The organism is Pseudoalteromonas shioyasakiensis (assembly GCF_019134595.1).
Taxonomy (GTDB): Bacteria; Pseudomonadota; Gammaproteobacteria; order Enterobacterales; family Alteromonadaceae; genus Pseudoalteromonas; species Pseudoalteromonas shioyasakiensis_A.
In genome coordinates this window covers 213,015-270,685 of sequence record NZ_CP077770.1, presented here as the reverse complement: position 1 = coordinate 270,685, position 57,671 = coordinate 213,015, and the positions used below count along the sequence as shown (strand labels likewise).

59 protein-coding genes and 1 riboswitch (2 of these 60 cut by a window edge) are annotated in these 57,671 nt (G+C 42.1%); of the genes, 25 read left to right on the top strand and 34 right to left on the bottom strand.

Annotation, left to right across the window (positions count from 1 at the left end; translation table 11 throughout):
- From KQP93_RS01315 to KQP93_RS01285, 7 genes are all read right to left on the bottom strand, one after another.
- On the bottom strand, nt 1-797 hold the 5' portion of the coding sequence (locus tag KQP93_RS01315) for a cysteine desulfurase-like protein (protein ID WP_217875556.1). 442 nt of this gene lie to the left of the window's left edge; only the first 797 of its 1,239 coding nucleotides appear in the window; the start codon lies at nt 795-797; the stop codon falls past the left edge of the window.
- A gap of 9 nt (nt 798-806) precedes the next feature.
- Nucleotides 807-1,439, bottom strand: a complete 633-nt coding sequence (locus KQP93_RS01310; protein WP_054552412.1) for a 2OG-Fe dioxygenase family protein — start codon at nt 1,437-1,439, stop codon at nt 807-809.
- 195 nt (nt 1,440-1,634) lie between these two features.
- Complete coding sequence (acnB, locus tag KQP93_RS01305) at nt 1,635-4,232, bottom strand: bifunctional aconitate hydratase 2/2-methylisocitrate dehydratase (RefSeq protein ID WP_217875555.1); 2,598 nt, start codon at nt 4,230-4,232, stop codon at nt 1,635-1,637.
- Nucleotides 4,233-4,526: 294 nt separating this feature from the next.
- A complete protein-coding gene (locus KQP93_RS01300; RefSeq protein WP_217875554.1) occupies nt 4,527-5,597 on the bottom strand; it encodes an OmpA family protein in 1,071 nt (356 codons plus the stop codon).
- A gap of 452 nt (nt 5,598-6,049) precedes the next feature.
- Nucleotides 6,050-7,108 (bottom strand): OmpA family protein, encoded by a 1,059-nt coding sequence (locus KQP93_RS01295; protein WP_217875553.1) that lies wholly within the window; start codon nt 7,106-7,108, stop codon nt 6,050-6,052.
- A gap of 328 nt (nt 7,109-7,436) precedes the next feature.
- Entirely contained in the window at nt 7,437-8,849 is a 1,413-nt protein-coding gene (locus KQP93_RS01290) for a protein adenylyltransferase SelO (RefSeq protein WP_217875552.1), read from the bottom strand.
- A gap of 8 nt (nt 8,850-8,857) precedes the next feature.
- Nucleotides 8,858-9,553 (bottom strand): DNA-3-methyladenine glycosylase I, encoded by a 696-nt coding sequence (locus KQP93_RS01285; protein WP_217875551.1) that lies wholly within the window; start codon nt 9,551-9,553, stop codon nt 8,858-8,860.
- 182 nt (nt 9,554-9,735) lie between these two features.
- Nucleotides 9,736-9,932, top strand: a riboswitch (Lysine riboswitch).
- Between the two features lie 137 nt (nt 9,933-10,069).
- Here KQP93_RS01285 and dapA point away from each other — a divergent pair.
- The 5 genes from dapA to KQP93_RS01260 all read left to right on the top strand — a co-directional run bounded on the left by dapA (nt 10,070) and on the right by KQP93_RS01260 (nt 15,262).
- Nucleotides 10,070-10,954 carry a 4-hydroxy-tetrahydrodipicolinate synthase gene (gene dapA / locus KQP93_RS01280; RefSeq protein ID WP_217875550.1) on the top strand — a complete coding sequence of 295 codons (885 nt, stop codon included), beginning with the start codon at nt 10,070-10,072 and terminating at the stop codon, nt 10,952-10,954.
- A gap of 14 nt (nt 10,955-10,968) precedes the next feature.
- Nucleotides 10,969-11,709: a 2,3,4,5-tetrahydropyridine-2,6-dicarboxylate N-succinyltransferase gene (locus tag KQP93_RS01275; protein ID WP_217875549.1), complete on the top strand. Its 741-nt coding sequence runs from the start codon at nt 10,969-10,971 to the stop codon at nt 11,707-11,709.
- Nucleotides 11,709-12,914, top strand: coding sequence for a PLP-dependent decarboxylase (locus tag KQP93_RS01270; protein WP_217875548.1), 1,206 nt, complete (start codon nt 11,709-11,711; stop codon nt 12,912-12,914). The genes KQP93_RS01275 and KQP93_RS01270 overlap by 1 nt, the downstream gene beginning before the upstream one ends.
- Nucleotides 12,915-12,919: 5 nt before the next feature.
- On the top strand, nt 12,920-14,038 hold the full coding sequence (locus tag KQP93_RS01265; RefSeq protein ID WP_217875547.1) for a succinylglutamate desuccinylase/aspartoacylase family protein: 1,119 nt from the start codon (nt 12,920-12,922) through the stop codon (nt 14,036-14,038).
- Nucleotides 14,039-14,224: 186 nt separating this feature from the next.
- Entirely contained in the window at nt 14,225-15,262 is a 1,038-nt protein-coding gene (locus tag KQP93_RS01260; protein ID WP_217875546.1) for a phospholipase A, read from the top strand.
- 62 nt (nt 15,263-15,324) lie between these two features.
- On the opposite strand, the gene KQP93_RS01255 is transcribed toward KQP93_RS01260, so the two are convergent.
- Complete coding sequence (locus KQP93_RS01255; protein WP_054563461.1) at nt 15,325-16,218, bottom strand: bifunctional GNAT family N-acetyltransferase/hotdog fold thioesterase; 894 nt, start codon at nt 16,216-16,218, stop codon at nt 15,325-15,327.
- A 227-nt stretch (nt 16,219-16,445) separates the two neighbouring features.
- On the opposite strand from KQP93_RS01255, the gene KQP93_RS01250 reads away from it, so the two are divergent.
- Entirely contained in the window at nt 16,446-17,135 is a 690-nt protein-coding gene (locus KQP93_RS01250; RefSeq protein WP_217875545.1) for a spermidine synthase, read from the top strand.
- A gap of 7 nt (nt 17,136-17,142) precedes the next feature.
- Here KQP93_RS01250 and dtd read toward each other — a convergent pair whose 3' ends face one another.
- From dtd to KQP93_RS01235, 3 genes are read right to left on the bottom strand one after another with little or no spacing between them, the layout of a single operon-like run.
- A complete protein-coding gene (gene dtd / locus KQP93_RS01245) occupies nt 17,143-17,580 on the bottom strand; it encodes a D-aminoacyl-tRNA deacylase (protein WP_130167197.1) in 438 nt (145 codons plus the stop codon).
- Entirely contained in the window at nt 17,568-18,521 is a 954-nt protein-coding gene (locus tag KQP93_RS01240) for an alpha/beta fold hydrolase (RefSeq protein ID WP_217875544.1), read from the bottom strand. Before KQP93_RS01240 ends, dtd begins: the two co-directional genes overlap by 13 nt.
- 25 nt (nt 18,522-18,546) lie before the next feature.
- The gene (locus KQP93_RS01235) at nt 18,547-19,419 is read right to left on the bottom strand and encodes a virulence factor BrkB family protein (RefSeq protein WP_054563457.1); all 873 of its coding nucleotides are present in this window, start codon (nt 19,417-19,419) and stop codon (nt 18,547-18,549) included.
- Nucleotides 19,420-19,505: 86 nt separating this feature from the next.
- Between KQP93_RS01235 and KQP93_RS01230 the strand changes: the two genes are divergently transcribed.
- Both KQP93_RS01230 and KQP93_RS01225 read left to right on the top strand, forming a co-directional pair.
- Nucleotides 19,506-20,162, top strand: coding sequence for a DUF2959 domain-containing protein (locus KQP93_RS01230; protein WP_054563456.1), 657 nt, complete (start codon nt 19,506-19,508; stop codon nt 20,160-20,162).
- Nucleotides 20,163-20,295: 133 nt separating this feature from the next.
- Nucleotides 20,296-21,387: an MBL fold metallo-hydrolase gene (locus tag KQP93_RS01225; RefSeq protein WP_217875543.1), complete on the top strand. Its 1,092-nt coding sequence runs from the start codon at nt 20,296-20,298 to the stop codon at nt 21,385-21,387.
- 15 nt (nt 21,388-21,402) lie between these two features.
- Here the strand turns inward: KQP93_RS01225 and KQP93_RS01220 are convergent, their stop codons facing one another.
- Both KQP93_RS01220 and typA read right to left on the bottom strand, forming a co-directional pair.
- Entirely contained in the window at nt 21,403-21,828 is a 426-nt protein-coding gene (locus KQP93_RS01220) for a BLUF domain-containing protein (protein ID WP_217875542.1), read from the bottom strand.
- A gap of 201 nt (nt 21,829-22,029) precedes the next feature.
- The gene (typA, locus tag KQP93_RS01215) at nt 22,030-23,853 is read right to left on the bottom strand and encodes a translational GTPase TypA (RefSeq protein ID WP_138556663.1); all 1,824 of its coding nucleotides are present in this window, start codon (nt 23,851-23,853) and stop codon (nt 22,030-22,032) included.
- Between the two features lie 508 nt (nt 23,854-24,361).
- On the opposite strand from typA, the gene glnA reads away from it, so the two are divergent.
- The 5 genes from glnA (at nt 24,362) to KQP93_RS01190 (ending at nt 29,462) form a co-directional block, all read left to right on the top strand.
- Nucleotides 24,362-25,768 carry a glutamate--ammonia ligase gene (glnA, locus tag KQP93_RS01210; RefSeq protein ID WP_062566669.1) on the top strand — a complete coding sequence of 469 codons (1,407 nt, stop codon included), beginning with the start codon at nt 24,362-24,364 and terminating at the stop codon, nt 25,766-25,768.
- 133 nt (nt 25,769-25,901) lie between these two features.
- Entirely contained in the window at nt 25,902-26,423 is a 522-nt protein-coding gene (locus KQP93_RS01205) for a DUF4124 domain-containing protein (protein WP_254907701.1), read from the top strand.
- An 80-nt stretch (nt 26,424-26,503) separates the two neighbouring features.
- Complete coding sequence (glnL, locus tag KQP93_RS01200; protein WP_217875540.1) at nt 26,504-27,574, top strand: nitrogen regulation protein NR(II); 1,071 nt, start codon at nt 26,504-26,506, stop codon at nt 27,572-27,574.
- Between the two features lie 18 nt (nt 27,575-27,592).
- Entirely contained in the window at nt 27,593-28,978 is a 1,386-nt protein-coding gene (ntrC, locus tag KQP93_RS01195; protein ID WP_054563447.1) for a nitrogen regulation protein NR(I), read from the top strand.
- Nucleotides 28,979-29,003: 25 nt separating this feature from the next.
- The gene (locus tag KQP93_RS01190) at nt 29,004-29,462 is read left to right on the top strand and encodes a cyclic nucleotide-binding domain-containing protein (protein ID WP_217875539.1); all 459 of its coding nucleotides are present in this window, start codon (nt 29,004-29,006) and stop codon (nt 29,460-29,462) included.
- Here KQP93_RS01190 and KQP93_RS01185 read toward each other — a convergent pair.
- Nucleotides 29,459-30,121 (bottom strand): hypothetical protein, encoded by a 663-nt coding sequence (locus tag KQP93_RS01185; protein ID WP_217875538.1) that lies wholly within the window; start codon nt 30,119-30,121, stop codon nt 29,459-29,461. The genes KQP93_RS01190 and KQP93_RS01185 overlap by 4 nt on opposite strands.
- Nucleotides 30,122-30,178: 57 nt before the next feature.
- Nucleotides 30,179-30,466: a hypothetical protein gene (locus KQP93_RS01180; protein WP_062566674.1), complete on the bottom strand. Its 288-nt coding sequence runs from the start codon at nt 30,464-30,466 to the stop codon at nt 30,179-30,181.
- 235 nt (nt 30,467-30,701) lie between these two features.
- On the opposite strand from KQP93_RS01180, the gene KQP93_RS01175 reads away from it, so the two are divergent.
- The 5 genes from KQP93_RS01175 to KQP93_RS01155 all read left to right on the top strand — a co-directional run bounded on the left by KQP93_RS01175 (nt 30,702) and on the right by KQP93_RS01155 (nt 35,939).
- Nucleotides 30,702-31,076: an RNA-binding S4 domain-containing protein gene (locus KQP93_RS01175; protein WP_054563502.1), complete on the top strand. Its 375-nt coding sequence runs from the start codon at nt 30,702-30,704 to the stop codon at nt 31,074-31,076.
- Between the two features lie 70 nt (nt 31,077-31,146).
- Entirely contained in the window at nt 31,147-31,566 is a 420-nt protein-coding gene (locus KQP93_RS01170) for a hypothetical protein (protein WP_217875537.1), read from the top strand.
- A 220-nt stretch (nt 31,567-31,786) separates the two neighbouring features.
- Entirely contained in the window at nt 31,787-34,537 is a 2,751-nt protein-coding gene (gene acnA, locus KQP93_RS01165) for an aconitate hydratase AcnA (RefSeq protein WP_217875536.1), read from the top strand.
- 187 nt (nt 34,538-34,724) lie between these two features.
- Nucleotides 34,725-35,612 (top strand): DUF4097 domain-containing protein, encoded by an 888-nt coding sequence (locus KQP93_RS01160; protein WP_217875535.1) that lies wholly within the window; start codon nt 34,725-34,727, stop codon nt 35,610-35,612.
- 81 nt (nt 35,613-35,693) lie between these two features.
- Nucleotides 35,694-35,939, top strand: a complete 246-nt coding sequence (locus KQP93_RS01155) for a hypothetical protein (protein ID WP_217875534.1) — start codon at nt 35,694-35,696, stop codon at nt 35,937-35,939.
- On the opposite strand, the gene KQP93_RS01150 is transcribed toward KQP93_RS01155, so the two are convergent.
- The 5 genes from KQP93_RS01150 to KQP93_RS01130 form a co-directional block, all read right to left on the bottom strand.
- Entirely contained in the window at nt 35,936-36,478 is a 543-nt protein-coding gene (locus KQP93_RS01150; protein ID WP_217875533.1) for a DUF4124 domain-containing protein, read from the bottom strand. The two genes, KQP93_RS01155 and KQP93_RS01150, sit on opposite strands and share 4 nt — an antisense overlap.
- A gap of 12 nt (nt 36,479-36,490) precedes the next feature.
- On the bottom strand, nt 36,491-37,219 hold the full coding sequence (locus tag KQP93_RS01145; RefSeq protein WP_217875532.1) for a substrate-binding periplasmic protein: 729 nt from the start codon (nt 37,217-37,219) through the stop codon (nt 36,491-36,493).
- Nucleotides 37,220-37,319: 100 nt separating this feature from the next.
- Nucleotides 37,320-38,060, bottom strand: coding sequence for a phosphoadenylyl-sulfate reductase (locus KQP93_RS01140; protein ID WP_217875531.1), 741 nt, complete (start codon nt 38,058-38,060; stop codon nt 37,320-37,322).
- Between the two features lie 38 nt (nt 38,061-38,098).
- Complete coding sequence (gene cysI / locus KQP93_RS01135) at nt 38,099-39,796, bottom strand: assimilatory sulfite reductase (NADPH) hemoprotein subunit (protein ID WP_217875530.1); 1,698 nt, start codon at nt 39,794-39,796, stop codon at nt 38,099-38,101.
- Between the two features lie 48 nt (nt 39,797-39,844).
- The gene (locus KQP93_RS01130) at nt 39,845-41,659 is read right to left on the bottom strand and encodes an assimilatory sulfite reductase (NADPH) flavoprotein subunit (RefSeq protein WP_217875529.1); all 1,815 of its coding nucleotides are present in this window, start codon (nt 41,657-41,659) and stop codon (nt 39,845-39,847) included.
- A 348-nt stretch (nt 41,660-42,007) separates the two neighbouring features.
- Here KQP93_RS01130 and KQP93_RS01125 point away from each other — a divergent pair, with 348 nt between their 5' ends.
- Nucleotides 42,008-43,648, top strand: coding sequence for an endonuclease (locus KQP93_RS01125; RefSeq protein WP_217875528.1), 1,641 nt, complete (start codon nt 42,008-42,010; stop codon nt 43,646-43,648).
- A 60-nt stretch (nt 43,649-43,708) separates the two neighbouring features.
- On the opposite strand, the gene KQP93_RS01120 is transcribed toward KQP93_RS01125, so the two are convergent.
- Nucleotides 43,709-44,023, bottom strand: a complete 315-nt coding sequence (locus tag KQP93_RS01120) for a hypothetical protein (protein ID WP_217875527.1) — start codon at nt 44,021-44,023, stop codon at nt 43,709-43,711.
- 67 nt (nt 44,024-44,090) lie between these two features.
- Nucleotides 44,091-44,804, bottom strand: a complete 714-nt coding sequence (locus KQP93_RS01115; RefSeq protein ID WP_217875526.1) for a hypothetical protein — start codon at nt 44,802-44,804, stop codon at nt 44,091-44,093.
- 303 nt (nt 44,805-45,107) lie between these two features.
- Between KQP93_RS01115 and KQP93_RS01110 the strand changes: the two genes are divergently transcribed.
- From KQP93_RS01110 to KQP93_RS01090, 5 genes are all read left to right on the top strand, one after another.
- Nucleotides 45,108-45,248: a DUF3149 domain-containing protein gene (locus KQP93_RS01110; RefSeq protein WP_119852677.1), complete on the top strand. Its 141-nt coding sequence runs from the start codon at nt 45,108-45,110 to the stop codon at nt 45,246-45,248.
- Nucleotides 45,249-45,390: 142 nt separating this feature from the next.
- Nucleotides 45,391-46,371: a hydrolase gene (locus KQP93_RS01105; protein ID WP_217875525.1), complete on the top strand. Its 981-nt coding sequence runs from the start codon at nt 45,391-45,393 to the stop codon at nt 46,369-46,371.
- Nucleotides 46,368-46,625, top strand: coding sequence for a YheU family protein (locus KQP93_RS01100; RefSeq protein ID WP_054554495.1), 258 nt, complete (start codon nt 46,368-46,370; stop codon nt 46,623-46,625). The genes KQP93_RS01105 and KQP93_RS01100 overlap by 4 nt, the downstream gene beginning before the upstream one ends.
- A 60-nt stretch (nt 46,626-46,685) precedes the next feature.
- Entirely contained in the window at nt 46,686-47,879 is a 1,194-nt protein-coding gene (locus KQP93_RS01095; protein WP_217875524.1) for a dipeptidase, read from the top strand.
- Nucleotides 47,880-48,008: 129 nt separating this feature from the next.
- On the top strand, nt 48,009-48,893 hold the full coding sequence (locus tag KQP93_RS01090; RefSeq protein WP_217875523.1) for a hypothetical protein: 885 nt from the start codon (nt 48,009-48,011) through the stop codon (nt 48,891-48,893).
- A 183-nt stretch (nt 48,894-49,076) separates the two neighbouring features.
- Here the strand turns inward: KQP93_RS01090 and rpsQ are convergent, their stop codons facing one another.
- The 11 genes from rpsQ to rpsJ are packed head-to-tail and all read right to left on the bottom strand — an operon-like array spanning nt 49,077 to nt 54,044.
- Nucleotides 49,077-49,334, bottom strand: coding sequence for a 30S ribosomal protein S17 (gene rpsQ / locus KQP93_RS01085; RefSeq protein ID WP_217875522.1), 258 nt, complete (start codon nt 49,332-49,334; stop codon nt 49,077-49,079).
- Nucleotides 49,334-49,525 (bottom strand): 50S ribosomal protein L29, encoded by a 192-nt coding sequence (gene rpmC / locus KQP93_RS01080; RefSeq protein WP_054552371.1) that lies wholly within the window; start codon nt 49,523-49,525, stop codon nt 49,334-49,336. Before rpmC ends, rpsQ begins: the two co-directional genes overlap by 1 nt.
- Nucleotides 49,525-49,938, bottom strand: a complete 414-nt coding sequence (rplP, locus tag KQP93_RS01075; RefSeq protein ID WP_217875521.1) for a 50S ribosomal protein L16 — start codon at nt 49,936-49,938, stop codon at nt 49,525-49,527. Before rplP ends, rpmC begins: the two co-directional genes overlap by 1 nt.
- 12 nt (nt 49,939-49,950) lie before the next feature.
- Nucleotides 49,951-50,652: a 30S ribosomal protein S3 gene (gene rpsC, locus KQP93_RS01070; protein ID WP_054552370.1), complete on the bottom strand. Its 702-nt coding sequence runs from the start codon at nt 50,650-50,652 to the stop codon at nt 49,951-49,953.
- Between the two features lie 11 nt (nt 50,653-50,663).
- On the bottom strand, nt 50,664-50,996 hold the full coding sequence (rplV, locus tag KQP93_RS01065; RefSeq protein WP_004588690.1) for a 50S ribosomal protein L22: 333 nt from the start codon (nt 50,994-50,996) through the stop codon (nt 50,664-50,666).
- A 14-nt stretch (nt 50,997-51,010) separates the two neighbouring features.
- On the bottom strand, nt 51,011-51,289 hold the full coding sequence (gene rpsS / locus KQP93_RS01060; RefSeq protein ID WP_010376377.1) for a 30S ribosomal protein S19: 279 nt from the start codon (nt 51,287-51,289) through the stop codon (nt 51,011-51,013).
- 16 nt (nt 51,290-51,305) lie between these two features.
- Nucleotides 51,306-52,130 carry a 50S ribosomal protein L2 gene (gene rplB, locus KQP93_RS01055; RefSeq protein ID WP_058583716.1) on the bottom strand — a complete coding sequence of 275 codons (825 nt, stop codon included), beginning with the start codon at nt 52,128-52,130 and terminating at the stop codon, nt 51,306-51,308.
- Between the two features lie 17 nt (nt 52,131-52,147).
- Nucleotides 52,148-52,450 carry a 50S ribosomal protein L23 gene (gene rplW / locus KQP93_RS01050; RefSeq protein WP_054552368.1) on the bottom strand — a complete coding sequence of 101 codons (303 nt, stop codon included), beginning with the start codon at nt 52,448-52,450 and terminating at the stop codon, nt 52,148-52,150.
- Nucleotides 52,447-53,052, bottom strand: a complete 606-nt coding sequence (gene rplD, locus KQP93_RS01045; protein WP_054552367.1) for a 50S ribosomal protein L4 — start codon at nt 53,050-53,052, stop codon at nt 52,447-52,449. The genes rplW and rplD overlap by 4 nt, the downstream gene beginning before the upstream one ends.
- Before the next feature lie 17 nt (nt 53,053-53,069).
- Nucleotides 53,070-53,705: a 50S ribosomal protein L3 gene (rplC, locus tag KQP93_RS01040; protein WP_036974218.1), complete on the bottom strand. Its 636-nt coding sequence runs from the start codon at nt 53,703-53,705 to the stop codon at nt 53,070-53,072.
- Between the two features lie 27 nt (nt 53,706-53,732).
- Complete coding sequence (gene rpsJ, locus KQP93_RS01035) at nt 53,733-54,044, bottom strand: 30S ribosomal protein S10 (RefSeq protein ID WP_002957900.1); 312 nt, start codon at nt 54,042-54,044, stop codon at nt 53,733-53,735.
- Between the two features lie 431 nt (nt 54,045-54,475).
- Here rpsJ and plsB point away from each other — a divergent pair, with 431 nt between their 5' ends.
- On the top strand, nt 54,476-56,926 hold the full coding sequence (plsB, locus tag KQP93_RS01030) for a glycerol-3-phosphate 1-O-acyltransferase PlsB (RefSeq protein ID WP_217875520.1): 2,451 nt from the start codon (nt 54,476-54,478) through the stop codon (nt 56,924-56,926).
- Here the strand turns inward: plsB and tesB are convergent.
- Nucleotides 56,923-57,671: the 3' portion of an acyl-CoA thioesterase II gene (gene tesB, locus KQP93_RS01025; protein WP_054552365.1), read on the bottom strand. Its footprint extends 109 nt past the window's final position; only the last 749 of its 858 coding nucleotides appear in the window; its start codon lies off the right edge, out of view; the stop codon is at nt 56,923-56,925. The two genes, plsB and tesB, sit on opposite strands and share 4 nt — an antisense overlap.

The window sequence follows — 57,671 nt, the reverse complement described above, 5'->3', positions numbered from 1 at the left end:
TCAAAGCTTTGTGTACCTGTTTCCCAGCGACCTGGCGCAACATCTTTTGCAGGTTCTACTTTATATGGTGTGAAACCTTCAAGGTGCTCACGTTTGCCATAGACAATACCAAGGTGAGGACCAAAAAACTTGTATGCAGAGCAAGCTAAAAAGTCACAATCAAGTGCTTGTACGTCTACAAGCTCATGAGGTGCATAATGTACGGCATCAACATAAACTAGCGCACCAACAGCATGAGCAAGTTCAACGATGCGTTTAATGTCATTGATTGAACCTGTCGTGTTTGATGCATATGTCACTGCAATAAGCTTTGTTTTGCTAGATAAAAGGCTTTCAAAGTGTGCCATATCTAGGCTGCAATCAGCTTCGTTGATAAAAGCCGTTTTTACTGTTGCGCCTTTATCTTCAGCAGCTTGCTGCCAAGATGATACGTTTGAGAAGTGATCTGCATTAGTGACAATGATTTCATCATCAGCAGTCCAATCACGCGAGATGGCACGGCTAAAGCTAAACGTTAAGCTTGTCATGTTTGCACCAAACACGATTTGCTCTTTAGATGGCGCATTTAATAAATCGGCTGCAGCTTGGCGAGCGTTTGCCATTAACTCTACCGTTTTATCACTTGAGAAAAATGCACCGCCTAAGTTTGAGTTGTAGTAACCCAAATAAGCACTCATAGCGCTTAGCACTGACTGTGGTACTTGAGAGCCGCCCGGGCCATCAAGGAAAATCGGTGACTGGCCTGCAACTTGTTGCATAAGTGCAGGAAACTGGCGACGTAATTGCGTTAAGTTCATGAGGTACCCTTACGCGGTTAGTACGAAGCAATCAAGGTAACCTTCCTTGCTTGCATCTAATTTATTCATTGGTGTTGCGTTGTGCCATACTTCGCGATCATTAATCAGTGCGAACATGCCGTCTTTAATTTCCATTTTGAAACATGGCTCTGCTTGCTGGTGTTCATAAACAAGTAACTCACCGCCTTCTAGGTTTTCGTGTGATACACCGCATACACATACGTGATCAAAACCATCTTGGTGAACACCTTCAGGCGCAGCGGGTGTGTCGCTGTCAATTGCAAGCATTCTGAACTGATGAATTTCAATAACGCGATCATCGCTAATACCCGTCATATCGCGGAACTGATTAACGATTTGCTTCATGCCATCAGTCGCTAATAAGCTATCTTCTAGGTTTTCATAAGTACGCTCAACATTCCCTTGGAAGGTATTGATTGAGTCATCTTGAACGAATGCTTTTGTTGGTTGTAGTTTTAATTCACCATCAACAACTTTAATTACTGAATAACGACGCTTACGAAATTCACCATCTGCGTATGGGTTTGCAGGTAGGTTAGCAAAAGAAGGCTTAACTGCGTCAATATGCGCTTGGCTTACAAAGCGAAGCTGTAGAAGGTTCTGGTTGTTTAATGTAGTCATTTCGATCTCGCCTTAACACGTTGAGAATATTGGCGAGGATTTTAATGCAATTGGTGGGAAATTTTTGCGTTATTATGTAAACAGCAATGATGATTTATGTGTTTTTAAGATCGAATAAATAAAAAATTTAGAAATTTTATCTAAAATAAAAAGCCCGCTAAATGCGGGCTTTTTTGTCATTTAATTTTTCTAAAATTAAACAGCTTGCTGAACGATTACTTGGTCTGCCTTTTTAGTGTATTGAGGCATACGGTGGAAGTTCAGGTAACGATAAGTATCAGCTGCAGTTGCATTGATCTTATCTGCATACTCTTGGTACTCAGCAGGTGTAGGAAGTTTACCTAAGATAGCAGCTACTGCTGCAAGCTCTGCTGATGCTAAGAATACGTTAGCGCCAGTACCTAGACGGTTAGGGAAGTTACGCGTAGAGGTAGAAACAACTGTTGCTTTATCAGCAACACGTGCTTGGTTACCCATACATAGTGAACACCCTGGAGTTTCGATACGTGCACCTACGCGACCAAAGATACCGTAGTAACCTTCGTCAGTAAGCTGGTCTTTATCCATCTTCGTTGGAGGTGCAACCCAAAGTTGAGTTGGGATACGACCACTGAAACCATCTAGTAGTTTACCTGCAGCACGGAAGTGACCGATGTTAGTCATACAAGAACCAATGAATACTTCATCGATTTTCTCGCCTGTTACGTCTGAAAGAAGACGTGCATCATCTGGGTCATTTGGTGCACAAAGGATTGGCTCTTTGATGTCTGCAAGATCGATTTCGATTACATGCTTGTACTCTGCATCAGCGTCAGCTTCCATAAGTTCAGGATTAGCTAACCACTCTTGCATTGCATTGATACGACGCTCAATAGTGCGAACATCACCGTAACCTTCAGAGATCATCCACTTAAGCATTACGATGTTTGACTCTAGGTATTCAGCGATAGACTCTTTAGAAAGCTTAACTGTACAACCTGCAGCTGAACGCTCAGCTGATGCATCAGAAAGTTCGAAAGCTTGCTCAACAGTTAGGTGCTCAACACCTTCAATTTCTAGTACGCGACCAGAGAATTCGTTGATTTTACCTTTCTTCTCAACTGTTAGAAGACCTTCTTTAATACCGTAGTAAGGGATAGCATGAACTAGGTCACGTAGTGTGATACCTGGCTGCATTTCACCTTTGAAACGAACTAAGATTGACTCAGGCATATCAAGAGGCATTACACCAGTTGCCGCTGCGAATGCTACCGCACCTGAACCCGCTGGGAATGAAATACCTAGAGGGAAACGAGTATGCGAGTCACCACCAGTACCTACTGTATCTGGTAATAACATACGGTTTAACCATGAGTGGATTACACCGTCACCTGGACGTAGTGATACACCGCCACGGTTCATGATGAAATCAGGAAGTGTGTGGTGAGTGTTTACGTCGATTGGCTTAGGATAAGCTGATGTATGACAGAAAGACTGCATTGTTAGATCTGCAGAGAAACCTAAACATGCTAGATCTTTAAGTTCGTCACGCGTCATAGGACCTGTTGTATCTTGCGAACCAACAGTTGTCATTTTCGGCTCACAGTATTGACCAGGACGTACGCCAGGCATGTTACATGCTTTACCAACCATCTTCTGAGCTAATGTGAAGCCTTTACCCGAATCAGTTACAAGAGCAGGTTTGCGGAAGATATCTTCAGCTTCCAAACCTAGTGATGCACGCGCTTTATCAGTTAAACCACGACCGATGATCAGTGGAATACGACCGCCAGCACGCACTTCATCAAGAATTACGTCTGATTTTAAAGAGAAAGTAGAGATTACTTCATCAGTACCGTGACGCTTAACAACACCTTCATATGGGAAGATATCGATTTGGTCACCCATGTTTAGCTCATCAACAGGAAGTTCGATTGGTAATGCGCCAGAGTCTTCCATTGTGTTGAAGAAGATAGGAGCGATTTTACCGCCTAAACATACACCACCAACGCGTTTGTTTGGTACGTGAGGAATATCATCACCCATGAACCAAAGTACAGAGTTAGTTGCAGATTTACGAGAAGAACCCGTACCAACTACATCACCAACGTATGCAAGAGGTAAACCTTTCGTTTTAAGCTCTTCTAGTTGTGAGATTGGACCAACTTCACCTGGTTTTTCAGGGTTGATACCATCACGTTCGTTCTTCAGCATTGCTAAAGCGTGTAGTGGAATATCAGGGCGAGACCATGCATCTGGTGCAGGAGAAAGGTCATCTGTATTTGTTTCGCCAGTTACTTTGAACACGGTAACTGAGATTTTTTCAGCAACTGCAGGCTTGTTCACAAACCATTCTGCATTTGCCCAAGACTCGATTACTTGCTTAGCAAATTCGTTACCTGCTTTCGCTTTTTCTTCTACATCGTAGAAAGCATCGAACATTAATAATGTGTTTGATAAACCTTTAACAACGATTGGCGCTAACGCTTCGTCATCTAAAAGGTCAATCATAGGCGCGATGTTGTAACCGCCTAACATAGTACCAAGTAGCTCAGCTGCTTTTTCTTTTGATACAAGTGGAGAGCTCGCTTCACCTTTTGCAACTGCAGCTAAGAAACCTGCTTTGATGTAAGCAGCATCATCAACACCCGGTGGTACACGGTTAACTAGAAGATCAACAATAAACTCTTCTTCGCCTGCCGGTGGGTTTTTGATTAATTCAATAAGATCAGCCGTTTGCTGAGCATCTAATGGCGCTGGTACGATACCTAACGCGGCACGTTCTTCTACGTGTTTACGATATTCTTGTAGCACAATATTGCCCTCTTGGTGACGTGAAAGTACTCGGTAGTATAAAGCTAAATACCAATTAAGACCCAGTACTTATAGTATTCTGACGGTTAATTATAAAGCTTTTAAGTATAGATGAAAATCCATGCTGTAACTAAGGAGTTTAATAGTCACTATAAATATAATGAATAGTACTAGAAAAAAACGCTATTCAAATGAATATTTATTAAGAATCATTCCTATCTAACCAATGCCTAGTGCTTAGAAAAGAAAAACCCAGCACTAGGCTGGGTTTTCAAATTTGCGTAAAAGGTTAGATTAACGCTCTACTTTTACACGCTCAATTACAGTTACTTTCGCTTCAACACGACGGTTTTCAGCGTGTGCTTCTGGCGTGTTTGCTGGATTTTTAAGGCGCTCTTCACCCATACCAACAGTAGTCAGACGCATTGGATCAATGCCATCTTCAATTAGTTTCTTAGCAACCGCATCAGCACGTTTCTTAGATAACCACTTGTTGTAATCAGCTTTACCAACTGATGAAGAGTGGCCCTCAAGTACTACGTCTGTACCTGGGTGCTCTTTTAAGAACATAGCAGCAGCATCAATATCATCTAGGTATTGTTGAGATACTTTAGATGTATTGTTAGGGAACGTAATTAGTAGGCTCTTAGTAACTTCACGATCTTCATAAAGCGTACAGCCTGTGCCATCAACAGCATCAGTCATTGGTGTGTTTGCACATTGGTCATCAGCATCAGGGATGTTGTCACCATCGCTGTCTACTGGCTCAACTGGAACAGGAACAACTGTTGGAGCAGGCTCTACTGGTTCAGCTGGTTCGCTTTGATCGCCAAAAATGTAGCTTAAACCTAATTTAGCGCCAACATCTGTGTAACCACGGTCAAGACCTTGATATAAAGACGTTTCAGCATTAAATGCAAAATTATCTGTAAAGTAGTGTTGGTAACCAGCACCTACGTTAGCGAACATTAAATCTTCATCAACAGCATCAAGGTTTTTCAAACCAAAAATACCGTAAAATGGGCCACCGCCAAAGTGATATAGGCCATCGATACCGTAACGCTTACCACTTTCAGAACCACTTACAGTGGTACCAGCTGTTGTTTCAGCAGTCCAGTCAAAATCCATATCAGCATACTCTAGACGAGCACTCCAATAATCACTGAAACGATAACCAAGCTCTAAACCCCAGCCTGTAGAGTCATCTACATCTAAACCGCCAGGTGGGTAGTCACGGATATTTTCCCAAGAGTTATCATAATAATCGCCAAATGCGCCAATATAAAAACCTTGTTTTTCAGCAGCGATACCTGAAGCACTTGTTGCAGCAAGCGCTAAAGCTATAGTTAGTGATTTTAGTTTCATGTTTCATTCCCTTCCATTTTAGTAACTAAAGGCTGTGTAGCCTACACTCAGTCAAGATAGATGATGAGTAATTAATCCAAACTTAATAAACTCAAACAACTAGTAAATTTTTATAATTCCATAGCATCAACTAAAATACAGCGACATAAAGCACCTTAATAATCCATGTCGGACTGGTGCAAATTACACATCATTAAAAATAATTATATTACCTAATGATAATTCAACAAGGTAATTAAGTACCATACTACAATATTTTGATCTTTTATTAGGTGATTCATATCAATATACGATGCTATTACATCAAAAATTGGTACAAACTAAGGTTAACGTGTTTCTTTGGAAAGTAAATATTGATTTTTATTTAAAAAAAGACCGGACTAATAAAATTAGCCCGGCCTACTTTATATGTCATTTGCTAAATAAGGTATTTTTACCTTAAATATAATAACTTACTTACGAAGTACTTTAACTTTCTCAACACTTGTGATTTGAGCTTCTACACGACGGTTTTGTGCGTGTGCTTTAAGTGTATATGCTTCGTTTTTCAAACGCTCTTCACCGTAGCCAACAGTAGAAATTCTATCTGAAGAAATACCGTCTTTAACTAGCTCTGCTGCAACATCTTTAGCACGCTTTTCAGAAAGCATCATGTTGTAGTCAGCATCACCAACAGCTGATGCATGACCTTCAAGTGTAACTGATGTGCCTTCGTTTTCTTTCATAAATGCTGCAACATCAGCAATGTCGCTGAAGTATTGGTTTGGTACTTCTGCAACATCATGCGGGAAAGTAACTAGTAATGTGATTGTTGCCTCTTTTTCTTCATAAAGAGTACAGCCTTTGCTATCAACAGCATCTGTCATCGGTGTGTTTGCACATTGATCATCTGCATCCATTACACCGTCATTATCACTGTCAGTTGGTGCAGCAACTACTGGCGCAGGTTCTACAGCAGCTGGAGCACTTTGGTCGCCAAAAATATAGCTTAAACCCAACTTAGCACCGAAATCTGTATAACCACGGTCAAGACCTTGATATAAAGATGTTTCAGCGTTAAACGCAAAGTTATCTGTGAAGTAGTGTTGGTAACCAGCACCTACGTTTGCGAACATTAGATCTTCGTCAACCGCATCAAGGTTTTTAAGACCGAAAATACCATAGAATGGGCCGCCACCTAAATGGTATAACGCATCGATACCGTAGCGCTTGCCACTTTCTGAACCACTTACAGATGTGCCGTCGTTAAGCTCTGCATTCCAATCGAAATCCATATCAGCATACTCTAAGCGAGCACTCCAATAATCGCTAAAACGATAACCTAATTCTAGACCCCAACCAGTTGAATCATCTACATCTAATCCGCCTGGTGGATAATCGCGAACATTTTCCCAAGAGTTATCATAGTAATCGCCGAATGCGCCGATATAAAAACCTTCTTTTTCAGCAGCGAAGCCTGTTGTACTAGTTGCAGCAAGTGCTAACGCAATAGTAAGTGATTTTAGTTTCATTATTTCCTTCCCATTTTCACAATAAAGCTATTAAAGCTAATGTATTTTGAGTACTTAAAACTATATAGCAGCTTAAAAACTAATTTAATGAAATTTTATAGGCGGCTACATTTAATATTTATTAAGATTTTATTCTTAATAAAAGCAACTCTGTTTAGTGGCAACTTATTCCGATTAAAAACCTTCAAACTACCAGCATAGTAGTAGAACACTACTTAAAGCAATAATTTACCTAAAGTCAATGATACCACCAGTGATTATTCTGCTCAATCGGCGAACATTCAAAAGCGATAAATAACTTGTTTTCTTTCAACGATGTAACTTTCACCTATGTGCCGCAGAAAGTTTGATAGTTTTTATCACCGTTATTTGGCGGCTCATACCAACGTTGATGTTTTGTACAATACGTGTATGGCTTTGAAATTACTTCTAAAAACTCATTGATTGATGAGTTAGACTCTGTCTGCTCATACTCAGCCAAGATCATTTCAATATTATGATTACGCGGAATGACTGCAGGATTAACGGCTCGCATTGTGCTGTAACTTTCAGCTGATGTTCTGAGCTTCCATTTTAAAACCCATTCTTTTAGATTAAAATCTATAACAAAGTCTTGCACTAAAGATTCAGTAAGTGCATTGAAAGTATTGGTATAATCGAGCTGATGTTGTTTCATTAAACCTAGCAACTCTGAAACTAACGCATGATCGCCTTCTTGCTGACCAGCTAATCCTAATTTCTGCTGCCACATAGTATTAAATGCATCATTAAATTTAGCAGCAAAACCATTCACAACCGGTGATAGTTGCTCAACGGCAGCATCTTGATCAGCAAATAAAGGGATTAAGCTTTCAGCTAATCGCGCAATATTCCAATTGGCAATATTCGGCTGATTACCAAATGCATAGCGCCCTTGATGGTCAATCGAACTAAATACCGTGTCTAGGTCAAACTGATTCATCATCGCACAGGGACCATAATCAATGGTTTCACCACTAATCAAGGTATTATCGGTATTCATAACGCCGTGTATAAAGCCAATTCGCATCCAGCTGATAACCAGCTCAATTTGCTTATCTAGCACGGCAGTTAAAAATTCAATATAACGCTGCTCACCCGTACTGCTAATGTCAGGAAAGTGGCAATTAATTGCGTAATCAACTAGCTTTTCTAGCCCTTCTATGTCCCCTTGTGTAGCTAAATATTGAAATGAGCCAACACGGATATGGCTTTTAGCTAGGCGAGTAACAACTGCACCCGGGCGAGGTGGCTGACGATATACCGTTTCACCAGTTGCAACCACCGCTAAACAGCGCGTAGTTGCGATGCCAAGCGCATTAAGCGCCTCACTCATGATGTACTCTCGTACTGCTGGGCCTATGGCACAGCGACCATCACCACCGCGCGAGAACACTGTTGCTCCAGCGCCTTTTAGCTGTAAGTCCCACAATGTGCCATCTTGATCTGCAATAGCGCCAAGCAAATGCGCTCTGCCATCGCCAAGACGCGGTGAAAAATGACCAAATTGATGACCAGAGTAACCAAGTGCAACCGGTGCAACATCTTTATCTATCGTTGAACCAGATAGCAGTTTAGCTAAAAATTCGCTGTCGTGATTAATCGCAAAATTATCAGCGAGCTTGTCATTGAAGAGCAATAATTGCGGCTTAGCAACGGCGCTCGGCATATCTTTAATAGCAAGTAGTTCACTAATATCTGTGTATCGAGTTTGCAGTTTCATAACTGTCCTTAACGTGTTGCGACACCTACACGATTATCGCCTACACCATAAGCTACAAGCTGACTAAGTGCCTGCAGGCTGTAGCCACTTTGCTGTTGTAATTCATTGAAGAAATCTTGCGCCGCCTGTAATGACTTTTTAGTTTGTAAGCCTCCATCAATCAACTCATGGGCACGCAAGTAGGCTTCTACATCCCGAGAAAGCAAAAAAGTATCTTTACCAAGCGCTCGCAAAGCGTACGGGCCAGTATTTCCCCCTAAACGCGCACCATGCTTTTTAAGATAGGCCCACAAACCAATAATATTGTCAGTTGGCCAATCTGCAATAAATTGGCTAAAACTGCCATGTTTCTCGGCAACTTCGTGGATCATGTACGCATTTTCTGGGATCGTTTGTACTTTTTTAAAATTACGAACAATTCGCTCATCACTGGCTTTTTGCTCAAGCATATCTGGTGGCATCATCAACAATTTTTCTACACTGAAATCCCAAAACACATCACGGAAACCAGCCCACTTATTATTGATTACGGACCAATAAAAGCCGCTTTGAAATACTTTACGTGTAAACTCTTCTAACCATAAATCGTCATGCATTTTGGCAATGTCAGCGCTATCAAGCGGGTCAGAAAGCAGTGCAAGCAGCATTTCTTCACTGCCCTTACGGGTGACAGCTCGCTGATAGATATCGTTAAACTTTTCCATTCTTCTTCCAATTCGTCTGGGTAATACTAGTGTACTAAAAACACGCTTATACGTAACCATGTTGCAAAATCGGTCACTAAAAAAACGAATACTCCGCCTTGACACCTAGATGGCTAAAATGCTTTAATCGCCGCTGATACCCTATTTAACTATGTTGGCTTTAAGCTATAAAGCGAGCATAAAGGGCTGGAAGAGGTGCGTTATTCAGGTAGCGTATGGGAGGAGCACAGACTCTGTTGATCATACGTGAGGGGAATTAACGCCGAGAAGTAACACCGTTTGTGAGGTGCTTATTTCGGGCGACTGGGCTGAATCCCAGCGACTGTCACCAACAATAGCAAAACGCTATTGATTAGTTTGGTGGAGAGCTTCTGGTCTTAGTATAATAAGGCCATTGCGCCTTTATTATTTTAAGCCCATTCGCTCTTCGAATTATACCTTGTTCGAATGACGACATGCGGCTCCATTCAATTGCTCCCGCATAAACTCTTCGAATACCTTATAAGTTCGTGAGAGATGATCAACAATTTTGATTTAAACGACTATCCATTATGGACAGCGCTTGTCACGCCATTTTCTGAATCTGGCGAGGTCGATTACACGACCCTTGAACAACTGGTTGCGGAGCAGCAAGATGCTAATAATGGCATTTTATTGCTTGGCAGTACCGGTGAAGGACTAGCGCTTTCACTCAAAGAGCAACAAGCCATTGTTGAGCATGTTTGCCAATTAGCACCAACTGTACCACTCATGGTTGCTGTGGGCGGCATGAACCTTAAGCAACAAGTTGCTTGGGTTGAATACTGCAACCAACTACCTATTCATGGCTACCTGTTAGGTTCACCTCTGTATGCAAAACCTGGCGTTGTTGGCCAAACACATTGGTTTGAAAGCCTACTAAACGCAAGCCATCACCCTTGTATGTTGTATAACGTACCAGGACGCAGCGCAGTTGAGATTTCACCGCAGGTGATCAAAAACCTTGCTGAGCACAAAAATCTTTGGGCTTTAAAAGAAGCCAGTGGCGACATTAGCAAATTTGAAGGTTTTAGAACGGCATCACCAACTCTGGCTATTTTCAGTGGCGATGATGCACTTATGCCGTATTTTGCTCAAGCTGGTGCAAAGGGTCTAGTTTCTGTTGCCGCAAATGCTTGGCCGAGTCAAACCCATGAGTTTGTTAAACGTAGTTTAAGTGGTCAATACCCAAATCTATTCACCGATTGGTCGCAAGCAATCCAAAGTTTATTCACTGTGGCAAATCCAATCCCCGTAAAAGTACTGATGCACCTGCAAGGTAAAATAAATACCCCACATTTACGTCCGCCGCTTACGCATTTAGAGCTTGAGCAAATAGACTGCATCACCCACGCAAACAACACAATTTTATCTTGGAACTAAAAACAGGTTTTATCATGAGCTGGTTAGAATTATTAAACAACTTAGAATCAGGCGCAGTTCGCGCAGCAACACAAGACGAGAGCGGCAACTGGCACGCCAATGTTGAAGTTAAACAAGGCATTTTAGAAGCCTTTAAAAATGGCACAAATACTGAATTCCCTGGTGGTTTTGTTGATAAGCACAACTTAGCACCACAAGGCTTTGCAGCCGATGCAGGCGTGCGTATGGTACCCGGTGGTAGTAGTGTTCGCCGTGGTGCACACGTTGCTAAAGGCACCATTATCATGCCACCTGCATATGTGAATATTGGCGCGTTCATCGACGAAGGTACGATGGTCGACAGCCACGCATTAGTGGGGTCGTGCGCACAAGTGGGTAAAAATGTTCACCTAAGTGCTGCAGTACAATTAGGTGGCGTACTTGAGCCAATTGGTGCCAGCCCTGTAGTTATTGAAGACGATGCATTCATCGGCGCTGGCTGCGTTATTGTTGAAGGTGTGGTTGTGAAAAAAGGCGCTGTACTTGCGCCAGGTGTTCGTTTATCTGCAACTATTCCTGTCTACGATTGCGTTAACGAACGCCAGCTAGACAAAGGTGAAGCCATCCCAGAAAACGCGATTGTGATCCCAGGCTCTCGACCTGCTTCAAATGCATGGGCTCGTGAACAAGGTCTTAGCATGTCTTGTGCACTGATCGTGAAATACCGTGATGAACAAAGCGATGCATCATTACTGTTAGAAGAGGTTTTACGTTAATGAGCTTTTTGAGCACGCCCATCAAGCAAGCAGTTGAACAAGTATCAACGCATCTTGATACGCCATTTTTTATCTATGATTTAGATAAATTAACTGCACATTTAAATCAACTGACTGCGCAAACCGATGTGAAACTTTGGTATGCCGTTAAGGCCAACCCACTGTCTCGCATTATTCAATGTTTAGACAGCGCAGGGTTTAATTTTGATGTTGCAAGTAAAGGTGAACTTGAGCAAGTACTTGCTCAAGGCATCGATAGCGAGCGCGTGCTCAACACAGGGCCTGCAAAGAGTCCTAAACAAATTTCACATTTCATTGCTCGCGGCGTACGTACTTTTGTGGCCGAGAGCATTAACCAAGTTCGCTGGTTAAACGAACAAGCAACAAAAGCAAATTGTCAGCTGCAAGTTCTATTGCGTGTACAACTTCGTTGGCCAGACAGCGAAAAGAACCCTCTCGGCGGCGATAGCCTCACTCCTTTTGGTTTAGGCTGTGATGAGTGGCAAGTACTCACTACAAGTGATTACCCTGCTCTTAGCTTTGATGGTCTGCATATTTTCCAATGGGGCAATATGCTGAGCACTGACAAACTCGCCGAGCTATGGCGCGCGATGATTGATCCATTACAACAGCTAGCAAGCTCATTAAATATTAACCTTAATATTCTCGATTTAGGAGGTGGCTTAGGCATTCCTTATACTCAAGATGCTAACCGACTTGATTGGTCTGCACTTATCGAGACACTCGCGAGCATTAAAGCGGATGCTGGTGTCAAAGAGCTTTGGATGGAACTTGGCCGCTATGCGGTGGGCGAATGCGGGCATTACGCAACACCGGTTGTTGAGCGCAAAGAGAATTACAATCAACAACAGGTGATTTTATCAGGCGGCATTAACCATTTACTTCGCCCTGCTGTAACAAGCCAAGATTTCCCTGCGGCCTTACTTCGCGAATCGACGGCTGAGCCTGCGGCAATGACTTTATACGGCCCACTTTGCACCGCCCTTGATTGCTTAGGTGAGCATCACTTAGCAAGCGATTTAAATGAGCAAGACTGGTTGCTATTCAGCCAATGTGGTGCATACGGCTTTACCGAAAGTATGCCGTACTTTTTATGCCACGAATTAGCGGCTGAATATATCCTTGAACAAGGCAATATTGAGTGCATTCGTAGCGCTGAAGATGCCAGCTATTATTTAAGGTAATCGCCATGAGTAAAGAATTAATCAGCCAAGAGAATATTGTGGTTGGCGAGATTGCCAACGGCCTACCACTGACAATCCCAGTGTATCGCTTAAAAGGCAATGGCACAGGCCCTAACGTGTATATACAAGCCAATATGCACGGCGCTGAAGTACAAGGTAATGCAGTAATTTATCAATTGCTTGAGCAGCTAAAATCACTCAAGCTGCGTGGCGATATTACCCTAGTGCCTTATGCTAATCCTATTGGTTGCAACCAAAAATCAGGTGAGTTTACTTTAGGTCGCTTCGATCCAATTACTGGCACCAACTGGAACCGCATGTACCGCTTTAATAAAGCGTTACCATCACAAGTTGCTGAACAGCATAAAGACAGTGATGATGCGACCCTTAAAGCTGCATTTAAACAGGCACTCGTTGCTGACATCGACAGTCAATTAACGGGCCCTGATTACAGCTTAACAACGGGTAAACGTATTGCGCTTAACTTGCAAACGCTTGCCCATCAGGCTGATATTGTTTTAGACCTTCACACAGGGCCTATCTCAAGTAAGCACTTATATTGCCCTGAATACGCCAAAGATAGCGCCAGCTACTTCAACATCGAACATGTGTTATTGATCCCAAGTGATTTTGATGGCGCGATGGATGAAGCGAGTTTCTGCCCATGGTGGTCACTATCTGAAGAGCTTGGCAAACAAGGCCGTGAATTCGCTGTTCAAGTAGAAGCATTCACTGTTGAGCTAGGTAGCCAAGAAAAAATCGATTTAAGTGCGGCTCTTGAAGATGCAAATAGCATTTTAAGTTACCTCAATCACAAAGAAGTATTAGTTGATGCTGCGTATCAACCAAAAGCGATGACACGTTATGCCTGCATGCTTGAAGATTATATAGCTTACTACGCACCTATGGGTGGCATGGTTGAATATCTTGCCCCACTAGGCGGCCATATTAAAGCTGGCGAGCCCATTGCCCATATTTTAAGAATGGAGCGCTACCTTTCTGAGCAGCCTCTACAAACATTAAGTTTTGATAAAGACGCCATTGCTATTTTACATTTTGCTTCAGCAAGCGTGAATCAAGGTACTGAACTTTATAAGTTTTTTACCAACGTATTTGAGCTATAAGCTCATCCCTTCTCATTGCGTGAGAGTCGACGGCTTATGCCCTTAGGCCGTTACAGCAGGGCTCCAAGCTTAGCTTGGGGCTCTCTTTTTACCTAAAATTTCAACAATTCAGTACAAGTTCACGGTTACTTATGTAAAAATCGTTATAATTATACCTACTTACAAGTCTACTGAAAGGGAACCGCAATGGGATGGCGCATTTGGCTGGCAGCCGCTGGCTTATTTTCTGTACCTGTATTTGCTCAAACTGAACAACCACAAACTAACGAACAAGATGACGCGCTAGAACTCGTAAAGCAGTGTATTTTGAACGAAGCGATTGGCGGTGACGGTAAACAAACACTCGAAGAACTTCGCAAAAAATGCTCTGACTTAGACGAGAGTAAAAAACTTACCGCTTTAGACAAACGTAAAGCCCGTGAAGAAGTAAGCAAGAAAAACCGCAATGTGATCACCCCACATAAGCGTAACTACATATTACCGCTTTCATACGTATCTAACCCGAATGAACGTCCTTTTGATGGTTTAAAAGATCTTGCTGAAGAAGTCGATGGCGAGCCACTTGATAACCTTGAAGTGAAATATCAACTTTCAATTAAAGTGCCTATCTTCGAAGGCTTTTCAGATAAAGATCAGGGCGTATTCTTTGCGTTTACCATGCAATCGTATTGGCAGTTTTATAACAAAGATATTTCATCACCGTTTCGTGAAACAAACTATGAACCAGAGATATTCTGGGTAAACTACCTTGATCCTGAGCATGTGCTTTGGGGCGATGAAATGGCAATTGCAATTGGTGCCTCACATCAATCGAATGGCCGCAGCCAACCTAATTCACGTTCGTGGAACCGTATCTATGCCGATTTCCTATGGGAAAAAGATGGCTTTGTATTTAGCTTTAAGCCTTGGTACCGCATTCCTGAAGATAAAAAAGACGATGAATTAGAAGCGCGTGGCGATGATAACCCTGATATCTACAAATACATGGGTTACTTTGAGTTCTCGGGTGCATACCGCTACAACGAGCATGAATTTAGCTTTATGACCCGTAATAACTTAAATTCAGATAACCGCGGTGCAATCCAATTAGATTGGTCTTTCCCTCTTTGGGGCCGATTACGTGGCTACGCACAATATTTTAATGGTTATGGTGAGAGCTTGATTGATTACAACGCCGATATTGAACGTTTTGGTGTAGGTATTCTGTTAACTGACTTGCTTTAACTGCTAAGTTAACTGACTTGCTTTAGAAGAGCGAGCTTTAGTTAGCTCGCTCTGAATAGTCGTTATTTTTTAACGATGAAGTGACCTTCGAATTCTGCCACTAACACATCACCGTCGTATACATTTACCGGCACATGGTAGCTTGCTTTGCCACTGTCTTCTAAATCAGCTAATTTGCCTTTACAGCCAGCCAGCTCAACACTACCACGAGGGTCGTTATTCAGTGGTTTAAGGTATTTAATGTTAGCATCAGCTAACACGATATTTCCTTCAAGGCCTGCTTCTTTAAGCGCTAGATAAGTTGCGCCCCACCCTGTTAAGGTTGCTAAGCTATAAATCGAACCCGCAAACATAGTGTTATGAAGGTTTAAGTTCGCATCTAAATCAGCGCGGGTAGTAAACTGCCAATCGGTATAGCTTTCAACTTTAATGCCCATCGCATCACTGATAGGGATCGACTCACGCCACGTGTTTTGCAGTACTTGTGTCCAGTTTGGATGACGGAACCAACCCGGCTCAGATGGTTTTTGTTTTACCATTTTCCAATGCTGTACATCGTCATAGGCAAGGTGTGCTTTTTCTTTTAATTCGTAGCCATGACGCTTATAGAAATCAAGGGCTCGCTCACGAGCAAACAATACCAGCTCGTCGGCATCTTGAGTCCATGCGATTTTTTCTAATTCATGTAATAAACGGCTACCAATATGCTGGTTACGATTACCTTCAGCGACCGCCATATAACGAACTTGCGCTTGCTGATGATTATTAAAATGCAGGCGGGCTACACCTAATACTTCGCCGTCATTATTTTTGATAAAGCGGTGCTCTGCGTCTTGCTCTAAGTCATCTTGCTCAGAACCACGCGGCTCGCCCCAGGGTGCTCTTAAAACCTGCCAACGTAATGAATAATACGCTTGCCAATCTTCACTGCTTTGTGGGGTGGTCACTTTAAACATAAAAACTCCTGTGATAATTCAGCCACTGCATGTTGTTTTTCTGTCGTGGCCTTTGGAATGCGAATTACGATACGCGATCTTCTAACAAGTTGGAATAATACTTTGGTGACCCAGCCTAAATTATTATTCTTAGCTGTAAAAACTAATGCACAATTGCACTTTAAGCCTGCTGGTCTATGCTGAAATAATTGTCTAAATATTATAATAACAAGCTAAAGGCTCGAAATATGGAACATTTTTTTGAACCCAGTGGCGCAGTAAAACATAGTTTTATTGAGGACTGCCACCGATTAGGGCAACTCATCTATTGGCATAAACAAGGCAATTACAGTATTCAAGTTAGGCAACTTAACCAATTACGCTGGTTACTGATCAACGAAACCCTGCAATCGGTCATTGAAAAACGCCGCCCTGCCAGGTTGCTTTTCCCTCATTTACAGTATCTTGCAAAGCTTTGGCAAGACTTAGAGGAACCTAAAAAGATTTTAGAATTAGGGCTAGGTGGCGGTGCTATTCGTAATTACTTACAGCACACCTACCCTGATAGCCAACTGACATCGGTTGATAAAAACCCCGACATAATTCACTGCTATAAACGCTATTTTGGTGGCGACCATGCCAATAACCTACACTGTTTTGATGCTCAACAGGTGTTAGAGCAAAACAACGAATACAATTGGATTATCCTAGATTTATTCAGTGAGGTAGATGCGCCATTATTTTTATACAAGCACCAGTTTTACACCAAACTAAGAGCAGCGATGGCAAAAGATGGCTTGTTATTCATTAATTTTTTATCTAATCACCCATCGCAGCTAAAACAACTTGAGCATCTGCTAATTACCGAGTTTGGCAAGCGCCCAAGCATTGTAAAAATCCCCGACTACGTGAATCACATCGTGATGATCAAAAAGTAGCTGTCTGTTAAACAGATAAATTAAAAGTAACGGGACCATCGTTACATAGGCTTACTTGCATATCAGCACCAAATTGCCCTGTAGCCACTGTTAAGCCCGCTTTTTTAGCCTCAGCAATAAAATACTCATAGAGCGTATTGGCTTGCTCTGGCGTGCCAGCACTTGAAAAGCTCGGACGCATACCCTTTTTAGTGTCGGCTGCTAACGTAAACTGCGATACCACTAAAAGCTCACCTTTGATATCATTCAAACTTAAATTCATCTTTCCTTGTTCATCGGTAAAAATGCGGTAATTGCTGACTTTGTGTAAAAGTTTCTGAGCGCTTTGCTCGGTATCCTGTTTTTCAACACCTAATAGCAGCAAAATACCTTGTGAAATTTCACCAACTACTTCGCCTGCCACTTCTACTTTCGCCTGTTTTACTCTTTGAATTAAGCCTTGCATTGATCCCTCGATAACTTGATATACATTAAATCTGCGGCACGTCGCATTGCCGCCAAATATACCTGATTATCGCTGCTGTGCCCAATACCATCTAAAATCAATAATTGTGCATTTAACTGTTCAGCAAGCTGCTGTACGGCACTATATCGACAGATCAAATCGGCGCGGCCATGAATAAACCAAATCGGTAAATGAGTCAGGAGATGTGCATTTTCTGCGATAAAACCTTCGTCAATAAAACAGTGATTACGAAAATAATGCACCATTAATCTTGCTTGATTTAACCCGACATGGGGCTCCTGTAAACTCCAGCTTGTCAAAGGCTCACCATGGCATAATATCTGCTCCCAATGACACCATAACTTGGCAAATTTACTAGCTTTAATTTGATCGTCACTGTTTAGCTGTTGCTGATAAAAATCGAGTAAGGCATGCCAATCAGAGTAATCATTTGCAAATTCATTAAAGCACTCAGGGTAAAAATGCGCGCCAGCTCCTTTTGCTGTGTAAAGCCACTCGAAGTCACTGTTACAAGCTAAAAAGCTAGCCCGTAAAATAAGCCCTGCAACATGCTCTTGGTGATGAATAGCATAGACAAGTGCCAAAGTGGCACCCCATGACTCACCACACACCAGCCACTTTTCAATACCCAGTTGCTGGCGTAAATACTCGAGATCGGCAACTAATTCTGAGGTGGTATTGGTTGAACTATCATGGGGTGTTGAGTGACCGCAACCGCGCTGACTGAACATAATCACCCGAAAACGTTCTAAATCGAAAAAGCGGCAATTTTCAGGGCATAGACCCGCACCAGGCCCGCCATGGCATAACACCACAGCAACCCCTGTAGACGCACCATATTCTTGCACATGGATTTGATGACCATCGCCAACACTTAAGTGATAATCACGGTTGGCAACATATTGTGGATGTAACTGCACCTCGCTCTCCTTAGGTGCAGTGAATTTAAACCTCTATATCAGGCGTGTCCTCGATATTCTCAGGGCTGATACATACAGTAAATTCTGCACCGAGTAATACGACAATCCACGACAAATATACCCATACAAATAAAATAGGGATTGTCGCCAACGCCCCATAAATAACTTCATATGATGGGAAGTGACTGATATACAGAGCAAAGCCTTTTTTTGTCAGCTCAAACAACATAGCTGCAAACAAAGCGCCTGGAATTGCCGCTCTAAATGGAACTCGTGTGTTAGGAACTAAAGTATAGAGCATAATGAAGCCAATCATTGAAATTATGTAAGGTAATAGTTTCAATAAAAAGCCGCTAAAGCCGGGGATGCCTTGATCAGCAAACGATACTAACGACACAATATATGAAGTAACACCAATACTAGCCCCTAATAACACAGGGCCTAGACTGAGCACCATCCAATAAACGGCAAACGAAATCATCATTGGGCGCTTTTTCTTAATACGCCAAATTCGATTTAATGTAGCATCGACATTGCGAATGAGTAACAAGGATACCGCCGCTAAAAAGCCCACACCCACGGCAGTCATTTTATTCGCATTACCGGCAAAAGCGCTGATATGCTCTTTAATTACATCTGTAGAGGTCGGCACAAGGTTAGTAAACAAGAAGTTTTCTATGGTCACTAACGTGCTTTCGAATCCTGGAAATGCAGAAAAAATAGCGACGCCAACCGCAACTAAAGGCACGATTGATAACAGAGTTACATAAGCCAAATAACCCGCATTAACAGTGATTTGATCGTCAATACAACGATTAAGATACTGCATCCACCAAGTAGGTTGTTGCTTTAAAAAAGTGCTTAATTGCAACTTATATCGACTGAGCTTCTCATCCATAGAATCTAATTTCTGCTAAAATGTTTTGATAATCATAGCAATCCACCACATAATTTGAAATGACAGGTACCTAAAAAGGATTCTCAATGAAAAAACTGACACTTTTAAGTGCACCACTATTTGCAGTAACAATGGCATTATCAGGCTGTCAGTCAGCTTACTACTCAGCCATGGAATCTGTAGGTGTGCATAAGCGCGACATTTTAGTAGACCGCGTAGAAGAAACTAAAGAAGCACAGCAAGAATCGCAAGAAGAGTTTCAATCAGCATTAGACAGATTAACTACGCTTATCAATTTTGATGGTGGTGAACTACAAGATGCCTATAATCAACTGAATGATGATTACGAATCGAGCTTGGCAGCAGCAAACGACGTAACAAGCAATATCAATAAAGTAGAAGATGTAGCTGAAGCGCTATTTGATGAATGGGCCGATGAGCTAGAGCAATACAAAAGCGCCTCTCTTAAACGTGAAAGCAGCAAAAAGCTCAATGCAACTAAGCGCCAATTTGATCAACTACTTCGCTCAATGCGCAGTGCAGAAAGCAAAATGGAACCCGTGTTATCGTCTTTACATGACAACGTTCTGTATTTAAAACACAACTTAAACGCACAAGCTGTAACTGCTATCAAAGGTGAGTTCACAAGCCTAAAACGCGATATAAAAGTGTTAATGGACGACATGAACAAATCAATTGAAGACTCTAATAAGTTCATTGAGCAAATGAATAAAGCGGGCTGATCAACTCAAGCTATTAGTAACGAAAGCCTACTTAAACGTAGGCTTTTTTGTGTAACCTCTTGTTACTTTTTAATGATTTACCTTAAATGTTATTTTGCTAAACTCACTGCAAAGAATAAAAAATAAGCATGGTATGCATTTAAAAACACTCTCAACGCTTATTGCAGCAGCACTTTTAAGTGCATGCAGTAATTCAAACACTGTTAATGTTATTGCCGGTGAAGGCACTATCACTCCGTTAAAAACCGAGGGTGAGTACGAAGGTCGCTACCACAATCTTTATCCGGGTGATAAAGAATACCCAACAACCTGCACTGACAATTGCTATGAAGCCTCAGAACTGCTTCAGTGCGACGACAGCAACTCAAAATGCCAATATCAAGCACAGCAAAATGTACCTGCAATCAACTCAGGGTTTACGGTGCGCTGGTTAGGTCATGCAGGGTTTTATATTCAGTCACCCAATGGTGAGCAGCTGTTGTTTGACCCTGTTAAAGATCAGTTTGATTCGCCTGTAGACTTTGCCTTTAAACTTGCTGGGGGCATTTATCGCAAACCTGGTTTTTGGCCATCACAAGCTGAACTTGATGGCTTAGATGCAGTAATATACTCACACATTCACTATGACCATTTTAACAAAGCCGATATTGAAGAAATTGGTAATAAACCACGCTATCTAGTGCCATTAGGGTTTGCAGATAACTTCCCGACGGGTGGCTTTAATATTTCAGAAATGGCGTGGTACGCAAGTACACAAATTAATGATTTAACAATTCATGCGCTGCCAGCTCACCATTTTAGCAGTCGTATTATGGTGCCTTTCATTTACGACGACCACAATAAAGATTTATGGAATGGTTGGTTACTTGAGCAAAATGGTAAAACTTTGTTTTTTGCTGGTGATACAGGTTACTCAAAACACTTTCAAGATATTAATCAAAAATACGGCGAGATTGATGTATGTTTAATGCCTATCGCTTCTTATTACCATGAAGAAAACGGTAACTGGTATCGCTATGTTCATACAACGCCAGAAGACAGCTTAAACGCCGCTGCGGAGCTAAGCTGTAAAGTGATGATCCCATGGGGTTATGGCAACTCAAGCTGGCAAATGGGTGACCATTCAAGCCACTCTGCATTATTAAGATTACTGCATATGCAAAAGCAGATGAACAGCCAAGTTCCTCTTTACATATTGAATGAAGGTGAGCAAGTGTCGCTGTAGTGACACTTGCAAGCCCTACATAGTATGTTTGAGCAATGAGTCCCGTAAGGCCAACATAAGTTTATGGGCGCTTCCTGCAGACATGGCTAATGGGTTAAATTCGCGGGTACCTGAATACTTTAAGTTTAATGGGGTTGTCATTTTTGAATTAGGAATGTAACCCATAGACCAATTTTCAAACTCTCTTTCATAAATTTCACAATAATTCAGCATGATGATATTGCGATGCCGTTTGTCATTAAGAATTCGATGATAAGTTTCATTAACTGCTTTTCGCGACCCCTCAAGACATTGCATAAAGTGGGAGCTATTAAAACAAAGTAGCCCAGTTACATTACATTCTGCATTATTCTGCTTAGCTTTCTCGAGAATATCTTCGATGTCATTAGGCCCAAACCCATCGCTAATTTCACTTGTGTAAATCAGTCTAACTAAATACATCTTACTCTCCTGCAAGGTAGGTTTAGAAAAGATAGTACAGATGGGGGAGTTAGTAAAAAGTTACGAGTTGCGTTTAGAAGTTTATATAAATTAAGTTGGGTTTCGCTTCGCTCTACCCAACCTACCTGGCTTACACTAAAACAAAAAACCGCCGTATTTTTCAATACGGCGGTTTTAATTTTGTAAAACTAAAAGACGTTATTAGTCTTTAGCTTGACGGCTCGCACGTTTACGCTCACTTTCAGTTAAGTGACGTTTACGAATACGGATGCTCTGAGGAGTAACTTCCACTAACTCATCATCATCGATGAATTCAATCGCTTGTTCAAGCGTATAGTTAAGTGGTGGTGTTAACGTTTGTGCTTCATCTGTACCAGATGCACGAACGTTTGTAAGTTGCTTACCTTTAAGCGCGTTTACTGTTAGGTCGTTGTCACGGCTGTGGATACCGATAACCATACCTTCGTAAACTTCAACACCGTGACCGATGAATAACTTACCACGGTCTTGTAAGTTGAATAATGCGTTAGTAAGTGCTTTACCAGTTGCGTTAGCAATCATTACACCATTCTTACGAGCACCGATAGTACCGCCTTTATGTGGACCGTAGTGATCGAATGTGTGGTAAAGAAGACCAGAACCAGACGTTAATGTCATGAATTCAGTTTGGAAACCAATTAAGCCACGGCTTGGGATCATAAAGTCCATACGTACACGGCCTTTACCATCTGGAGACATGTCTGTTAGTTCACCCTTACGAAGACCAATTTGTTCCATGATAGAACCTTGGTGCTCTTCTTGACAGTCGATTGTAAGTGTTTCGTATGGCTCTTCTTTTTGACCATCAACTTCACGAAGGATTACTTGTGGACGAGATACAGCAAGCTCGTAACCTTCACGACGCATGTTCTCGATTAAGATACCTAAGTGTAACTCACCACGACCAGAAACACGGAAGCTATCTGGGTTGTCAGTTTCTTCAACACGTAATGCTACGTTGTGTACAAGCTCAGCTTGTAAACGCTCAAGGATGTTACGTGAAGTTACGAATTTACCTTCTTTACCAGCAAACGGTGATGTATTTACAGAGAACGTCATTGTTACTGTAGGCTCATCAACGCTTAGCGGTGGTAATGCTTCAACGGTATTTACATCACAGATAGTGTCTGAGATTTTCAGCTCACCAAGACCTGTGATTGCAATGATGTCACCTGCGCCTGCAGATTCTGCTTCATGACGCTCAAGACCTAAGTAGCTCATTACTTGGCCAACTTTACCGTTACGCTTAGTACCATCTGCACTAACAATTGTTACTTGTTGGTTAGGACGAACAGTACCACGCTTGATACGACCTACACCGATAACACCGATGTATGAGTTGTAGTCAAGCTGAGAAATTTGCATTTGGAAAGCACCTTCAGGATCTGCATCCGGTGGAGATACTTCGTCAACGATCATCTGGAACATTGGTTCCATGTTATCTGATGGCTCGTCTAAATCCATTGTTGCCCAGCCGTTGATAGCTGATGCATAGATTACTTTAAAGTCTAACTGTTCATCAGTTGCACCTAAGTTATCGAATAAGTCGAAAACTTGGTCCATAACCCAGTCAGGACGTGCGCCTGGTTTGTCGATTTTGTTGATAACAACAATCGGCGTTAAACCTTGTGCGAATGCTTTTTGCGTTACGAAACGCGTTTGCGGCATTGGACCTTCTTGAGCATCAACAAGTAGTAATACTGAGTCAGCCATCGAAAGTACGCGTTCTACTTCACCACCGAAGTCGGCGTGTCCTGGGGTGTCTACGATATTGATATGGTAGTCGTTCCAAGAGATAGCTGTGTTTTTAGCTAAAATGGTAATACCACGCTCTTTCTCAATGTCGTTTGAGTCCATTACGCGCTCTTCGTTACCGCCGCGCGTTTCTAATGTGCCTGATTGCTCAAGCAGTTTATCAACCAAAGTTGTTTTACCGTGGTCAACGTGGGCGATAATCGCTATATTTCTTAACTTTTCGATGCTCATATTTTTTCTCAGAGAAATTGAATCTCATTGATCCTGCAAGATCTACGCACTCACCTGCGTTTTCACCAGATGTCCCAGCATAGGATTTAAAAGGGCGCATATTATCCCTTAATAATGGCATGGATGAAAGTTTATCCAATATAAATTTATAAACTTTCTTCAGGCTTTTTATAAGTATCTGTTTTATAAATGACAAATTTATGAAAAATAAAGTGAATCTTAGCTCAAAACTGGCGAAATTTTCGTTTTTGATCCATATTTTGGCACTAAATCGTGTTCATAACAGAAAAATTGGCACGCTCAATAATTGTGCAAAACAAGGTCGCACTTTTTACGCACCAGAATGATCTTTTTACGCACCAATTTAGTGCAATGAAAGTTAACAAAACAAAGCCCTGTTTACTTTTTATAAGTCTAAACAAGGTGTTAAAAAAATGGCACGAAACCAGCTTATATAAGCGAAAAGCAATAATGCAGCAAAAAATAAAACCCAACAATTGGAGGACACATGTCACAATCGGTTTTAGATTTTATCAAAGAAAATGACGTTAAGTTCATTGATTTACGCTTTACTGATACCAAAGGTAAAGAACAGCATGTTTCTATTCCTCATCATCAAATTGATGAAGATTTTTTCGAAGATGGCAAAATGTTTGATGGCTCTTCAATTGCTGGCTGGAAAGGTATCAACGAATCAGACATGGTACTTATGCCTGTTCCTGAGTCTGCGAAAATGGACCCGTTTTCTGAAGAAGCTACACTAATCGTACGTTGTGACGTAGTTGAGCCTTCAACACTTCAAGGTTACGAGCGTGATCCACGTTCTGTAGCAAAACGCGCTGAAGAGTACATGCGCTCTACTGGTATTGCTGACACTGTATTATTCGGTCCAGAGCCAGAGTTCTTCCTTTTTGATGACGTTAAGTACAAATCAGACATGTCTGGTTCTATGTACAAAATCGATTCTGTAGAAGCTGCTTGGAACTCAGATAAAGACTACGAAGGTGGCAACATGGGTCACCGTCCAGGTGTTAAAGGCGGTTACTTCCCGTGTTCACCTGTTGATTCATCACATGACTGGCGTTCAGCGACTTGTTTAGTTCTTGAAGAACTAGGTCAAGTAGTAGAAGCTCACCACCACGAAGTAGCAACTGCAGGTCAAAATGAGATCGCAACTCGCTTCAATACAATGGTATTAAAAGCTGACGAAATCCAAGAGATGAAATATGTTATCCATAACATGGCTCACCTTTACGGAAAAACAGCGACATTCATGCCTAAGCCAATCGTAGGTGATAACGGTTCTGGTATGCACTGTCACCAATCTCTAGGTAAAGATGGCGTAAACATCTTCGCTGGTGACAAATACGCGGGTCTATCTGAAGAAGCACTTTACTACATCGGTGGTATCATCAAGCACGCTAAAGCAATCAACGCATTCGCTAACGCGTCAACTAACTCATACAAGCGTCTAGTTCCAGGCTTCGAAGCACCAGTTATGCTTGCATACTCTGCACGTAACCGTTCTGCTTCAATCCGTATCCCAGTGGTACCGTCTGCAAAAGCACGTCGTATCGAAGTACGTTTCCCTGATCCAACAGCTAACCCATACTTAGCATTCTCTGCAATGCTTATGGCTGGCCTTGACGGTATCAAAAACAAGATCCACCCTGGCGATGCAATGGACAAAGACTTATACGATCTACCTGCTGAAGAAGCAGCTGAGATCCCACAAGTTGCATCTTCTTTATCTGAAGCACTAGCATCATTAGACGCTGACCGTGAGTTCTTAACTCAAGGTGGCGTATTCACTGATGACCTAATCGATGCATACATCGCGCTTAAAGGTCAAGAAGTTGAAAAACTTAACATGACAACTCACCCAGTTGAGTTCGAAATGTACTACAGCGTGTAACATACGCTGTATCAGAATTATCTGAAAGATAATAAATGTGTGTTCTCAAGCCCGCTCTGCGGGCTTTTTTAATGGTAATTGAGCGGGTTCTACTCTACAGTTTTATTTAGATTAAAAAATGCAGGGTTGCAGGGTGAAAAGCACAACTTTATTGGTACTATCGCTGATTTTTATAAGCTTTTTTAGCTATAGCGCAGCGCAGAAAGTGTATTCTTGGAAAGATAAAAACGGCGTTTTAGTATTTTCTGATACACCGCGCCCTGGCGCTACCGAAGTAAAGATGAATACCCAAAACCTGACCATGCCAGCTACCGACACCAGCATACTTGATAGCGCACCAAGTGCGACACCTGTCAAATTTAAAGTCAGTATTGCTTCTCCTGCTAATGAAGCGACCGTGCGAGAAAATACCGGTTCAGTGTATGTCACTGCTCGAATTAGCCCACGCTTTGAAAACGGATTTAAAGTACAACTTTTATTTGATGGTTCTGCCCATGGTGCACCAAGTAATAGCACGACCTTTGCACTAAGAGAGGTCGAACGTGGAAAACACACATTACAAGCAAAACTTTATGATGCTAATAATAAACTCGTTTCGGTTAGCCCAATCAGTACGTTTTTTATGCATAGAGCTTCTGTGATTAGTGGAAACTAATATTTCAACATAACGGTCTCGCAACGCAAAAAGAATGTGCTAAGCTGCATCAAATCGAAACGCACTAAAATGGTGCAACCATGCTCAGTGATACACATTTTAATTCTGAATTACTCGAAAGTATTTGGAAAAATTTAAGTACTGCCGTCATTTTACTCGACCACGATTTTAAACTGGTATATGCAAACGATAGCGCTAGTGAGCTTTTAGGTTTAGGGCCTAAGCGCATTATCAACCAACCGTTCGATAACCTATTTAATTACCACTCGATAGACTTAAAACGCATTGCTCAGTATTCTTTATTCGATGGTGTTGATTGCCACCAGCATAGAGCTGACGTGGTGTTCGTCGATTCTCGCCATGCCAAGCTAACCATTAGCACGCGCCGAATAGGCAGCCATGATGAAAATTATATTTTGTTTGAATGCCGCCAAATGGATGATGAAATTCGCCACGATCAAGCCTCGAATCAAATGCATCAATATCAAGCAGCACGTAACCTAATTCGCGGTTTGGCACACGAAATTAAAAATCCTTTAGGTGGAATTCGCGGAGCGGCGCAATTATTGCAATATGAAGTTGATCAGCAAGAACGAGATCAATGTGCCGAATTAATCATTGAACAAGCAGACCGTTTACGCGAGCTTGTAGACCGCTTACTTGGTCCGAATCAATTGCCACATAAATCCTATGGCAACATTCACCAAGCGTTAGAGTCAGTGATTAAACTGAGCATGTTAGATAACAATGCCAATATCACTTTAGTGAAAGACTATGATCCAAGTATACCGAGTGTGTACATTGACCAAAGTAAAATTCAACAAGTGGTACTGAACATTATTCGTAATGCACAACAGGCACTGGTTGATGGTGGCGAGATAAGAATAAAAACCCGCATCAATCATCAACACAGGCGCCCAGGTAAGGCGCCGAAAAAAACCTTGCTGATCCAAATATCGGATAACGGCCCAGGTATAGACAAGAGCTTACGTGAAACCTTGTTCTACCCAATGATCACCAACAAAGAAAATGGATCAGGGCTTGGTTTATCGATAGCGCAAACCTTGGTTGACCAACATGATGGCCACATTGATTGTGACAGTTGGCCAGGCCATACAGAATTTAATATCTATTTGCCTTTTACGGATTAATGGTTTTTTGGAGTAGTCATGAAAACAGTCTGGTTAGTTGACGATGATGCCTCAATTCGCTTTGTACTAGAGAAAGCGTTGGCACGTGCAGGATTTGAAACTGAAAGCTATGCGAACGCACAAGATGTGCTTAATGCATTAAAGTTTAGCCAGCCAACGGTATTAGTATCTGATGTACGAATGCCGGGTATGGACGGCATGGCGTTACTTGAGACTATTGCCGATCAAAACCCTGGTCTGCCAGTGATCATCATGACCGCACACTCAGACTTAGATTCGGCAGTAAATGCCTTCCAAAAAGGGGCATTTGAGTACCTCGCCAAACCGTTCGATTTAGACGAAGCTGTCGCGCTGGTCGAAAGCGCATGCCGTGCTAACTCAACGAAAAAAACTAAACGTAAGCAAGCACCACAAACCAATGCGCACATCATAGGCGAAGCGCCTGCTATGCAAGAGGTGTTTAGGGCAATTGGTAAATTATCAGCATCAAGTATGAGCGTGCTGATTAATGGTGAGTCGGGAACAGGTAAAGAGCTAGTTGCAAGCGCCCTACATAACCACAGCCCTCGTAAAGAAAACCAATTTATAGCTTTGAATATGGCTGCCATTCCAAAGGAATTGGTCGAGTCAGAATTATTCGGTCACGAAAAAGGCGCATTCACTGGAGCCGACAGTATTCGTAAAGGCCGTTTTGAACAAGCGAATGGCGGCACCTTATTTTTAGATGAAATAGGTGATATGCCGCTCGATGTACAAACGCGTTTATTACGCGTGTTAGCCGATGGTGAGTTTTACCGTGTGGGCGGCCATCAAAGTATTAAAGTTGATGTACGTATTATTGCTGCAACGCACCAAAACCTCGAAGACTTGGTAAAACAAGGTAAGTTTCGTGACGACTTATTTCATCGCTTAAACGTGGTACGTTTACGCTTGCCTGCTTTACGTGAGCGCACCGAGGATATTGAACGACTTGCACAACACTTTTTACATAAAAGCGCCAAAGAGCTGCAGGTTGAAAGTAAGATCTTAAGCCCTAAAGCGACAGAGCAACTGCGCTTGTTTAACTGGCCAGGTAACGTGCGCCAATTAGAAAACACCTGCCGCTGGTTAACGGTTATGGCACCGGGTGAGCTGATCAGCGAACAAGATTTACCACCAGAGATTGTTGCTGTCACACCGACTGAGCAAGAAGGTGATTGGCTGGATGCATTTCAACAATGGCTTAACCTTGAACTTAAACAAGGCAAAGAAAATATTTGGCCTGCCATTCAAGCACAGCTCGAAACTCGTTTGATTAAAACTGCTCTTGCCAACTGTGCTGGCCACAAGCAAGAAGCCGCAGTGAAGATTGGCTGGGGCCGCAATACATTGACCCGCAAGCTAAAAGAGCGCAATATTAGCTAATTTCGCACTATACCGATGTGAGTCAATGAAGTTAATCGAGCACATTCCACTAATTAAACAAATGGAAATTATTAACAGATTGTCGTTCTTTAGAGAGTTTACTCTCAGCGAACGACAAGTGTTATTAGAGTCATTCAGTCATTTATATTTGGTCAAACAAGGCCGCGCTGTTTTCAAACAGTATGATGCTGATAAACGACTTTATATCGTGCTAAGCGGCTCACTGATGGTATTCAAACAAAGTCATTTACTCGAGCTTGGCACCATTGAGCCCGGTGAATTTATCGGGGAAGGCGCATTTATCAATAACCGAGAGCACAGCACCAGTGCACGCGCTAGAGTCGATACCATTTTGTTAGCTATTTCCCCTGAAGCACTCACCCGCTTACCCAATGTGATCCGTGAGAAAATTAAAGATCGCATAATCGAAGGCATGAGTGAACGCATTACTAAGTTAAGCACCTACCTTGAGTCACGTAGCTAGTCCATATACACAATTTGTAATGAGCAATTTAACCAACTTGGGCTATTAACTCGTGCCGTGTAGCGGTAGGTATCTGATGGTTTCATACCAAATGGGGTACTCACTTCTGGCGTTAAATGGCTGTAGCTTTGCGAATAGTTTTTATAATAAATGACTAAGTAGCCATATAAATAATCCCAATCTAGGGAGACTTTTCTACCGCTTGTAAGGGTAAAGTGTGCCTGCTTATCATTAAATGTTACCGCAAGATCATTATACTTGTCTTCAACGCATCCAGTGGTGAGCACACGAGCCGGCATAGTAAAACTGGTGGTGGTATTTTTAGCTCTTAAGTAAAAACCTATATTGCCTTGATTGTAAAAGTGATTAGCGTCTGTAGTGTATTTAATTTCTGCTTGATAACCCAGCCCCTGCATAATTTCTGCAAGTTGCTCGGTTTCATGAGTGAGAATTTTATCGCTCGATAGCATTAAGGTTGCATCGGTAAAGTCTCTTGGAATAGGTAGCTCTGTGTATTCATAAGGTAAGCTTTGCTTAATTAATGCTTGCTCTAATGATTGCAGCTGCGACTGGTCAAGATTTTCTGTGTATACGTAGACTGTAGCTTGCTGACAACCTGCCAAAATTAAAAATATGGCTGCCGAAATTATCCTTTTCATGCTCTTTCTCACTCTTGATTACAAATGTAGTCTAAAGTGAGAATAACAATAAATCAATTAATTAAGATGTTTTTTTAGCCAACTATTAACACTTTGACGGGTATATAGAATATCTTTAAATAAACGGTGAGTTTGATGCTGAAGCAGTTTTTCTTTGTTTGTTTCACCTGAACTTAACTGGCTATGATTATCATTAAAACGCGAAATTAACGCAAAACCTTGTTCTGATTTTTCAGGCTGAGACTTAATTGTTTGCGTTAACAAAGCTCGCACATCATCTGCAGCAAGCAATGACGAATCTTGCAAACCCATTAACTCTTTTCTTAGCGCTGATCTTACGCCCATTACAACTTCTCCTGAACGAATAAAAAATGAAACGGACATGCATTTAGCAATTTGTACACCAATTCCAAACGCGCGCAGTGTACCCAGTAAATACTGCAGTTTTTTTACTGTTTATAAAAATGTCAGATTATTTATTGCTTTAAATTTTAACCGCTTGAAGAGCTTGAAAATTTAATCTTGGTTCAATTGAGTGCTAGGCTTTATAATGGCTGCGATTGAATTAAGAGAGACCAACATGAACGAAGATTTCATCGAAATTGAACTAGAAGAAGAGCCAATAGAGTTATGCAACTTGCTAAAAGTGCTCGACCTAGTCGAAACAGGCGGCCAAGCAAAAGCCTTAATTGGTGAAGGTTATGTTGGGGTTAACTATGAAATTTGTACAATAAAACGGAAAAAATTATACAGTGGTGACGTGTTGGCTTTTGACGGTGAGTTGTTCCAACTGACACTAAGCGAAGATGCAACACCAAATCCTCGCCCACCGGAACCTGTACAAAAAGCACAACCACAAAGCGCTGAAGAAGCACCAAAAAAATCAAAGCGTAAACGTACTAAAAAGCCAAAAGTAGACGAAAAAACCGGTCGCCGCCCTATCTCGTTTGGTTAACTAGAGCTTGCTTAGTTAGCATAAATCACCTTTAATTGAATGCGATTATAACAACAATAAAAGGTGATTTATGAATCCTCCAGCTTGGCTCAAGCCACTTGCTTGGGCAGCCCTTGTATGGAATCTTTTAGGTGTCATTGCGTTTATAATGCAACTGTTGATTACACCCGAAATGATTAACCAGCTCCCCGAAGCACAACAAGCCGCATACCGCGACATCCCGCTCTGGTCAACGGTTGCCTTTGCGATAGCCGTGTTTGCAGCAAGCTTCGCGAGCATCTTATTACTGGCAAAAAAAGCCCTTGCGCGCGAGCTGTTTTTAATCTCGTTTATCGCCGTATTAGTCCAGCAATATTATAATTTTGTGGTGATAGATAGCCTTGCTATGTTTGGTACTAGCGCATTAGCAATGCCACTGTGTGTCATCGTTATTGGTTTAGTATTACTGTTTATTAGCCATAAAGGTAAACAACAAAACTGGCTTAACTAAAAGCACTTACTTCTGAGGGTAGTTTAAAGTAACTACCCTTTTTATCTGCCTCTCTCCCTTGAAATAAATCACATCAGCAGCAACTATATTAGGTAGCATATTTTTTCATCAGCTAGATGAATTTCTCAGCTGGTATTAAGTTTGCAATAACACTGTGTCTATTTCGAAAAGGAAACAACAAAGCAAGCCAAATTGCTTGCTCAAACCACAGGGGCAAATAATGAATAACAGTTTTGATACCCAAAAACAGCTTACGATTAATGGTGAGCAATATCATATACACTCTTTACAAGGTTTAGGCGACAAAGCAAAACGTCTGCCATTCTCACTAAAAATCTTACTTGAAAACCTGTTGCGCAATGAAGATGGCGTTAATATTAAAAAACAAGATATCGATGCCTTACTAAACTGGGATCCACAAGCGAAACCATCAGCAGAAGTCGCGTTTACACCTGCTCGCGTTGTAATGCAAGATTTTACTGGCGTACCCGCCATTGTCGATTTAGCCGCGATGCGTGATGCCATGGAAAAACTTGGCGGCGATCCTGCGAAAATTAACCCGCTGTCACCTGCTGAGCTTGTTATTGACCACTCAGTGCAAGTTGACGGCTACGGTGAAGATGGCTCATTCGACTTAAATGCGAAACTTGAATATGAGCGTAACAAAGAGCGTTACGAATTTTTACGCTGGGGACAAACCGCCTTCGATAACTTGAAAGTCGTACCACCAGCAACCGGTATCGTTCACCAAGTTAACTTAGAATATTTAGCCCGCGTGGTATTTAACGATAGTAAAAATGGTCAATCACTCGCCTACCCAGATACCCTCGTCGGAACCGATTCGCACACCACCATGATCAATGGTCTTGGAGTATTAGGCTGGGGCGTAGGTGGTATTGAGGCCGAAGCTGCAATGCTTGGTCAACCAATCAGCTTACTTATTCCACAGGTCGTTGGCTTTAAGCTCAATGGTCGCCTGCCAGAAGGCACAACAGCAACCGACCTTGTACTAACCGTCACAGAAATGCTGCGTAACCATGGCGTAGTAGGTAAATTTGTTGAGTTTTATGGGGATGGCCTTGCTGATTTACCGCTTGCAGATCGTGCAACTATCGCAAACATGGCGCCTGAGTATGGTGCAACCTGCGGTATTTTCCCAATTGATGATGAAACCATCAACTACCTACGTTTAACTAACCGCGATGACAAACAACTTAAACTCATCGAGGACTATGCTAAGCACCAAGGTTTATGGCGTAACCCTGGTGATGAAGCTCATTACACCGACACACTAGAGCTATCACTTGATGATGTTGTGCCAAGCCTTGCCGGACCTAAACGTCCGCAAGATAGAATTGCCCTTGATAAAGCAGGTAGCATTATTGGTGAGCACTTAAAAGGCTTTCAAGAAGAACGTATGCAACATCGCGATAAAAGCGATGTTCAAGAGGCGCGCATTGAAGATGAAGGCCCAACCACCAATCCTGATGAGCCAGTGAACGAAGCACAGTTTATGGGCGCTGCTAAGGTTAACTTTAAAGGCGAAGAGTTTGAGCTTAATGATGGCGCTTGTGTTATTGCTGCAATTACAAGTTGTACAAATACTTCTAACCCAAGTGTTATTTTAGCTGCTGGCCTAGTGGCTAAAAAAGCCAAGCAACTGGGCTTAAAGGTTAAACCATGGGTTAAAACCTCACTTGCTCCTGGCTCACAAGTGGTGACTGATTACTTGAAAAAAGCCGACTTAATGGATGATTTAGATGCGTTAGGCTTTAACCTTGTCGGTTATGGTTGTACAACCTGTATCGGTAACTCAGGCCCACTAGCTGATGAAATCACTGATGCAATTCAAAAACATAAACTGGTTGTAAGCTCTATTTTATCGGGTAACCGTAACTTTGAAGGCCGTATTCACCAAGATGTGAAAATGAACTTCTTAGCCTCACCACCCCTTGTGGTTGCATACGCAATTGCGGGTCGTACAGATATTGACGTTTACAACGAGCCGCTTGCGCAAGACCCTAATGGTAATGACATTTATCTAAAAAATATTTGGCCAAGTGTTAGTGAAGTGAACGAACTCGTCCGCGAAACCGTGACCAAAGAAATGTTCGCATCAAGCTATGGCAACGTATATCAAGGCGATGATCGTTGGCAGAAAATTCAAATTCCTGATGGCAAGCTTTATGATTGGGATGATGCGTCAACCTACATCAAAAAAGCACCTTTCTTTGATGGTATGGAGATTGAGCCTCCTGGCATTCCGAGCATTAGTGGTGCGCGCTGTTTAGCAAAATTAGGTGACTCAGTTACCACTGACCACATATCGCCAGCAGGTGCGATTAAAGCGGATGCGCCAGCAGGTCTTTACTTGCAAGAGCACGGTGTACAAAAAGCACAATTTAACTCGTATGGTTCGCGTCGTGGTAACCACGAAGTGATGATGCGCGGTACCTTTGCTAATGTGCGTTTACGTAATCTATTAGCACCGGGTACCGAAGGTGGTGTGACCCGTATGCAGCCAAGCGATGAGCTCGCTAGTATTTATGATGCAGCGATGCAATATCAGCAAGATGGCACGCCACTGATTATTTTAGCGGGCGCGGAATATGGCACAGGCTCATCACGCGACTGGGCTGCTAAAGGTTCACTTCTGCTTGGTGTTAAAACCGTTATTGCACAAAGCTATGAGCGTATTCACCGTTCAAACCTGATTGGTATGGGTGTTTTACCCCTACAATTTAAAGAAGGTGAAAGCTATGAGTCATTGGGTCTAACCGGCCAAGAGTCATTCGACTTTGAGGGCTTATATGACAAAACGAATGAAGTCAGTGTGATTGCCACTAACAGCGAAGGCAAACAAATTAGCTTTAGTGTTGATGTGCGTATTGATACCCCGAAAGAGTGGGATTACTACAAACACGGCGGTATTTTACAGTATGTACTGCGTAATATGCTGGCTGAGCAATAACTGCTTTTAAGTTAACTAAGGGGCTGAATTTTCAGCCCCTTTTTTGTTTAAAACACTAATTAATTGCAATTTAGACCAACACACTTATTTACAAAAAATGAAAAGCACATAAAAATCAGCATGTTAAAATTGGACCATAGTTTGCAAATGCTAACCAGATAAAAATCACAATAATTTTGGAATCCATATGACTATTGCATCATTCAAACGCGCAATTTGCGCAACGGCCATCTCATCAAGTTTATTATTAACGGGCTGTGTTATTCATGTCTCTCCGGGTCAAATCGCAGAACAAAAACAACAAGACTTAAGCGTGTCGGCTGTAAATATAAACGAGCTAAAAATTGATGCCGAAGCAGGTTCACTGATCATCAAAGGCGACAGCAACGCCACGGCTATCACAGTAAATGCTAATATCTATGCGGCTAAAGGCGATGAGACCTATACATTAGCCCTCGAAAAGCACGGCGACACCGCAGAGCTTATCAGTAAGCTCAATAATGGTAACTTTTCGTTTTACAGTGGTTCATCACCTCATATTGATTTAATTGTCTCTGTGCCTAGCAACCTTAACTTGGATATCGATGATGACTCAGGTGATATCGTGATACGTGCGATGCAAAATGATATCAGCATTGATGATGACTCAGGATCAATTGTGATCGAAGGTGGTCGCACTATTAATATTGATGATGATTCTGGCGATATTCGCATTAGCAACGTCAGCGGCAATATCAGCATTGAAGACGATTCTGGCTCAATTATGATAGACCAAGGGCAAGGGCGTATTGATATTGAAGATGACTCTGGTGATATCCAAATAGAGAACAGCCAAGGCCCTGCACGTATTATTGATGAATCAGGTAGTATCAGCGTTAAAACATTGGCTGGTGCGCTGACTATTGAAGATGGCTCTGGCGATATAGATGTAAGACACATCAAAGGGCTGGTTACCATTACCGATGGCTCTGGCAGTATTTATGTGGATGACACACTCGGCCTAACAATTATCGAATCGGGTTCAGGTGATTTAAGCATCGATAACATCATCGGCCCAGTAAAATTGGATAGATAATCAACAATTGCTTGATTTAGAACAATCCTGTTAATTACAACAGCACCTACACTTTAATTAAGGCTAAAGTGAGGTGCTTGTATGACCGAACAAACTATCATTCGAATCTTAAAAACCTTTATTATTTTAGGTATTTGCCTAATAATTTTGGGGCATTCTTTATTAGCTGGTAATTACTTAAGTGATAGTATGGGTATACATGGCATTATGATCAGCGCAGCGTGTATTGCCGTTGGTGTGCTGTTCTCTTTACCCACCAAAATTTATCTCACTATTTTACTGATGAAAATGGAAAGTGATATCAAAGCACAGAACAAACAAAGTTAATTGTCACCTTGCTCTTTGAGCTGCTGCTCAAGCTGCTTGTTACGTTGCTCCATAAGCTGTTTTACTTGCTCAGCATCTTGCATCATCTTTTGTACGTTTTTAGGGTCGTATACACCAAGCGCAGAAGGTGTTTCGTCAGCTTTAACGGTTGCTGGTTGCTCTTCATCAGCTTGAAAAGTCTCTGCCGGTAGCACAGTTATGTCGTTCGGATCTAAACTTACTGCAGTACTAACGTAATTAGGGTGAGGGGTATCAGCATAGTGCCACTGACCATGTTCATCTTGCCATTTATACACGACGACAGGTGTATTAGCGTCTTCACTAAAGTTCAGCTTCTCAGTTAGCTTTTTTGCTTGGCTGGTCAGTGTATCGGCACTTTGCGAAGCAAAATCGCTCACATCACCACTTACTTTTTCTGAATAACGCTCGAACATACTCAGCTCTAGGTAAGGTTTACCGTCTGGCTTTTTAATGTAAAACAGTAGCGCGATACTAGTTAGTAGCAACATAACCGCAAGGTAACAAAAACGCTTAATCATTCCATTTACCGATTATTGGTAGTTACTTTCAATCTTAGCAAATTCACCGGATGATTTAAGATTTTTCATAAATTCATTAAATTGCTCGCTCATACGCTTACCTTTTTCGTTGTACGCAAACTGTAATTGCATCGGCGCCTTACCAACACTGTAATCACTCACCGTGAATTTTTTAAAGGCATTATTTTTTGAGGCATACCACTGCAGTGTGTTTTTTGCGATCACAGCAACGCGTTGATTTTGCTGCATGTCGACTAAAGCGCTCAGCATATCTATTTCAGAGTAAAAGTCCTCACGGTGCAACTTGCCAGATGCAAATAATGCTTCAAATTGCGGGTAGGTATAGCCAAAGCGGGCCATCAACACATAGCCGCCTAGCTCATCAATTGCTGGAATATGACAACCACTCGGCATCACTAAAATATCTTCAACAACTGCGATGCTATCACTCCAATAGTATTGATTACCTCCGCGATACCATTGCTCAGACTCTAAGCGAACATCAACCTTGCCTTCATCAAGTAAATGCTGTGAACGCACTTCTGGTACCAGCTTGTATTGAAGATCATGATTATATTTCTCAGCAAAACGAATTAGTAACTCATCAACAAGCCCTTTATGACCACTATCAGCAAAGTGATAAGGGGGGTAATCTGTGTCATACAACGCAACTTGCAAAGTTTCTGCTCGCACTAAAGGCGCAATTAATAGCAACAATAAAAAAGCAACAACACGACTCATAATTTTCTCTCATAGAATTAAGCCTGAGATTGTATATAAATAGCACAAAAAAAGCGCAACCTAGGTTGCGCTTTACGAAAATTCTGATAGGAATTTAGGATTAGATACCATCACCGTCAATATGTAAGCCACATTCACGGTTTAAACCAAAGAAACGCGTCTCTTCTTCTGTCATGCCTGGTTCAAGTTTACGCGTGGTGTGTACATCACCCATCGACACATAACCTTGCTCCCAAAGTGGGTGATACGGCAAATCATGCTTAGTTAGATACTGATAAATATCGCGGTTGTTCCACTCAATAAGTGGATACACTTTCACAGTACCACGGCTAATTTCAACAATTTGCTTATCAGCACGGCTTGATGATTGGTCACGGCGTAAACCACTAAACCACGTGCCTGCTTGCAGCTCGTTTAATGCGCGGCTCATAGGCTCAACTTTATTCAGTTGATTGTATTGCTTAATACCGGCTTCACCTTGCTCCCAAAGTTTACCAAACTTCGCTTCTTGCCACGCAGGGCTAAGCTCAGCTTTATAAACTTTAAGATTAAGCGATAGTCGCTCCGTCATTTGCTCAATGAACTGATAAGTCTCAGGGAACAAATAACCAGTGTCAGTCAGTACCACAGGAATATCTGGCTGCTGTGATGTCACTAAATGCAACATCACCGCCGCTTGAATACCAAAGCTCGACGACAAAAAGTGCGTGCTTGGTAAGTTTTCAAGTGCCCACGCAACACGCTCTTCTGCGCTTTTATCAGCTAGAAGACCATTAATATCAGCCAACATAGCTGCTTGGTCTTCTTTGCTCATCGTTAAGATGTTTTTAAATTCACTCATGGTTAATTCCAAACCTTAAAGCGGTGTCGCTTATAAAATTATGCGTGAAAATCGGTTACTGAAACTTTAACTTCAGCAACAATGCCTTTGCGAATTACAAAATCACCAAAACACTCGCCTTCATTACGCTCACTTGCCCATTGGCCAATAAGCTTATCGAATGCCTCTAGGTATACGTCTTCGCCAACATTTTCTAAATACAGTTTTGGAATACGTGTGCCTTCACGGTTACCACCTAAGTACACGTTGTATTTACCCGGACCTTTACCAACTAGACCCGCTTCTGCCAACATTGCGCGTCCACAGCCATTCGGACAACCTACAACACGCATAATGATGTTGTCATCGCTGATACCATGCTTAGCTAATAACGCTTCAGTTTTCTCAATTAAGCTTGGTAAATAACGCTCTGCTTCTGCCATCGCTAACGGACACGTTGGTAATGCCACACACGCCATTGAGTTTTTACGCTGTTCTGTATGGCTGTCATCAATTAAGCCATGATTACGAGCGATCTCTTCGATTACCGCTTTTTGATCAGCTGGTACACCTGCGATGATCAAGTTTTGGTTTGCCGTCATGCGGAAATCACCTTGGTGAATTTCAGCAATTTTACGGCAGCCTGTTTTAAGTGGTTGATTTGGGTAATCTAAAATACGGCCACTTTGAATAAACAGCGTTAAGTGGTGCTTACCATCAATACCTTCAACCCAACCGATGCGGTCACCACGGTGGGTGAACTCATACGGGCGGCTTTGCTCAAATTGAACACCAGCACGTTTTTCAACTTCAGCTTTAAATACATCAGAACCTACACGGTCTAGTGTGTATTTAGTTTTCGCATTTTTACGATTAGAGCGGTTACCCCAATCACGCTGTACAGACACCACGTGCTCAGCAATTTTCAACGTGTGCTCAAGTGGGATAAAACCAAAGTCATCTGCTTTACGAGGATACGTTGCTGTATCACCGTGAGTCATCGCAAGACCACCACCCACTAACACGTTAAAGCCAACTAACTTGCCGTTTTCTGCAATTGCCACGAAGTTTAAGTCGTTCGCATGCACATCCACTTCATTGTTCGGTGGAATTGTTACTGTGGTTTTAAACTTACGCGGTAAGTAAGTTGAACCTAAGATTGGCTCTTCAGTGGTTTCACTCTTTTCGCCATTTAACCAAATTTCAGCGTACGCTTTGGTTTTTGGTAATAGGTGCTCAGAGATCTTCGCAGCCCATTCGTACGCTTCTTGGTGAAGCTCAGACTCAACTGGGTTCGTTGTACATAACACGTTTCGGTTTACGTCGCCCGCCGTTGCAATTGAGTCAATGCCCACGCTATTAAGCATTTGGTGCATGCCTTTAATGTTTGGCTTAAGCACACCATGGAACTGGAACGTTTGACGCGTGGTTAAACGAATACTGCCATAGCTGGTTTTCTCTTCAGCAAACTTATCAATCGCTAACCATTGCTCTGGCTTGATGATACCGCCAGGCATACGAGCACGTAACATAACATTATGTAACGGCTCTAGTTTTTGTTTTGCGCGCTCAGGGCGAATGTCACGGTCATCTTGCTGATACATGCCGTGGAAACGGATCAGTTGGAAGTTATCAGCAGTGAAACCACCGGTGATCTCGTCTTTTAAATCTTGCTCAATTGTGCCACGTAAAAAATTACTTTCTCTTTTCAAACGCTCGTTATCAGAAAGCTTTACGTTTTTGTCTCGTTCGCTCATGGTATTTCCTAAATTTGTTACAGTGACGGCTGTTAGCTTTAAACGTGATTAGTACACGTCTTTCTGATAGCGGTTTGCGCTACGCAAATCTTTTAAATATTGCTCAGCTTGTTCATCATCTTTGCCGCTATTTTCTTTGATAATGTCTACAAGCGCCTGATGAACATCTTTCGCCATACGGTTTGCATCACCACAGATATACAAATGAGCACCCGCTTCTAACCAAGCAAACACTTCTTGGCTATTTTTGCGAAGTTTGTCTTGAACATATACTTTTTCAGCTTGGTCACGGCTAAACGCCACATCCACTTTAGTCAGTAAACCTGACTTCAAATAACCTTGAATTTCTACTTGATATAAAAAGTCTTGAGTAAAGTGTGGATTACCAAAGAATAACCAGTTTTTACCGCTTGCTTCACGAGCATCACGCTCTTGTAAAAACGCACGGAAAGGTGCAATACCTGTACCCGGGCCTACCATGATAATTGGCGTTTCATCATTAGCCGGTAAACGGAAGTTATCGTTATGCTCGCTGAATACTTTTACTTTGCAGCCTTCTTCAGCACGACGTGCTAAATAGCCAGAACAACCACCTAAGTGCTCGCTACCGAATGCATCAAACTCAACCAGACCCACAGTTAAGTGAACTTCTTCTTCAACTTCAGCTTGGCTAGATGCAATCGAATATAAGCGTGCTTGTAGTTTACGTAAGCAATCAACTAAGGTTTGCGCTTCAAGCTGAGCTGGGTTTTGACGAATAATATCGAAGATTTGGCGAGGTTCGATGTACTCACGCATTGCCGCTTTATCTTCAACTAACTTTAATAAATCAGGGTTGCCAGTTGCTGTTGCATATTTCTCAACAAAGCCTGGGTATGACTGAGTTAATTCTAATTTTTCGATTAATGCATCACGAACACTTAGTTCTTCGTCGCCGAGTTTAACTGTGCTAGATGCATCGATTTGTGTAAGCGTAAGTACTTCATCAACAAGTGCTTCGTCATTTAAGAAGTAAACGCCTAGCGAATCGCCCGGTGTATAGGTGATGTCTGAACCTTCTAATGAGATTTCTACATGACGAACATCTTTGGTTGAATCACGACCCGTAATTTTTTGCACAACACTCAGTTCTGCAGCAAATGGATTTTGCTTGGTGTATTGGCTTGCTACTGGTGCCGCTGCACCAAATGGCATTGCCACAACTTGACCACCACTTGCTTGTTGCTGCGCTTTAAGATCAGGTTCAAACGCATCAAGTGCACCATCAATCCACTTAGCAGCTTCATCATCGTAATCAACGTCTAAGTCAGCACGCTGGAAAATAGTTTCTGCTCCAAGCTTGTTAAAACGCTCTTCAAAATCTTTTGCTGTTTGGCAGAAAAATTCGTAGCTTGAGTCACCTAAGCCAATCACAGCCACTTTAACACCATCTAGTTTTGGTGCTTTTTTAGTCGTTAAAAACTCATGCAGGCTTTCAGCGTCTTCTGGTGGCTCACCCTCACCATAGGTTGAGACAACAACCGTGATGAACTTTTCTTTTTTCAGGGCAGTTGGTTTGTAGTCAGCCATGTTTACTAGCTTAACCGTTAGGCCGCGCGACTCTGCTTGCTCTTTTAACTTGCTCGCCACGCCTTTTGCGTTACCCGTTTGCGAGCCGTATAAAATAGTTAGCGGTGCCGCATCACCTGCAGCTGGAGCGGCAGCAACACCACCGGTTAATACCCCTGCGTTGGCATTAGCAGCTAAGTAACCACTTACCCACGCTTGCTGAATTGGATTAAGTTCAGCCACTAAGCCTTGCAGCTTTTGTACTTGCTCTTGCGATAGCGGGCTCGCCGCTGCATTTAGTTGACTTAACAACATGAATTTATTCCTCGTAACCCTGAAAAGTTAACTGCGAAACGAACTTGCTACTGTCATTTCGCGAACAATTTTTTCGACTTTAAAGACCCAATAGAAATGCTTTAAAGGTTTATCTGAGCGTGAAGAATAACGAGGTCTGAGGCGATTAAAAAAGAATAGAATCTGCTTTGATATTCCATTTAGTTATTAATTTAGTATTTATCCAAAAAAAACATGTTAAAAGCAAAAATTCCCAAATAAGAAACTTTTATTAATTAACATTATTGCAACATAAGCCAATTAGCCTATACTCGCTGTGTTCATTTTGAGAACAGCAAAAACTATTAAAATATAAAAAAGGAAAATACAATGTCACACGGGACATGTAAAAAATATATGCTAGCCAGTAGCTTACTGTGTTTAGCAAGTTCAGCATTGGCAAATGTTAATAACGCCGACTTCGAAAGCTGGTCAGCAAACACCCCTGCAAGCTGGAGCACTATAGATAGCGGTATTAGTCTTAGCGCTAACAGTAATATGGTTTACTCAGGTAATTACTCAGCGCAAGTCGTGGTTAATACTGGCACGCAAAGTAATACCGATTTACAGCAATTAGTAGAGGTAGTGGCGGGTGAAAGTTATGAGTTTTCTGCTTGGGTTTACCATACAGAAAGTGGCGTAAAAGCTCGCTTAGTGGTTGATGGCTATCAAGGCTATTCTAACTCAGCATTAACCAATCAATGGCAACAAATCAGTTATCAGTACACAGCCTCTGCGACCACATCAATTAATGTTGGCCTGCGCTTTTACGACGTAACTGGTTTTGATGGCAGCGAAGTCGTTTATGTAGATAACTTTGCACCAAACACAGGCTCAACCCCACCACCTACGGGTAGCTGCGCAGATAACCAAGTATCTTTGACCCTCACTACCGATAATTATGGGGAAGAAACCAGCTGGCAAATCACCAATAGCCAAGGTAGTGCAGTAGCATCAGGCGGCAGCTATGCAGCAAATACTCAGTACAGTGAGCAAGCATGTTTAACTGATGGTGACTATACTTTTACTATTTTTGATAGCTATGGCGATGGCATTTGCTGCTCTTATGGTAACGGTAGCTATAGCCTTTCGTTAGGTCAAACAGTACTTGCCAGTGGTGCAAGCTTCCAAAGCTCAGAAGCTACGCCTTTTAGTTTAGGTGATAGCTCAGGTGGCGGTGACGGCGGTGGTACAAACCCACCAGAGCCAACCGGGTACTATGTTACAACGCAAGGCCTTAGTGGTTATGCACTGAAAACAGAGCTATATAACATTATCAAAGGTCACAACTCACAAGGCTATTCAGCAATTTGGAGTTTTTACGATATTGCTTCACGCGATAAGTATTTTGAAAATGACAACTCAATTTTAGATCGTTATTCAGAAAATCCCACAGGCCAAGACAGCTACAACTATGTGGCTGTAAGCGACCAATGTGGTACATACAACAGCGAAGCAGATTGCTACAACCGTGAGCATTCTTTCCCGAAAAGTTGGTTTGGCGGTAAGGTTGAACCAATGAATTCAGACGTACATCACATTTTTGCCACTGATGGTTATGTCAATTCAAAACGCAGTAACTACCCGTTTGGTGAAGTAGCTAGTGCAAGCTATACCTCTAGTAACGGCAGCAAATTAGGCAGCGCTGCTAGCTCACTAAATTACTCAGGAACGGTTTTTGAACCAATCGATGAATTTAAAGGTGACTTTGCAAGGGCGTATTTCTACATGGCAACACGCTATGAAAACGTGATTGGCTCATGGCAAAACAACACAACCTACAGTAATGCTGTACTGAATGGTTCATCTGATCAGGTTTTTGAGAGCTGGGTCGTTGCTATGCTATTAAAATGGCATAACGAGGATCCTGTTAGCCAATTAGAGCTTGACCGTAATCAAGCAGCTTATGAACATCAAGGTAACCGCAACCCATTTGTGGATCACCCAGAATTTGTAGAAATTATTTGGTAACTTCGTTAAGCCAAGGCACTTAGTTTCGGCTAAGTGCCTTTTTATACAATAAAACATGACTTAAGCCTCATTAGGGTTTAACTGCTCGACAAGACGAATGTCATGTAATAAATGGCTATGCCTTACCGACAAAGCGTTTTCTTCTGTTGGCTGTATTTTATATCCAAGCTGCTGTAAAACCAGCGTAAATAGGGCGGCATGCTGGTAACTAATAGACTGCCCATTTAATTCAAACTCTTCGATTACATTATGTGCATAACTAGAATTATTTTGTAATGACTGCCAAATACGCGTTTGTACCTGAGAAATCTGTATCAGTGACGTGTGATAGCAATTGATTTGTAGGCTTAATAAATAGTTTTCTAGTGAGTTCATAGCGATATCCATTACAAAAAACGCTACTTTAAAAGCTCAAGTTAAGTTGAGGTAAAGTGTTTTGTTATTACTTTTTACTCCACTTATTCATTATTTCTTTAAATAGTTTTGCTTCTTTATCTTCACAGGGTCTGGGCGATCCGCTTGGCACTCCAGATTTACCAAACACCGAATTAAAATCTATACCGTAACACATGCCATTTAGCACCTCGATACGCTTGCTGCCATCGCCATTTTGCCAAACGACGGTTGCTTTATTATCAGAGACGGTTAACTGCGCAGGCACTGTAACCCTGCCTGCAGACGAATTATTATTCGTATCTTCAACTTGCCCAAATGCTGATGCACTAGTAGCTCTATTTTCAAAATTAAGCTGTGGGATTGGCGCATAAGGGTTGAGCTTTTTAAAAGGCACTTCGACTATTTTTGAATTCTCAGCTGTCTGATTATCAGAGGTAGCTTCTTTTGGTTCATTTATTGTGGGATTAATTACTTTAGTATCACTTATCTGCTGAGAGCTACTCTGCGAAACATCTTCGTTTTTTGGCAAAGACTTAGCCTCACCTGGCATTTCTTGTGTTTGCTCAGGTGAAGGTTTTTCTTGGATTTTCTGCAAACTAGGTAATGAAGTTAAATCAACACTCACATACGCGTTGATTACTTTTGGCGGTTCAGCGACTGCGGGGAGTTTCACAGACTTTCCATATCGAGCAAATAACACCAACAAAACTGCATGTAACGAAATTGAGATGATCCATGCTTTGTAATTCCCTTTTAACACCCGATCGCCTCGTTTTATTTTTAAGAGTATTAGATGAGTGAATTAGTTCATCGGAAAGTTAGCGAGTTTCTAGGTCAAGCATAACCTTGGGAGTGCTTTATGATGGTTTGGGTTTATAACAAAAAAGGTTTACATGGGTTGCGTTGGGTTTCGCTACGCTCAAACCAACCTACCCTAATAAACTTGATCCAAATCAACTATTAAATCGCCTTATTTCGCATCAGGAAAATAGCTTGATCTGGATCATATCAGCCGCCCTCAAGCCAGCCTATGATTAACTCATAGACATTAGGAGGCACAACCATGAACGTATTCTTCAGAGATTTTTTTAGCGACCCAGTTTTATTTATGTCATTCGGCATTTTGGCAGTTGTTATCGTTTTATGCCTTTTCTATGTTGGTTTCTTTATTAAGAAAATACACGACGCAGAAGTTCCTAAGTAAGAATTAAGCACGACGCACAAAGCCCCTATCCAATTTATTGTTTAGGGGCTTTTTATTTGCAGCTAGCTAAAATCTTGTAGCGGTTCTCAAAAAGCAAAAACTTGCTACAATAGGCGCTTATTTTGTTTCGAAAGTGTCAGCTATGTTACCTGAGTTTAAGCCTGCGTGGTGGATGCGCAATCGCCATTTACAAACCATAATGCCGCGCTTTTTTCGCCCATTTCATAATACCCGCTACGACTTATCGACGATCGATACTCCAGATGGCGACTTTTTAGAACTGGCTTGGGCAACACCTCATAACGAGCAAGCACCCCTCGCTATTGTATTGCATGGTTTAGAAGGCAATATAAATAGCTTTTATGCTAAAGGCATGATGAAAAAACTTAAGCAACAAGGCTTTGCTGTTGTATTGATGCATTTTCGAAACTGCTCGCGCGAAGTTAACCGTTTAGCACGTGCTTATCACAGCGGCGAAACGGAAGACCTGCGCTTTTTCATCAACCATCTTAAGAGCAAGTTTCCAAAACGCCCGCTATTTGCCGTGGGCTTTTCGTTAGGTGGTAATGTGCTGGCAAAGTATTTAGGTGAGCAAGGTGCTCAATCGAACTTATCTGGCGCAGCCGTTGTGTCTGCGCCGTTTGATTTATCTTCATCGTGTGAAGTAATTCGCAAAAGCTTAGGTAAGATTTATCAAAAGTATTTGCTCGACCGTATGAAAAAGTCGATGCAAAGAAAGCTACCACAAATCGAACAGCAAATTAGCCTAACGCCAGAAAAACTTATGGCGATTGATGACTTATGGCAATTCGATAATATGCTCACGGCACCATTGCATGGCTTTGCCGGTGCTGAAGATTACTATCAGCAAGCGAGTGCAAAACCGTTTTTAAAAAGCATTGCAACACCTACGCTGATTGTGCACGCAAAAGATGACCCGATGTTATCAATAAAAGCCGTGCCAGATAGCTTAGATGTGAGTGAACATGTTACGCTGCGCATCTCAGAACAAGGGGGCCATGTTGGATTTATTAGCGGTAAAAATCCTTTTAAGCCCGAATATTGGCTTGAACGAATTGTTCCTGAGTATTTTCAACAATTAGTTAAAAAAGAGCAGTTATGATCATTCCCCACGAACGCCTCGATAAAGAGACTCTGTATAATTTAATCGAAAGTTATGTTTTACGTGAAGGCACTGATTACGGCGAACAAGAATTTAGCATTGAAAGCAAAGTAGCGCAGGTTCATCAACAGCTTAAGAATGGTGAAGCCATGGTGTTTTTTTCTGAGTTACATGAGTCAGTTACGATTATATCTAAAGCTGAATTCATTGCTCTACAAGCTGACCCAGAGTATCAAGCGTCGTTTAACGACTAAACTTGTAAGTTATACTGTAACCCTTCACAATGGCTTTTTAACTTAAAGAGCCATTAAAAAATGAAAAAACTAAGCTCACTGGTTGCCGCTGTTTCTTTGGCCTTAATTGGTCAAGCAAATGCAGATCAGGTTACTGCATCAGATAAAGCCATTAAACTGGCAAAAGACACTATTTTAATCGATACCCATATCGATGTGCCTTACCGTATTCATAACAAGTGGGCTGACGTAACCAAAGCTACAAGCGACGGTGATTTTGATTATCCGCGTGCTGTGCAAGGTGGTTTGAACGCTCCTTTCATGTCAATTTACATTCCTGCAAACCTAGAATTTGAAGGTAAAGGTAAAAGCTACCAATTAGCAAATCAACTAATCGACTCTATGGAAGCGATTGCGCAACGCGCACCAGATAAGTTCGCTATTGCAGACTCTACTGCTGATATTAAAGCGCAGTTTAAACAAGGCAAAATGTCGATTGCTATGGGTATGGAAAACGGTTCACCTATCGAAGGCGACATTAAAAACCTTAAGCATTTTTATGAGCGTGGCGTACGTTACATCACGCTAGCTCACTCGCAGAGTAACCACATTTCTGATTCATCTTATGACATCCGTCGTAAGTGGAAAGGCCTGAGCCCATTCGGTAAAGAGCTGGTAAAAGAAATGAACAACATTGGTATGCTGGTTGATGTATCACATATTTCTGATGATGCGTTTTACCAAGTGATGGAAATTTCAAAGGTACCCGTGATTGCTTCACACTCGTCACTGCGTAAATACACCCCAGGCTTTGAGCGTAATATGAACGACGATATGCTGTTAGCTCTTAAAAAGAATGGGGGTGTTATTCAAATTAACTTCGGTTCAAGCTTTGTTACAGCAAAAGCAGGCTCTTGGTACGATCAACTTAAATCAGCAAAGGCTGAAAAGAAAAAAGATGGTACTAAGCTAAGCAAAGATTTTGATGCTGCTTATCGCGCTAAAAACCCATTCCCATTTGCAAGCTTAGAACAAGTACTTGATCACATTGACCATGTAGTTGAGCTAATTGGCATCGATTATGTAGGTATTGGCTCAGATTACGATGGTGTAGGCGACTCTCTACCTACTGGCTTAAAAGATGTATCTACCTATCCTAACCTAGTGCAAGGTCTAATGGACCGTGGTTATAGCGATAAAGACATCAAAAAGATTTTAAGTGGCAATATGCTACGTGTATGGCAACAAGCTGAAGCATACGCAAAAGCCCATTAATCGACACAAACTCCATTTAAAAGCGCAGCTAACTAGCTGCGCTTTTTGTTTTTATCATCATAAGTAATTGATAATACAAATGGCTTGTTTTAATCTGCTGATATTACAAAGCAACTTGGATGATGTGATATGTCAACTTGGCAAGGGAATACTGCGCTGGCATTTGCAAGCATTGCACTAGGCTTATCAATTTATAGCTATACAAAAGCAAACTCGACTGACAAGCCTGTAGTTATGCAGCAAGCAAAACCTAACTTAAAAGAGTTAGCCATTCCAGAGCAAGACAGAGAAAACCTAGTCGCCTTACATGGCTATATTTTAGATCTCGAAACACGCATCCACGAGCTTGAAAATAAAGCGCCTACAATTGATCCTGAGCGACTTGCCTCATTAGTTAAACAATCAATGGAACAGCAAGAAAAAGAGCGACGAGTCGAAATCGAAAAGAGAAACCCGGCGCTTGGCTGGCTAAGTAATTTACCTGATGACTACCGCGAACGCATCAAAGCAGACCCACAATATGCCGACAGCTCAATAAATGAAGCACTTGCTACCTTACTTAATTTGAGTAAGTCAGAAAATGAGCGCTTAGCAGCCTATGGGCAACTAAAAATGACCCTCAGCATGCTCAGACGCGACTTGGACGACAGCCAAGCAAATGCAGTAATCGATGCCATGATAAGCATTAGCGAATACACCAACGATCCTAAAATTCGTGTCAGTACATTAGAGAATTTATCTCGCCAAAATAACGTCTCACCTAAGCTCGCTGAGCATTTTCAAAAGCTGTTACAAACAGACGATAATGATTATGTTCGCAATATTTCTGCCACAGCCCTCATAGGCCAATTTTTCCGCGCAACAAGAGACGGCAACAATAGTTATGCCAGTGATTTAGCAGAACGCATTACCACTCTTGAAAATAGTAGCAATGCAAAAGTTGCCGAAATCATGGCTGAAAACCTAAAAGGCCCTCGCTTAAGAGAAGAGATAGATAAAGCGTTGGGGAAATGATTGAAGGTGCTAGGACAAGCTAAATCCAGTTTAACCTGAAGTAACTATTAACTTGTTTTCTTACACTGAAATGAAAGCATCCTTCTCGATCTAATCTGACGGCTGACGGCTTCCTACTGTATTTTAAAAACAAAAAGCCCCAGCAGATGCCGGGGCTTTTTAGTAAGGAAACTTAATTAAAAATTAAGCTTTCTTTGGACGCTCAACAACGTCTACTAAAGTCCAAGACTTAGTCTTAGAAATAGGAGCACACTCAGAGATAGTAACTACGTCACCAGCTTGAGCTGTGTTGTTTTCGTCATGTACGTGTAGTTTAGTCGTACGTTTGATGAATTTTCCATATACTGGATGCTTCACGTAACGTGCGATAGCAACAGTGAAAGATTTATCCATCTTGTCGCTGATTACACGGCCTTGAAGAGTACGGATTTTATCGCTCATTATTGACCTGCCTTCTGGTTAATAACTGTTTTTACACGCGCGATATCGCGACGTACTGTTCTTAGCGTGTGTGTCTGAGCTAACTGACCAGTGCTTGCTTGCATGCGCAGGTTGAACTGCTCACGAAGAAGTCCTAGAAGTTCAGCATTTAGCTCTTCTACGCTTTTGTCTTTTAGTTCGCTAGCTTTCATTACATCACCGTCCGAGTTACGAAAGTTGTTGTGAATGGTAATTTACGCGCTGCAAGGTTGAATGCTTCACGAGCAAGCTCTTCAGGAACACCTTCCATTTCGTAAAGTACTTTACCAGGTTGAATTTCAGCAACCCAATACTCAACAGAACCTTTACCTTTACCCATACGAACTTCTAATGGTTTGTTCGTAATTGGCTTATCTGGGAATACACGAATCCAGATTTTACCTTGACGCTTTACGTGACGTGTCATAGCACGACGAGCTGCTTCGATTTGACGAGCAGTCATACGGCCACGGCCAGTAGCTTTCAAACCGAAAGTACCGAAGCTTACTTTGTTACCGTTTTGCGCTAAACCGCGGTTGCGGCCTTTGTGCATTTTACGGAATTTTGTACGTTTTGGCTGTAACATTACTCGCTACCTCTACTTAGCACTTTTTTTGGCTTTCTTTGGCGCGCGTTTAGCTGGCTTCTCTTGCTCTTGTACTAGTGGTAAACCACCAATAACTTCGCCTTTGAAGATCCAAACTTTAACACCAATGATACCATAAGTGGTTAAGGCTTCAGAAGTTGCGTAGTCGATATCAGCACGAAGAGTATGTAGAGGTACACGACCTTCACGATACCATTCTGAACGTGCGATCTCAGCACCGCCAAGACGACCGCTAACTTCAACTTTGATACCCTTTGCACCAATGCGCATTGCATTTTGTACCGAACGCTTCATAGCGCGACGGAACATAACACGACGCTCTAGCTGTGACGCAATACCGTCAGCTACTAGTTGTGCATCAAGTTCAGGCTTACGAACTTCAGCGATATTAATCTGAGCCGGAACACCTGCAATCTTAGTTACTGCTTGACGTAGTTTTTCAACGTCTTCGCCTTTTTTACCGATAACAACACCAGGACGAGCTGTGTGAATTGTTACACGGATAGATTTAGCTGGACGCTCGATAACGATTTTAGACACAGAAGCCGCTTTTAATTCCTTAGTAAGGAAAGTACGTACTTTGTGATCGCCAAAAAGCTGATCAGAGAAATCTTTTGAATTCGCGTACCAGGTAGAAACCCAAGGTTTAGAGATACCTAGGCGAATACCAGTAGGATGAACTTTTTGTCCCATTACTTATACTCCTAGCTATCTGAAACCACAACAGTGATGTGGCTTGTACGCTTAAGGATGCGGTCTGCGCGTCCTTTAGCACGTGGCATAATACGCTTCATTGTTGGACCATCGTCCACAAAGATCGTAGTTACACGAAGCTCATCAATGTCAGCACCTTCGTTATGCTCTGCGTTAGCAATAGCAGACTCAAGTACTTTTTTAACTAATACAGCCGCTTTTTTAGGGCTGTACGCCAGGATTTCTAGAGCGCGATCAACCGGAAGTCCGCGGATCTGATCTGCAACTAGACGTGCTTTTTGCGCCGAACCAGAGGCGAATTTATGTTTAGCTAATGCTTGCATTTATCATTCCCCTCTTAACGTTTCTTCGCTTTCTTATCCGCAGCGTGACCGCGGTAAGTACGAGTTGGTGCAAATTCACCTAGTTTGTGACCGATCATTTCGTCTGTGATAAACACAGGAACGTGCTGACGACCATTATGGACAGCGATGGTCAATCCGATCATGTTAGGTATGATCATTGAACGACGGCTCCAAGTTTTAATTGGCTTCTTGTCACCGCTTTCCAACGCTTTCTCTACCTTCTTCAGCAAGTGTAGGTCAATAAAAGGACCTTTCTTGAGAGAACGTGGCATGGCTATTCCTCAACTATTATTTAGTACGACGACGTACGATAAATTTATCAGTACGCTTGTTCTTACGTGTCTTAGCACCTTTAGTCGGTTTACCCCATGGAGACACAGGATGACGACCACCAGATGTACGACCTTCACCACCACCGTGCGGGTGATCTACCGGGTTCATGGCAACACCACGAACTGTCGGACGGATACCACGCCAGCGATTTGCACCAGCTTTACCTAGTGAACGAAGCATATGCTCAGAGTTGCCTACTTCACCAAGTGTTGCGCGACAGTCAGCTGGAACTTTACGAACTTCGCCAGAACGAAGACGTAGAGTTACGTATTGACCTTCACGAGCAAGGATTTGAACGTATGCACCAGCAGAACGTGCGATTTGCGCGCCTTTACCTGGTTTTAATTCTACGTTGTGAACAGTCGAACCTACAGGCATGTTACGCATTGGTAACGTGTTACCAGCTTTGATTGGTGCATCAATACCAGATTGGATTGAATCACCAGCTTTTAAGCCTTTAGGTGCAATGATGTAACGACGCTCACCGTCTGCATATAATACAAGAGCGATGTTTGCGCTACGGTTTGGATCATACTCTAGACGCTCAACAACAGCTGGAATGCCATCTTTAGTGCGTTTAAAGTCGATTACACGGTAATGATGCTTATGACCACCACCGATATGACGAACCGTGATACGACCTTTGTTATTACGACCACCAGACTTAGAGTTTTTCTCTAGTAGTGGTGCGTAAGGTTTACCCTTATGTAGATCTGGGTTAACCACTTTAACCAGGTGACGACGACCCGCAGAAGTTGGTTTACACTTTTGAAGTGCCATAATTCTAACTCCCCTTATTACTCGGCGCCGCCGACAAAGTCTAGCTCGCTACCTTCTTTAAGAGTAACGTAAGCTTTCTTCCAGTCTGAACGACGACCGAAACGCATGCCAGTACGTTTTGTTTTACCCTTAACGTTTAGTGTGCGAACACCAGTTACTTCTACTTCAAAAAGCTTTTCTGCTGCAGCTTTGATTTCAGCTTTAGTTGCATCAGAAGCTACTTTGAAAACAATCGTGTTGTTCTCTTCAGCAGCGATAGTGCTTTTCTCAGAGATGTGTGGAGCAAGGATCACTTTTAAAAGACGTTCTTCACGGATCATGCTAGCGCCTCCTCAAGTTGCTTAACAGCAGCAGCTGTAATAAGTACCTTATCGAAAGCGATTAGGCTTACAGGATCGATACCAGCTACATCACGCGTGTCAACCTTGTATAGGTTACGTGCCGATAAGAAAAGATTCTCATCTACTTCTTCAGTCACGATTAGAACATCTTTAAGCTCAAGTTCTTTAAGCTTAGAAACTAGTTCTTTAGTTTTTGGTGCTTCAAGACCAAACTGCTCAACAACGATTAAACGCTCTTGACGAACTAATTCAGATAAGATGCTTTTGATCGCACCGCGGTACATTTTACGGTTTACTTTTTGGCTGTGATCTTGTGGTTTAGCTGCGAAGCTAACGCCACCTGAACGCCAAATTGGGCTACGAATTGTACCAGCACGTGCACGGCCAGTACCTTTTTGAGACCATGGTTTTTTACCACCACCGCTTACTTCAGAACGTGTCTTCTGAGCACGAGTACCTTGACGAGCACCTGCTGCGTAAGCAACAACTACTTGGTGTACTAATGCTTCGTTAAACTCACGTCCAAAAGTAGCTTCAGAAACTTCAAGAGCGCCAGAAGCGTCTTTAATTGCTAATTCCATCACTAAATCTCCAGGACTTATGCTTTAACAGCTGGTTTAACGATAACGTCACCGCCGATAGCGCCAGGTACTGCACCTTTAACTAAAAGCAAGTTACGCTCAGCGTCAACGCGAACTAGTTCTAAGTTTTGAGTCGTTACACGCTCAGCACCCATGTGACCGGCCATTTTCTTACCTTTAAACACCTTACCAGGTGATTGGTTTTGACCGATTGAACCAGGAGCACGGTGAGATAGAGAGTTACCGTGAGTAGCGTCTTGCATGCTGAAGTTCCAGCGCTTAACACCACCTTGGAAACCTTTACCTTTAGAAGTACCGGTTACGTCAACTTTGTTGATTTCGTTGAATAATTCAACAGTAAGCTCAGCGCCTACTTCAAAATCGCCTTCACCACCATTTAGGCGGAATTCCCACAGACCGCGACCCGCTTCAACACCAGCTTTAGCGAAGTGACCCGCTGCTGCTTTGTTTACACGGCTTGCTTTTTTAGTGCCTGCGGTTACTTGAAGCGCGTTATAACCGTCAGTTGCTTCAGATTTGATCTGAGCAATGCGGTTAGGTGTCGCTTCGATAACTGTCACAGGGATAGATACACCATCTTCAGTGAAGATACGTGTCATACCCACTTTACGACCGACTAGACCTAATGCCATTTTCCTAAAACCTCTCTAATCTTCCGATTAACCCAGGCTGATTTGAACATCAACACCAGCAGCAAGATCTAAACGCATTAGAGCGTCAACAGTCTTGTCAGTTGGTTCTACGATGTCGATCAGACGTTTATGGGTGCGGATTTCGTACTGATCACGCGCGTCTTTGTTAACGTGCGGTGAAGTTAGTACAGTAAAACGTTCAAAGCGTGTAGGTAGTGGGATTGGACCACGTACTTGTGCGCCAGTGCGTTTCGCAGTTTCCACGATTTCCGCCGTTGATTGGTCAATCAAACGGTGGTCAAAAGCTTTTAGGCGAATACGAATGCGTTGATTTGACATTCTTAAACCTCAATATAAAGAGCATTTAAAAAGAGCATAAAAAAACGACCGAAACAATCTTAATAACTAAGATGTCGGCTGCTTTCTTATATCTACGATGAATTCCAAATCGGAATTCCTGTTTATTAGCTTGAAATCCAAGCTTAATTTTTCCTTCCAAGTTCCCGAGGGAATTTTGAAAGCCTGCGTATTATAGATAGATTGGTGATAAATGCAACAACTATTTTGAAAATCTCAAAGGTCTAAATTAAATTTTGTTTAATTTTCGAACTTTATCAATAACATTAGCGTCTTTAAATTATACTTGTGCGAGTAAAGAGGCTAGAAAATCGCTTTTAAATGGTCAGTCCAGTTAATAATTGTTATTCTATGCCGCTTATTTTTGACCACTCTCGGTCTATTTAATATCTACTAATAACTTTGGTGAGTTGATGCGTATCATTAATCGTTGTTTAAATTTCATTTCTGCCGGTATGAACCGCTTGTTTGTAAAAAGTAAGGTGCTGCCAGAAAATCCGATTGAACAATACAATCTAAACCCAGCCAACCCAACCTTCTATATTGTTAGGCTTAATGCGCGCTCTGATTTAGCGGCATTGGCGCGGGTATGTAAAAAATACGGCTTACCTAATCCAACCGAAGAGCAGTTATTAGGTAATGCAGAACTTGATCGCTTTATCGGTATTCAAAACCCACCACCGCTATTTGGTAACAAAAGCAAACCAAGCAATGCCCTGCAGCAAGGCAAACAAATTATTGACCACCTAATGCAATCAGGTGAGAAAAACGTCCAAGTGATCCCGGTGACGATTTTATGGGGTCGTAATCCAGGTAAAGAAAAGCCAGGTTTAGGTACTTTGGTGTCTCATTCATTAACACCCAGCTGGTTTCGTAAATTCTTTGTGTTGCTATTTTCTGGGCGCGATAATTTTATCCGCTTTAGTCAGCCGCTCGATTTATCGTTATTGGTCAATGAAAAAGCAGAGGTTGATGAGCTACCGCATAAACTATTACGTGTAGCCCGCGTGCACTTCCGTCGTCAAAAATTGGCAGCGACAGGTCCGAAAATGCCATCACGTGAACAGCTATTTAATTCGCTACTTGCCTCACCAACAATAAAAAAAGCAATTCAAATAGAAGCGAAAGAAAAAAACATCAGCCAAGAGCAAGCTCGCCAAAATGCGCTGAAGCTACTTGATGAGATTGCCGCCAATTATAGCGATGCCACCATTCGTGTTGCAGACCGTATTTTAACTTGGCTATGGAATAAGCTTTATAACGGTATTGATATTAAGTTTTCTGAGCAAGTGCATGAGCTTACAGATAAAGGCCACGAGATTATCTATATGCCATGTCACCGATCGCATATGGATTACTTATTGCTGACCTATTCTATTTACCATTTAGGGTTAGTTCCGCCACATATCGCTGCGGGTATCAACTTAAACTTCTTCCCAGCAGGGGGGATTTTCCGCCGCAGTGGTGCTTTCTTTATTCGCCGCTCATTCGCGGGCAATAAACTGTATTCGTCAGTATTTAAAGAGTACCTGAGCCAGTTATTTATCAAAGGCTATTCAGTAAAGTTTTACACTGAAGGTGGTCGTAGCCGTACTGGTCGCTTGTTACCGCCAAAAACAGGTATGCTCGCTATGACATTACAAGCCATGTTACGTGGCATAGACCGCCCTATTTCAATTGTGCCTGTATACATTGGTTATGAGCACGTAATGGAAATTAATACTTACTTAAAAGAGCTTGCCGGTAATGATAAAAAAGGTGAGTCGGTATTAGGTATCTTTAAGGCAATTAAAAACCTGAAAAACTATGGTCGTGGTTATTTAAACTTTGGCGACCCTATATCGATAAACCAATACCTTAATGATCAACAACCTGATTGGCGCGAGTCGATTCACCCAACTGATGTTCAGAAACCACAATGGCTTGGACCGCAGGTCGCTAACCTCGCTGATAAGGTAATGGTTAATATTAATAGCGCCGCTGCACTCAATGCTGTCAATCTACTCGCGATGATTTTACTGGTTAATGATAAACACGCGCTAAGTAAGCCTAAGTTGATTGCTCAGCTTGAGTTTTATTTACATTTACAGCGTAGCGCAAGCTACAGTGAAAAAGTGACCACACCAGACGAAAGCGCCGAGCAGCTACTAGAGCATGCACTTAAACTTAATAAGTTTGATGTTATCAGTGATGAGTTTGGTGAAATTATCGCGATTAACGATAAAGAAAAAACACTGTTCAACTACTACCGTAATAACGTGTTGCACTTATTTGCAGTGCCGAGCTTATTGGCGCTGCATCTATTCAAAGCACATCAAACTACCTTGGCTGATTGCCAAGCTTTGATTGCACGTTTTTACCCACTGTTTGCCAAAGAGTGGTTCTTGCATGAGTTAGATGAAAACTATATTACTCGCGTACTCGCAAGCTTCGTTGATCAAGACCTGATTGAAATTGATGGCGATAATATCAAGATCACTAACAGCAACGACTGCTTAGCGAAACTCGAAATGCTCGGTCGTGCCCTAAGCTTAACATTGCAACGTTACGCTATCGTGGTTGGTTTTATTCAAACTAGCAGTGGTATTGAGCGTGAAGAACTTGAACATGAAAGCCAAGTGTTAGCAGAGCGCTTAGGCACCTTGCACGGCATTAAAACCCCTGAGTTCTTCGACAAAAAAGTACTTATTGGTTTTATTTCAAGCTTGCGAGAGCAAAAGCTAATTACCGAAACAGAGCAAGGCTTAACGGGCAGCAATGAGCTGTGTGAAGTGTATTTATATCTTAAAGCATTGCTGCCAGCACGGGTCTGGCAGTCAATTGACGATATAGTGCAAAGCCAAGCTCAGCACGTAAAAGATTAACGCTGACGCATGACCCCTTCTTGGATCGTTGAGGCAACCAAATTGCCTTGACGGTCAAAGAACTGACCTCGCACCAAACCACGACCAGAGCTCGCACTTGGGCTATCAATCGAATATAAAATCCAATCGTCTAGTCTAAACGGGCGGTGAAACCACATTGCATGGTCAATCGTCGCAACCTGCATATTCGGCTGCATAAACGATACGCCGTGCGGCTGTAATGCAGTTGGTAAAAATTCAAAGTCAGATGCGTACGCAAGTAAGTAATTATGAATACGCTGATCGTCAGGCATCTCACCATTAGCTTTAAACCAAATATGCTTAACTGGCTCCATCACTTGTGGTTTGAATGGGTTATGAAAGGTCACAGGGCGCATTTCAATTGGCACTTCTCGGATGAACTTATTTCGAATTGGTTCAGGAATAAGCTCTGCATTTGCTTGGTAAAATTCAAGCGATGACTTTAATTCTTCAGGCTGAGGTACATCAGGCATCTGCGCTTGGTGTGATAAGCCCTCTTCTTCTCCTTGGAAAGAAGCGGTCATGTAAAAAATCGGCTTACCATATTGAATTGCTTTTACACGGCGAGTACTAAAACTTTTACCATCACGGATATTCTCTACATCATAGACAATCGGCTTTGCAGCATCACCTGGGCGCAAAAAGTAAGAGTGTAAAGAGTGAACAATACGCCCTTGTGGTAATGTTTCTTTTGCGGCAGATAGAGCTTGGCCCATTACTTGGC

Coding starts and splice junctions, on each gene's coding strand:
- rplP (WP_217875521.1), bottom strand. CDS start 49,938: ATGTTACAGCCAAAACGTACAAAATTCCGTAAAATGCACAAAGGCCGC.
- ntrC (WP_054563447.1), top strand. CDS start 27,593: ATGAAAACAGTCTGGTTAGTTGACGATGATGCCTCAATTCGCTTTGTA.
- dtd (WP_130167197.1), bottom strand. CDS start 17,580: ATGCAAGGCTTAATTCAAAGAGTAAAACAGGCGAAAGTAGAAGTGGCA.
- KQP93_RS01140 (WP_217875531.1), bottom strand. CDS start 38,060: ATGAGTGAATTTAAAAACATCTTAACGATGAGCAAAGAAGACCAAGCA.
- rplB (WP_058583716.1), bottom strand. CDS start 52,130: ATGGCACTTCAAAAGTGTAAACCAACTTCTGCGGGTCGTCGTCACCTG.
- KQP93_RS01145 (WP_217875532.1), bottom strand. CDS start 37,219: ATGAGTCGTGTTGTTGCTTTTTTATTGTTGCTATTAATTGCGCCTTTA.
- KQP93_RS01090 (WP_217875523.1), top strand. CDS start 48,009: ATGTCAACTTGGCAAGGGAATACTGCGCTGGCATTTGCAAGCATTGCA.
- KQP93_RS01175 (WP_054563502.1), top strand. CDS start 30,702: ATGAACGAAGATTTCATCGAAATTGAACTAGAAGAAGAGCCAATAGAG.
- rpmC (WP_054552371.1), bottom strand. CDS start 49,525: ATGAAAGCTAGCGAACTAAAAGACAAAAGCGTAGAAGAGCTAAATGCT.
- KQP93_RS01275 (WP_217875549.1), top strand. CDS start 10,969: ATGAGCTGGTTAGAATTATTAAACAACTTAGAATCAGGCGCAGTTCGC.
- KQP93_RS01295 (WP_217875553.1), bottom strand. CDS start 7,108: ATGAAACTAAAATCACTTACTATTGCGTTAGCACTTGCTGCAACTAGT.
- KQP93_RS01120 (WP_217875527.1), bottom strand. CDS start 44,023: ATGAACTCACTAGAAAACTATTTATTAAGCCTACAAATCAATTGCTAT.
- KQP93_RS01255 (WP_054563461.1), bottom strand. CDS start 16,218: ATGTTTAAAGTGACCACCCCACAAAGCAGTGAAGATTGGCAAGCGTAT.
- rpsC (WP_054552370.1), bottom strand. CDS start 50,652: ATGGGACAAAAAGTTCATCCTACTGGTATTCGCCTAGGTATCTCTAAA.
- KQP93_RS01095 (WP_217875524.1), top strand. CDS start 46,686: ATGAAAAAACTAAGCTCACTGGTTGCCGCTGTTTCTTTGGCCTTAATT.
- rplV (WP_004588690.1), bottom strand. CDS start 50,996: ATGCAAGCATTAGCTAAACATAAATTCGCCTCTGGTTCGGCGCAAAAA.
- KQP93_RS01155 (WP_217875534.1), top strand. CDS start 35,694: ATGACCGAACAAACTATCATTCGAATCTTAAAAACCTTTATTATTTTA.
- rpsQ (WP_217875522.1), bottom strand. CDS start 49,334: ATGAGCGATAAAATCCGTACTCTTCAAGGCCGTGTAATCAGCGACAAG.
- rplC (WP_036974218.1), bottom strand. CDS start 53,705: ATGGCATTAGGTCTAGTCGGTCGTAAAGTGGGTATGACACGTATCTTC.
- KQP93_RS01160 (WP_217875535.1), top strand. CDS start 34,725: ATGACTATTGCATCATTCAAACGCGCAATTTGCGCAACGGCCATCTCA.
- rplD (WP_054552367.1), bottom strand. CDS start 53,052: ATGGAATTAGCAATTAAAGACGCTTCTGGCGCTCTTGAAGTTTCTGAA.
- KQP93_RS01150 (WP_217875533.1), bottom strand. CDS start 36,478: ATGATTAAGCGTTTTTGTTACCTTGCGGTTATGTTGCTACTAACTAGT.
- KQP93_RS01130 (WP_217875529.1), bottom strand. CDS start 41,659: ATGTTGTTAAGTCAACTAAATGCAGCGGCGAGCCCGCTATCGCAAGAG.
- KQP93_RS01225 (WP_217875543.1), top strand. CDS start 20,296: ATGCATTTAAAAACACTCTCAACGCTTATTGCAGCAGCACTTTTAAGT.
- cysI (WP_217875530.1), bottom strand. CDS start 39,796: ATGAGCGAACGAGACAAAAACGTAAAGCTTTCTGATAACGAGCGTTTG.
- plsB (WP_217875520.1), top strand. CDS start 54,476: ATGCGTATCATTAATCGTTGTTTAAATTTCATTTCTGCCGGTATGAAC.
- KQP93_RS01220 (WP_217875542.1), bottom strand. CDS start 21,828: ATGTATTTAGTTAGACTGATTTACACAAGTGAAATTAGCGATGGGTTT.
- KQP93_RS01180 (WP_062566674.1), bottom strand. CDS start 30,466: ATGGGCGTAAGATCAGCGCTAAGAAAAGAGTTAATGGGTTTGCAAGAT.
- KQP93_RS01285 (WP_217875551.1), bottom strand. CDS start 9,553: ATGGAAAAGTTTAACGATATCTATCAGCGAGCTGTCACCCGTAAGGGC.
- typA (WP_138556663.1), bottom strand. CDS start 23,853: ATGAGCATCGAAAAGTTAAGAAATATAGCGATTATCGCCCACGTTGAC.
- glnL (WP_217875540.1), top strand. CDS start 26,504: ATGCTCAGTGATACACATTTTAATTCTGAATTACTCGAAAGTATTTGG.
- dapA (WP_217875550.1), top strand. CDS start 10,070: ATGATCAACAATTTTGATTTAAACGACTATCCATTATGGACAGCGCTT.
- KQP93_RS01310 (WP_054552412.1), bottom strand. CDS start 1,439: ATGACTACATTAAACAACCAGAACCTTCTACAGCTTCGCTTTGTAAGC.
- KQP93_RS01125 (WP_217875528.1), top strand. CDS start 42,008: ATGTCACACGGGACATGTAAAAAATATATGCTAGCCAGTAGCTTACTG.
- KQP93_RS01190 (WP_217875539.1), top strand. CDS start 29,004: ATGAAGTTAATCGAGCACATTCCACTAATTAAACAAATGGAAATTATT.
- KQP93_RS01270 (WP_217875548.1), top strand. CDS start 11,709: ATGAGCTTTTTGAGCACGCCCATCAAGCAAGCAGTTGAACAAGTATCA.
- KQP93_RS01250 (WP_217875545.1), top strand. CDS start 16,446: ATGGAACATTTTTTTGAACCCAGTGGCGCAGTAAAACATAGTTTTATT.
- KQP93_RS01290 (WP_217875552.1), bottom strand. CDS start 8,849: ATGAAACTGCAAACTCGATACACAGATATTAGTGAACTACTTGCTATT.
- KQP93_RS01265 (WP_217875547.1), top strand. CDS start 12,920: ATGAGTAAAGAATTAATCAGCCAAGAGAATATTGTGGTTGGCGAGATT.
- acnA (WP_217875536.1), top strand. CDS start 31,787: ATGAATAACAGTTTTGATACCCAAAAACAGCTTACGATTAATGGTGAG.
- KQP93_RS01170 (WP_217875537.1), top strand. CDS start 31,147: ATGAATCCTCCAGCTTGGCTCAAGCCACTTGCTTGGGCAGCCCTTGTA.
- glnA (WP_062566669.1), top strand. CDS start 24,362: ATGTCACAATCGGTTTTAGATTTTATCAAAGAAAATGACGTTAAGTTC.
- KQP93_RS01110 (WP_119852677.1), top strand. CDS start 45,108: ATGAACGTATTCTTCAGAGATTTTTTTAGCGACCCAGTTTTATTTATG.
- KQP93_RS01185 (WP_217875538.1), bottom strand. CDS start 30,121: ATGAAAAGGATAATTTCGGCAGCCATATTTTTAATTTTGGCAGGTTGT.
- rpsJ (WP_002957900.1), bottom strand. CDS start 54,044: ATGTCAAATCAACGCATTCGTATTCGCCTAAAAGCTTTTGACCACCGT.
- KQP93_RS01300 (WP_217875554.1), bottom strand. CDS start 5,597: ATGAAACTAAAATCACTAACTATAGCTTTAGCGCTTGCTGCAACAAGT.
- KQP93_RS01235 (WP_054563457.1), bottom strand. CDS start 19,419: ATGGATGAGAAGCTCAGTCGATATAAGTTGCAATTAAGCACTTTTTTA.
- rplW (WP_054552368.1), bottom strand. CDS start 52,450: ATGATCCGTGAAGAACGTCTTTTAAAAGTGATCCTTGCTCCACACATC.
- KQP93_RS01230 (WP_054563456.1), top strand. CDS start 19,506: ATGAAAAAACTGACACTTTTAAGTGCACCACTATTTGCAGTAACAATG.
- KQP93_RS01105 (WP_217875525.1), top strand. CDS start 45,391: ATGTTACCTGAGTTTAAGCCTGCGTGGTGGATGCGCAATCGCCATTTA.
- KQP93_RS01100 (WP_054554495.1), top strand. CDS start 46,368: ATGATCATTCCCCACGAACGCCTCGATAAAGAGACTCTGTATAATTTA.
- KQP93_RS01260 (WP_217875546.1), top strand. CDS start 14,225: ATGGGATGGCGCATTTGGCTGGCAGCCGCTGGCTTATTTTCTGTACCT.
- rpsS (WP_010376377.1), bottom strand. CDS start 51,289: ATGCCACGTTCTCTCAAGAAAGGTCCTTTTATTGACCTACACTTGCTG.